Source organism: Caulobacter sp. AVps16, from assembly GCF_058681455.1.
The window spans coordinates 504,426-561,001 of sequence record NZ_CM178739.1 but is presented as its reverse complement, the minus strand read 5'-3'; the positions used below and the strand labels follow the sequence as shown (position 1 = coordinate 561,001).

The 56,576-nt window shown below is 65.4% G+C and carries 51 protein-coding genes (2 of these 51 cut by a window edge); 24 read left to right on the top strand and 27 right to left on the bottom strand.

Going from position 1 to position 56,576, the window contains the following annotated elements:
- Positions 1 to 159, bottom strand: partial view of a hypothetical protein gene (locus ACW17U_RS02710; RefSeq protein ID WP_492054749.1) — the start only. The gene continues 237 nt to the left of window position 1, outside the view; 159 of the gene's 396 nt are visible here — the first part of the coding sequence; the start codon lies at positions 157 to 159; its stop codon lies off the left edge, out of view.
- A gap of 197 nt (positions 160 to 356) precedes the next feature.
- On the opposite strand from ACW17U_RS02710, the gene ACW17U_RS02705 reads away from it, so the two are divergent.
- Both ACW17U_RS02705 and ACW17U_RS02700 read left to right on the top strand, forming a co-directional pair.
- Complete coding sequence (locus tag ACW17U_RS02705) at positions 357 to 851, top strand: chemotaxis protein CheW (protein WP_492054748.1); 495 nt, start codon at positions 357 to 359, stop codon at positions 849 to 851.
- A 100-nt stretch (positions 852 to 951) separates the two neighbouring features.
- Positions 952 to 2,052, top strand: coding sequence for a Zn-dependent alcohol dehydrogenase (locus ACW17U_RS02700; RefSeq protein WP_492054747.1), 1,101 nt, complete (start codon positions 952 to 954; stop codon positions 2,050 to 2,052).
- 106 nt (positions 2,053 to 2,158) lie between these two features.
- Here the strand turns inward: ACW17U_RS02700 and ACW17U_RS02695 are convergent, their stop codons facing one another.
- From ACW17U_RS02695 to ACW17U_RS02680, 4 genes are all read right to left on the bottom strand, one after another.
- A complete protein-coding gene (locus tag ACW17U_RS02695) occupies positions 2,159 to 2,464 on the bottom strand; it encodes a nucleotidyltransferase family protein (RefSeq protein WP_492054746.1) in 306 nt (101 codons plus the stop codon).
- Between the two features lie 267 nt (positions 2,465 to 2,731).
- Positions 2,732 to 3,349 carry a hypothetical protein gene (locus ACW17U_RS02690; RefSeq protein WP_492054745.1) on the bottom strand — a complete coding sequence of 206 codons (618 nt, stop codon included), beginning with the start codon at positions 3,347 to 3,349 and terminating at the stop codon, positions 2,732 to 2,734.
- A 10-nt stretch (positions 3,350 to 3,359) separates the two neighbouring features.
- Complete coding sequence (locus tag ACW17U_RS02685; RefSeq protein WP_492054744.1) at positions 3,360 to 4,055, bottom strand: hypothetical protein; 696 nt, start codon at positions 4,053 to 4,055, stop codon at positions 3,360 to 3,362.
- 865 nt (positions 4,056 to 4,920) lie between these two features.
- Entirely contained in the window at positions 4,921 to 5,754 is an 834-nt protein-coding gene (locus ACW17U_RS02680; RefSeq protein ID WP_492054743.1) for a tetratricopeptide repeat protein, read from the bottom strand.
- 598 nt (positions 5,755 to 6,352) lie between these two features.
- On the opposite strand from ACW17U_RS02680, the gene ACW17U_RS02675 reads away from it, so the two are divergent.
- The 4 genes from ACW17U_RS02675 (at position 6,353) to ACW17U_RS02660 (ending at position 12,009) form a co-directional block, all read left to right on the top strand.
- Positions 6,353 to 6,883 (top strand): hypothetical protein, encoded by a 531-nt coding sequence (locus ACW17U_RS02675; RefSeq protein ID WP_492054742.1) that lies wholly within the window; start codon positions 6,353 to 6,355, stop codon positions 6,881 to 6,883.
- 26 nt (positions 6,884 to 6,909) lie between these two features.
- On the top strand, positions 6,910 to 8,922 hold the full coding sequence (locus ACW17U_RS02670) for a TonB-dependent receptor plug domain-containing protein (protein WP_492054741.1): 2,013 nt from the start codon (positions 6,910 to 6,912) through the stop codon (positions 8,920 to 8,922).
- Between the two features lie 307 nt (positions 8,923 to 9,229).
- A complete protein-coding gene (locus ACW17U_RS02665; RefSeq protein WP_492054740.1) occupies positions 9,230 to 9,733 on the top strand; it encodes a hypothetical protein in 504 nt (167 codons plus the stop codon).
- A 971-nt stretch (positions 9,734 to 10,704) separates the two neighbouring features.
- Positions 10,705 to 12,009 carry a M20/M25/M40 family metallo-hydrolase gene (locus ACW17U_RS02660; protein WP_492054739.1) on the top strand — a complete coding sequence of 435 codons (1,305 nt, stop codon included), beginning with the start codon at positions 10,705 to 10,707 and terminating at the stop codon, positions 12,007 to 12,009.
- A 146-nt stretch (positions 12,010 to 12,155) separates the two neighbouring features.
- Here ACW17U_RS02660 and ACW17U_RS02655 read toward each other — a convergent pair whose 3' ends face one another.
- From ACW17U_RS02655 to ACW17U_RS02640, 4 genes are all read right to left on the bottom strand, one after another.
- The gene (locus tag ACW17U_RS02655) at positions 12,156 to 12,632 is read right to left on the bottom strand and encodes a hypothetical protein (RefSeq protein ID WP_492054738.1); all 477 of its coding nucleotides are present in this window, start codon (positions 12,630 to 12,632) and stop codon (positions 12,156 to 12,158) included.
- A 120-nt stretch (positions 12,633 to 12,752) separates the two neighbouring features.
- Positions 12,753 to 14,120: a M23 family metallopeptidase gene (locus ACW17U_RS02650; protein ID WP_492054736.1), complete on the bottom strand. Its 1,368-nt coding sequence runs from the start codon at positions 14,118 to 14,120 to the stop codon at positions 12,753 to 12,755.
- 245 nt (positions 14,121 to 14,365) lie between these two features.
- The gene (gene ctrA, locus ACW17U_RS02645; RefSeq protein WP_062148684.1) at positions 14,366 to 15,061 is read right to left on the bottom strand and encodes a response regulator transcription factor CtrA; all 696 of its coding nucleotides are present in this window, start codon (positions 15,059 to 15,061) and stop codon (positions 14,366 to 14,368) included.
- Positions 15,062 to 15,474: 413 nt separating this feature from the next.
- A complete protein-coding gene (locus ACW17U_RS02640; RefSeq protein ID WP_492054735.1) occupies positions 15,475 to 16,251 on the bottom strand; it encodes a LytTR family DNA-binding domain-containing protein in 777 nt (258 codons plus the stop codon).
- A gap of 121 nt (positions 16,252 to 16,372) precedes the next feature.
- Between ACW17U_RS02640 and ACW17U_RS02635 the strand changes: the two genes are divergently transcribed.
- From ACW17U_RS02635 to ACW17U_RS02625, 3 genes are read left to right on the top strand one after another with little or no spacing between them, the layout of a single operon-like run.
- A complete protein-coding gene (locus ACW17U_RS02635) occupies positions 16,373 to 17,395 on the top strand; it encodes an alpha/beta hydrolase family protein (RefSeq protein ID WP_492054734.1) in 1,023 nt (340 codons plus the stop codon).
- Positions 17,396 to 17,452: 57 nt separating this feature from the next.
- On the top strand, positions 17,453 to 18,790 hold the full coding sequence (gene fliI / locus ACW17U_RS02630; RefSeq protein ID WP_492054733.1) for a flagellar protein export ATPase FliI: 1,338 nt from the start codon (positions 17,453 to 17,455) through the stop codon (positions 18,788 to 18,790).
- On the top strand, positions 18,787 to 19,206 hold the full coding sequence (locus tag ACW17U_RS02625; RefSeq protein WP_492054732.1) for a flagellar export protein FliJ: 420 nt from the start codon (positions 18,787 to 18,789) through the stop codon (positions 19,204 to 19,206). The genes fliI and ACW17U_RS02625 overlap by 4 nt, the downstream gene beginning before the upstream one ends.
- Before the next feature lie 16 nt (positions 19,207 to 19,222).
- Here the strand turns inward: ACW17U_RS02625 and ACW17U_RS02620 are convergent, their stop codons facing one another.
- The 11 genes from ACW17U_RS02620 to ACW17U_RS02570 all read right to left on the bottom strand — a co-directional run bounded on the left by ACW17U_RS02620 (position 19,223) and on the right by ACW17U_RS02570 (position 31,975).
- On the bottom strand, positions 19,223 to 19,642 hold the full coding sequence (locus ACW17U_RS02620; RefSeq protein WP_166504255.1) for a DUF4282 domain-containing protein: 420 nt from the start codon (positions 19,640 to 19,642) through the stop codon (positions 19,223 to 19,225).
- 119 nt (positions 19,643 to 19,761) lie between these two features.
- On the bottom strand, positions 19,762 to 21,864 hold the full coding sequence (flhA, locus tag ACW17U_RS02615) for a flagellar biosynthesis protein FlhA (protein WP_492054731.1): 2,103 nt from the start codon (positions 21,862 to 21,864) through the stop codon (positions 19,762 to 19,764).
- Between the two features lie 121 nt (positions 21,865 to 21,985).
- Entirely contained in the window at positions 21,986 to 23,356 is a 1,371-nt protein-coding gene (gene flbD / locus ACW17U_RS02610; protein ID WP_062148699.1) for a sigma-54-dependent transcriptional regulator FlbD, read from the bottom strand.
- A gap of 27 nt (positions 23,357 to 23,383) precedes the next feature.
- Complete coding sequence (gene fliN, locus ACW17U_RS02605; RefSeq protein ID WP_062148702.1) at positions 23,384 to 23,719, bottom strand: flagellar motor switch protein FliN; 336 nt, start codon at positions 23,717 to 23,719, stop codon at positions 23,384 to 23,386.
- A 5-nt stretch (positions 23,720 to 23,724) separates the two neighbouring features.
- Positions 23,725 to 24,375 (bottom strand): FliH/SctL family protein, encoded by a 651-nt coding sequence (locus ACW17U_RS02600; RefSeq protein WP_062148705.1) that lies wholly within the window; start codon positions 24,373 to 24,375, stop codon positions 23,725 to 23,727.
- Between the two features lie 13 nt (positions 24,376 to 24,388).
- Positions 24,389 to 25,411, bottom strand: coding sequence for a flagellar motor switch protein FliG (gene fliG, locus ACW17U_RS02595; RefSeq protein WP_062148708.1), 1,023 nt, complete (start codon positions 25,409 to 25,411; stop codon positions 24,389 to 24,391).
- Positions 25,411 to 27,066, bottom strand: a complete 1,656-nt coding sequence (gene fliF, locus ACW17U_RS02590) for a flagellar basal-body MS-ring/collar protein FliF (RefSeq protein ID WP_062148712.1) — start codon at positions 27,064 to 27,066, stop codon at positions 25,411 to 25,413. Before fliF ends, fliG begins: the two co-directional genes overlap by 1 nt.
- Positions 27,067 to 27,313: 247 nt before the next feature.
- Positions 27,314 to 27,595 (bottom strand): CtrA inhibitor SciP, encoded by a 282-nt coding sequence (gene sciP / locus ACW17U_RS02585; RefSeq protein WP_062148715.1) that lies wholly within the window; start codon positions 27,593 to 27,595, stop codon positions 27,314 to 27,316.
- 169 nt (positions 27,596 to 27,764) lie between these two features.
- The gene (flgE, locus tag ACW17U_RS02580; protein ID WP_492054730.1) at positions 27,765 to 29,441 is read right to left on the bottom strand and encodes a flagellar hook protein FlgE; all 1,677 of its coding nucleotides are present in this window, start codon (positions 29,439 to 29,441) and stop codon (positions 27,765 to 27,767) included.
- A 129-nt stretch (positions 29,442 to 29,570) separates the two neighbouring features.
- The gene (locus ACW17U_RS02575; RefSeq protein ID WP_062148721.1) at positions 29,571 to 30,254 is read right to left on the bottom strand and encodes a flagellar hook assembly protein FlgD; all 684 of its coding nucleotides are present in this window, start codon (positions 30,252 to 30,254) and stop codon (positions 29,571 to 29,573) included.
- A gap of 14 nt (positions 30,255 to 30,268) precedes the next feature.
- Positions 30,269 to 31,975, bottom strand: coding sequence for a flagellar hook-length control protein FliK (locus ACW17U_RS02570; RefSeq protein ID WP_492054729.1), 1,707 nt, complete (start codon positions 31,973 to 31,975; stop codon positions 30,269 to 30,271).
- Between the two features lie 404 nt (positions 31,976 to 32,379).
- Here ACW17U_RS02570 and flgK point away from each other — a divergent pair, with 404 nt between their 5' ends.
- From flgK to mnmA, 3 genes are read left to right on the top strand one after another with little or no spacing between them, the layout of a single operon-like run.
- Complete coding sequence (gene flgK, locus ACW17U_RS02565; protein ID WP_062148726.1) at positions 32,380 to 34,488, top strand: flagellar hook-associated protein FlgK; 2,109 nt, start codon at positions 32,380 to 32,382, stop codon at positions 34,486 to 34,488.
- Positions 34,489 to 34,497: 9 nt separating this feature from the next.
- Positions 34,498 to 35,418, top strand: a complete 921-nt coding sequence (locus ACW17U_RS02560) for a flagellin (protein WP_062148728.1) — start codon at positions 34,498 to 34,500, stop codon at positions 35,416 to 35,418.
- Positions 35,419 to 35,452: 34 nt separating this feature from the next.
- Positions 35,453 to 36,655 (top strand): tRNA 2-thiouridine(34) synthase MnmA, encoded by a 1,203-nt coding sequence (gene mnmA / locus ACW17U_RS02555; protein ID WP_492054728.1) that lies wholly within the window; start codon positions 35,453 to 35,455, stop codon positions 36,653 to 36,655.
- Here mnmA and ACW17U_RS02550 read toward each other — a convergent pair.
- Positions 36,652 to 37,119 (bottom strand): Lrp/AsnC ligand binding domain-containing protein, encoded by a 468-nt coding sequence (locus ACW17U_RS02550; RefSeq protein WP_062148734.1) that lies wholly within the window; start codon positions 37,117 to 37,119, stop codon positions 36,652 to 36,654. The genes mnmA and ACW17U_RS02550 overlap by 4 nt on opposite strands.
- Positions 37,120 to 37,574: 455 nt before the next feature.
- Here ACW17U_RS02550 and putA point away from each other — a divergent pair, with 455 nt between their 5' ends.
- The 3 genes from putA to ACW17U_RS02535 all read left to right on the top strand — a co-directional run bounded on the left by putA (position 37,575) and on the right by ACW17U_RS02535 (position 43,837).
- On the top strand, positions 37,575 to 40,664 hold the full coding sequence (gene putA, locus ACW17U_RS02545; protein ID WP_492054727.1) for a bifunctional proline dehydrogenase/L-glutamate gamma-semialdehyde dehydrogenase PutA: 3,090 nt from the start codon (positions 37,575 to 37,577) through the stop codon (positions 40,662 to 40,664).
- Between the two features lie 92 nt (positions 40,665 to 40,756).
- Positions 40,757 to 42,142, top strand: a complete 1,386-nt coding sequence (locus ACW17U_RS02540; protein ID WP_492054726.1) for a glycoside hydrolase 5 family protein — start codon at positions 40,757 to 40,759, stop codon at positions 42,140 to 42,142.
- 72 nt (positions 42,143 to 42,214) lie between these two features.
- Positions 42,215 to 43,837 carry a carboxylesterase/lipase family protein gene (locus ACW17U_RS02535; protein ID WP_492054725.1) on the top strand — a complete coding sequence of 541 codons (1,623 nt, stop codon included), beginning with the start codon at positions 42,215 to 42,217 and terminating at the stop codon, positions 43,835 to 43,837.
- A gap of 106 nt (positions 43,838 to 43,943) precedes the next feature.
- Here ACW17U_RS02535 and ACW17U_RS02530 read toward each other — a convergent pair whose 3' ends face one another.
- Together ACW17U_RS02530 and carA are read right to left on the bottom strand one after the other, a co-directional pair.
- A complete protein-coding gene (locus ACW17U_RS02530) occupies positions 43,944 to 44,357 on the bottom strand; it encodes a globin family protein (protein WP_492054724.1) in 414 nt (137 codons plus the stop codon).
- Between the two features lie 148 nt (positions 44,358 to 44,505).
- Positions 44,506 to 45,690: a glutamine-hydrolyzing carbamoyl-phosphate synthase small subunit gene (carA, locus tag ACW17U_RS02525; protein ID WP_492054723.1), complete on the bottom strand. Its 1,185-nt coding sequence runs from the start codon at positions 45,688 to 45,690 to the stop codon at positions 44,506 to 44,508.
- A 257-nt stretch (positions 45,691 to 45,947) separates the two neighbouring features.
- Here carA and ACW17U_RS02520 point away from each other — a divergent pair, with 257 nt between their 5' ends.
- Together ACW17U_RS02520 and ACW17U_RS02515 are read left to right on the top strand one after the other, a co-directional pair.
- Positions 45,948 to 46,232: a DUF1272 domain-containing protein gene (locus ACW17U_RS02520; protein WP_492054722.1), complete on the top strand. Its 285-nt coding sequence runs from the start codon at positions 45,948 to 45,950 to the stop codon at positions 46,230 to 46,232.
- A gap of 113 nt (positions 46,233 to 46,345) precedes the next feature.
- Positions 46,346 to 46,489, top strand: coding sequence for a hypothetical protein (locus ACW17U_RS02515; protein WP_166504256.1), 144 nt, complete (start codon positions 46,346 to 46,348; stop codon positions 46,487 to 46,489).
- A gap of 3 nt (positions 46,490 to 46,492) precedes the next feature.
- Here ACW17U_RS02515 and ACW17U_RS02510 read toward each other — a convergent pair whose 3' ends face one another.
- A complete protein-coding gene (locus tag ACW17U_RS02510; protein WP_492054721.1) occupies positions 46,493 to 47,656 on the bottom strand; it encodes an alpha-hydroxy-acid oxidizing protein in 1,164 nt (387 codons plus the stop codon).
- 137 nt (positions 47,657 to 47,793) lie between these two features.
- Between ACW17U_RS02510 and ACW17U_RS02505 the strand changes: the two genes are divergently transcribed.
- A complete protein-coding gene (locus tag ACW17U_RS02505) occupies positions 47,794 to 48,504 on the top strand; it encodes an HAD family hydrolase (RefSeq protein WP_492054720.1) in 711 nt (236 codons plus the stop codon).
- Here the strand turns inward: ACW17U_RS02505 and ACW17U_RS02500 are convergent.
- A complete protein-coding gene (locus ACW17U_RS02500; RefSeq protein WP_492054719.1) occupies positions 48,461 to 49,567 on the bottom strand; it encodes an acyltransferase family protein in 1,107 nt (368 codons plus the stop codon). The two genes, ACW17U_RS02505 and ACW17U_RS02500, sit on opposite strands and share 44 nt — an antisense overlap.
- A gap of 105 nt (positions 49,568 to 49,672) precedes the next feature.
- Between ACW17U_RS02500 and ACW17U_RS02495 the strand changes: the two genes are divergently transcribed.
- The 3 genes from ACW17U_RS02495 to ACW17U_RS02485 all read left to right on the top strand — a co-directional run bounded on the left by ACW17U_RS02495 (position 49,673) and on the right by ACW17U_RS02485 (position 51,304).
- Positions 49,673 to 50,062, top strand: coding sequence for a group III truncated hemoglobin (locus ACW17U_RS02495; protein WP_492054718.1), 390 nt, complete (start codon positions 49,673 to 49,675; stop codon positions 50,060 to 50,062).
- Positions 50,059 to 50,772 (top strand): 2OG-Fe dioxygenase family protein, encoded by a 714-nt coding sequence (locus tag ACW17U_RS02490; protein WP_492054717.1) that lies wholly within the window; start codon positions 50,059 to 50,061, stop codon positions 50,770 to 50,772. The genes ACW17U_RS02495 and ACW17U_RS02490 overlap by 4 nt, the downstream gene beginning before the upstream one ends.
- A 139-nt stretch (positions 50,773 to 50,911) precedes the next feature.
- Positions 50,912 to 51,304 (top strand): hypothetical protein, encoded by a 393-nt coding sequence (locus ACW17U_RS02485; RefSeq protein ID WP_492054716.1) that lies wholly within the window; start codon positions 50,912 to 50,914, stop codon positions 51,302 to 51,304.
- Here ACW17U_RS02485 and ACW17U_RS02480 read toward each other — a convergent pair.
- Positions 51,273 to 52,181: a LysR family transcriptional regulator gene (locus ACW17U_RS02480; RefSeq protein WP_492054715.1), complete on the bottom strand. Its 909-nt coding sequence runs from the start codon at positions 52,179 to 52,181 to the stop codon at positions 51,273 to 51,275. The genes ACW17U_RS02485 and ACW17U_RS02480 overlap by 32 nt on opposite strands.
- Before the next feature lie 97 nt (positions 52,182 to 52,278).
- On the opposite strand from ACW17U_RS02480, the gene ACW17U_RS02475 reads away from it, so the two are divergent.
- Entirely contained in the window at positions 52,279 to 53,259 is a 981-nt protein-coding gene (locus tag ACW17U_RS02475; protein ID WP_492054714.1) for an NAD(P)-dependent alcohol dehydrogenase, read from the top strand.
- Positions 53,260 to 53,315: 56 nt separating this feature from the next.
- The gene (gene dnaG, locus ACW17U_RS02470; RefSeq protein WP_492054713.1) at positions 53,316 to 55,205 is read left to right on the top strand and encodes a DNA primase; all 1,890 of its coding nucleotides are present in this window, start codon (positions 53,316 to 53,318) and stop codon (positions 55,203 to 55,205) included.
- A 140-nt stretch (positions 55,206 to 55,345) separates the two neighbouring features.
- On the opposite strand, the gene ACW17U_RS02465 is transcribed toward dnaG, so the two are convergent.
- On the bottom strand, positions 55,346 to 55,630 hold the full coding sequence (locus ACW17U_RS02465) for a GIY-YIG nuclease family protein (RefSeq protein WP_166504257.1): 285 nt from the start codon (positions 55,628 to 55,630) through the stop codon (positions 55,346 to 55,348).
- A gap of 608 nt (positions 55,631 to 56,238) precedes the next feature.
- Here ACW17U_RS02465 and rpoD point away from each other — a divergent pair.
- On the top strand, positions 56,239 to 56,576 hold the 5' portion of the coding sequence (gene rpoD, locus ACW17U_RS02460; RefSeq protein WP_062148781.1) for an RNA polymerase sigma factor RpoD. 1,621 nt of this gene lie beyond the right edge of the window; only the first 338 of its 1,959 coding nucleotides appear in the window; it begins with the start codon at positions 56,239 to 56,241; the stop codon falls past the right edge of the window.

Sequence of the window (56,576 nt, the reverse complement as noted above, 5' to 3'; positions counted from 1 at the left end):
GGCCGCCTCGGTCTTTTTGCTGCTCTTGTGGCCATGATGGCGGTCATAGCGGTCATAGCGACGGGAATCGGCCGAGGCCGTGGTCGCGGCGGCGACCATGGACAGGGCGGCCAGGCCGGCGGCCACCTGTCCCAAAACGGTGCTGAACTTGCGAGCCATTGGCCCCTCCCTTTGATCGTGAACGGCCTGGCGGCGGTTAACGGATTGCGTGAGGCCACTCTCGCGGCCCGAGGCTGAACCGAAGCTGAACGCTTTTCGCCCGGGCCGATGGCACCGGTTTGTTCACTATTTCCCGGCAAGCTGACGTCGTTCGTCGAATTGCGGTTCGACGCGCGGTTCGACCAGCGGAGGCCTCCATGACCAGCAACGTGGCGTACAAGACGGGCGAAGCCCTTCAGGTCCTGTCGTTCGAAGTCGGGACCCAGACCTACTGCGTGCCGGTCAATTCGGTACGCGAGATCCGCGGCGTCACCCCGCCGACCCAGCTGCCCGACGCCCCGCCCTATGTGCGCGGCGTGATCAACCTGCGCGGCCAGGTCATGCCGGTCATCGACCTCTCGGCCCGGCTGGGCAAGGGCGTGGCCCTGGACGGCCCGCGCCAGGTCATCATCGTCATCGAGAGCGGACCCGATGTCGCCGGCCTGCTGGTCGACGCGGTCTGCGACAGCTTCATCGTCAATGGCGACCAGATCAATCCGCCGCCGCAGATGGGCGAGGAGAACTCGCCCCTGGTCTCGGCCGTGATCACCTCCGACACCGGCATGACGGTGCTGCTCTCGGTCAGCCACATCATTCCCGAGCGCGCCAGCGCGGCGGCAGCAGCTGCCTCCGCCGCCGCCATCGCCGCCTGATCCGGCCGCCGTCGACAACTATTCGAACAATTGTTCGCCTAGACCCTTCCGCTCGCCCCTGAGGGGACGATAGACTCCCGCCATTGCAGGGAGAGAGCGAATGAAGGCGGCTGTGTTGCGCGAGGTGGGCAAACCCCTCCAGATCGAGACCGTGTCCATCAGCAAGCCGGGTCCGCGCGAGGTGCTGATCCGCACCAAGGCCGCCGGGGTCTGCCACTCCGACCTGCACTTCGTCGAAGGCTCCTACCCCCACGCCATGCCCGCCGTGCTCGGCCACGAGAGCGCCGGCATCGTCGAGGCGGTCGGCTCCGAGGTCCGCACCGTCAAGGTCGGCGACCACGTCATCACCTGCCTCAACCCCTATTGCGGCCACTGCGAGGTCTGCCTGACCGGCCACCTCAACCTGTGCATCAGCTCGGAGACCCGCCGCTCCAAGACCGACGAGCCGCGCCTGTTCCGCGAGGACCTGTCCGGGGCCGGTGACACGCGGATGGCCCAGTTCCTGAACCTGTCGTCCTTTGCCGAGATGATGCTGGTCCACGAGCATGCCTGCGTCGCCATCCGCAAGGACATGCCGTTCGACCGCGCCGCCCTGATCGGCTGCTCGGTGCTGACCGGGGTCGGCGCGGTGACCCACACCTCCAATGTCCGCCCGGGCGAGACCGTGGCCGTGATCGGCTGCGGCGGGGTAGGCCTGGCCGCCGTCAATGGCGCGGCCATTGCCGGGGCCGGCCGGATCATCGCCATCGACCGCGTGCCGGCCAAGCTGGAACTGGCCAGGCAGTTCGGGGCCACCGACCTGATCAATGCCGATGACGGCGACCCGGTCAAACAGGTGCAGGAGCTGACCGGCGGCGGCGTCCATCACAGCTTCGAGGCCATCGGCCTCAAGGCCACCGCCGAACAGGCCTTCCGCATGCTGCGCCGGGGCGGCACCGCCAATGTCATCGGCATGATCCCGGTCGGCGTGAAGATCGAGCTGAACGGCTCCGACTTCCTCGGCGAAAAGCGCATCCAGGGCAGCTTCATGGGCTCCAACCGCTTCCCGGTCGACATGCCCCGCCTGGTCGACTTCTACATGTCGGGCAAGCTCAACCTCGACGCCCTGATCTCGCGCCGGATCAAGCTGGAAGAGGTCAATTCGGCCTTCGACGAACTCAAGCGCGGGGAGCTGGCGCGGTCGGTGATCGTGTTTGACTGAGGGGGTGACACCCAGAACCCTCTCTCTTTGGGAGAGGGCGGGGCTCGTCCCGGCGATGGCCGGGATGGGAGGGTGAGAGGTTACAGCCTGGCCGGATGGGGCACTTTCACTGTAGCCCGAAGGCATAGACCGCGTCGCGTTCAGCCGACGGCCGCACATGGGCCTTCAAGCCCCGGCGCTCGACCACATCGACCGGCGCAGTGAACAGTCGGGCGATAAACTGGGTGATGCCGACATAGTCGTAGAGATCGAGCTTCGCGGCTGGATCCAGCTCGACGAAGATGTCCAGATCGCTATCCGGCCGCGCCTCGCCTCGCGCGGTCGAGCCGAACAACGCCGCGCGTGAGACGCCCATGGCGCGCAAGGCCGCCTCGGCGGCGCGCAGAACGGCGATGACGGCGTCTCGGTTCATGCGGGGATTGTAGCGGCAAAGCCCGCGATGCGCGAGTAGCAGGGTGAGGAGGGGTGGCTCGACAACCTCAAGCGCGGCGAGCTGGCGCGGTCGGTGATCGTGTTTGACTGAGGGGGTAACACCCAAAACCCTCTCTCTTTGAGAGAGGGAGGGGCCCGTCCCGGCGAAGGCCGGGATGGGAGGGTGAGAGGTTACAGCCTGGCCGGACCAAGCCCCTGAAGCGGGGGCAAGGCGGCGGCCGAGACAGGTGCACTGCCGCCGTAATCCCTAGGGATTGATCGTCAGGCGGGTTGCCTGGCCCGCCTCGACCTGGATCTCGCCGAGATCAAGCTCACGACCATCTAGAAATGACAGCTTCAGCCGGTGCTTTCCCGCCGTGAACATCAAGGCGCATTGGCCACCGTTCTTCTCGGCCTGGCAGCTCGGAGGGCCCGAGACTGACGAAAACCTGGCGTAAACAGCGCCGGTGTTCAGGATGATGACCTGGCCCAAAGCATTGACGCGGTCGGCATCCAGCGCCATGGCCCGGCCCTCCATGCAGAGCGTGGCATGCCAATAGGGGGCATCCGGGCCTGTTCCCGGGGCCCAACCGCCTTCTGGCGGCTCGATACTGTTTAACTCGGCGAGGCCATTGAAAAACAAATGAGCGATCGAGGCAGGATCGTCAATACTGAGCTGGACCTCCACCGAGTCCGCAGCATGTTGTGGCATGGAGCGCCCCAGGGCTGCGATCTGGGGCGCGCAATAGCGCACGATATCGAGGCCCCGCGCCGCGCGTTCCTGCGCCGTCAGGGGGGGAGCCGTCTGGGCGGTCGAGGGTGTCGCGAGGGCGACCAGGGCCAGGGCGCTGAGGGCGGCCAGGACTTTGCGCGCGGTCGGGATCATCGGCGGTCTCCTAGTCGCAACGGTGCGAGGGCAGCAGGGAGACACCCACCGCCGGGATCGGCTGGGCGCGGGCCTCACTGAACCCGCCCTGGCGGTTGAGGGCGGCATCCGACGGCCAGGGCCGCTTGCCCTCGCCCTCGCGGCAGCCGCCGACCTGGATCTGGGGATTGGCGAGATCGGCGAAATAGATCGGATAGCCGCCAAGCGGCCGGATGGTCCACAGATTGCCGCGCCCCGTCTCGCACTCATGCGTATTGGCGCACCAGGAGGCCGAGACCGGATAGTCGCAGGTATTGATCAGCCGGTAGCGACCCTCGATGCCCCATTCGGTGCGAACGCCGGTCGGCTGCACCCTCAGGCAGGCGGTGGCGTCATTGAGGCTGTTGTGCATCTTCCGGGACTTGCCCGCCTCATAGGCCTGACGCGCCGCGGCATCATTGCGCTTGCTGGTCTCGGACGCCGGCCCTCCGGCGGCCAGGGCGGCGAGATCCACCAGGGGACGGCTGCTCATGCCGGCGGCGGCCGAAGGGCCTTGCGGCTTCAGCAGCTGGTCGATCAGGGCCTGGGTCTCGGCGCTGTTATAGCCGGTATAGGTCGGCGGGGGCGGCGGAGCGGGGGCCCAATTGCCTAGGTTGTCGGCGAGCTTCAGGACATCATCAGCGAGCTTCAGGATATCATCAGTGGGCATCTTCAGCAGGTCGGACATACTCGGTATCGTCTGGGGTGGCGCAGACGGCAGGCTCCGGGTCTGTCCCGGGTTCGCAGAAGCTCGGGCGGTGCCTTGCGAAGCCGGAGCAGTCGGCCGGACTACGGAGGCGCGCGACCCGGCTGAGACCAGTCCCCTGGCGACCCGGAGGAAGCAGGCAAAGGTCTCGTCCGGGCCTACGTTTTTTCTGAGATAGTAATTTCCGTACGTTCCCGCTCCTTGGTTGCGATCGAAGTCAAAGTTGTCATCGAGCCGCTTCTTTCCCTCTGGGCCGGCCCTGGCCTGCGCCAATGCATCGACAGCGGACGCGAGGATCTGGGCAGAAGTCAGCACTGCCAGGTCGTAGTTGGAGCCACCTCGGGACGCCAACGGCTGGAACTGCCAAGTCATGTGAATGTTTTCACAGCCCGCCAACATGGCGGCGCGGTCCGACCGGGAGCCGGAACCGATTTCAACCAAGGCAGACCCAATTCCGCTTCGCACTCCAAACCAGCTTTCGGTCGGGCCTTCTCGCTGCAGGATCCGCGTCGCATCTGCCGACAATTGCGCCTGCGCCGAGGCTGCGCCGGGCAAGACCACGGTGCCCGTCGCCAGCGCCGCAACAACACCTGTCCAGAACCGCCGCTTGGTCATGCTTGCCCTCATGGACCTTGAGGTTGGCATCGAGGCCATGGCGAGACAAGCCCCCGACATAGCGGCGTTATATGGGGCTGTTTCTCACCCTGACCGCCGGCAGCGGGCCGTCCGGCTGGCGGAGAACTCTCACCCTTCCATCCCGGCCTCCGCCGGGACGGGCCCCGTCCGCTCATGGCAGGGAGCCTCGCGCCTTGCCGATGTTAACGTGTCTGCGCCGGCGGGCGCGAGGTCACTCCACTCCCAGTCGCGCCAACTCATTGCGCGCTTCTTGTAAATTTGGATTAATACTCAAAGCCTCTCTGAGTAACTTAACTGCAGTATCATCGTTGCGGGCAACTCCATCACCCTTGGAATACATCATGCCTAACTTGACGCAGCTCATTGGAATTCTTTTTCTGCAGGCTTTTGAGAAAAGTTCACTTGCTATAGCCTTGTTTTGCGACACCCCCCCTTCGCCTATGTAGTATATCTCGCCAATTTTATGGCAGTAAACATAAATACCTTGACGGCAACTCAGGTCAAACAGACTCGCAGCCTTTGCTCTATCCTGCAACAGCCCCCCTTCTCCTATGTAGTACATATCTCCAAGCCTTAAACATTCGCTTCGATATGTTTTGTCGCAGTAACGCGACAAAAGCCTTCCAGCAATTTTTTTGTCTTCAATAAGGCCCCCTTCTCCCTTGTAATACATTTCGCCGAGCCGGGTGCATGATCTCGAAAATCCAGCGTCACAGCTCTTTGAAAAATACTTCACTGCAAGGGCCATTTCTCTGGAGTGCGCGTAGCTGTCGCCAGCTAGGTGACAGCCCTCTATATTTCCCAATTCACAACTCTTTGACACGAGCTCTCTCGCCCAAAGCCTGTTATCCCGATTTCTAAAAGCTAATTCATTGCACGCAACCGCTTGCCCGGCATCACACTGTTGCCGAAGTTCCGCATTCGTCGGACTGGGTTGCGAGGACCCACCACCCAATTGGGCTTGCGCCGAGGCCGCGCTCGGCAAGACCACAGCGCCCGTCGCCAGCGCCGCAACAACCCCTGTCCAGAACCGCCGCTTGGTCATGCTTGCCCCCATGGACCTTGAGGTTGGCATCGAGGCCCTGACGAGACAAGCCCCCGACATAGCGGCGTTCTGTGAGAACAAGGACCCATCCCGCTCCCAGGGGCAGCCGCGTCCCGGGTCCGGCGAACATGGCGCGGGAGACGAGGAGGGGCAGGCATCGCAAGCCCCAGGTCAGGCCTTCCTCATCGCCAGCACACGCCCCCGTGTGGGGCGTCGCGAAGGTCCTTGAGCGCCGGTGCGGCAAAATGCCCCTGTTAACTATCCCCAGACAGGAGGGCAGCCCGCTTCGCCAAAACAGCTTCAATTCTTTTGTATAGATTTTTCCGAATATTTTATAATCTATCAACCTATATAACAGTTCAAATTCTTGTCGTCACAAAAACGCACTCATTCAAACACTCCTCCCGCCAATTAAGGCAATAGAGACTATTATGACGGCCGTATTGCCTTTCAAAGACTTATTTTAACGATAGATAGACTTAAAATTCCGACTCCTTCAGACGAGGCCGCTACAGGCCCATAATTTTCTGTTTACCAGTCGTGCTCACTGATCCCCCCCACAAGAGCCCGGCTGAACCTGGGCAGGGGAGTATTTGACATGTCGAAGAACACCAAGTCGGGCGCCCTCATCGCCTGCGTTCTCACCCTCGCCGCGGCACCGCTCAGCGCTCACGCTGACTCCGCCAAGGATATGCAGGTTGCGGGCCGGGCCCTGACCTTCCTCGAAAACGGACCGACCGGCAAAGCCACCCTGGGCGTGGTCTTCGATCCGTCCAAACCCGCTTCCGTGGCCGAGAAGAATGCGGTCATGGCCGCGATCGGCGGCGGACTGAACGCCGGCACCCTGACCCTGACCGGCAAGCCTGTCGAAGCCGGTGATGTGGCGAGCGTCTCGGGCGTCGCGGCCCTCTTCATCACCACCGGCGTCAATGCCGGCCCGGTCGGCGCTGCCGCCAAGGGCAAGAAGATCATCACCATCGGTTCGGACATGGCCTGCGTCACCAGCGGCGCCTGTGTGATGAGCGTCTCGGCCGATCCCAAGGTGGAAATCGTGGTCAACCGCTCGGCCGCCGCGGCGGTCGGGGCGGTCTTCAAGGCCGCCTTCCGCATGATGATCCGCGAAGTCTGACCCCAGCCCCCGAAAGAGACACAGCCATGAAAACGACTCTCTTCGCCGGCGCTTCGGTCGGCCTCATCCTTCTGGCCTCGGCCACCACGGCCTCCGCCCAGTCAATCGACTATGGCGCGATGGAGCAGCTGTTCAACGAGCCTGTCACCACCTCGGCCACCGGCTCGCCGCTGCGCTCGACCCAGGCCCCGGTCGACATGACCATCATCTCGGCCGCCGACATCAAGCGCTCCGGCGCGACGGACATTCCCACCATTCTGTCGCGCGCCGCCGGTGTCGACATCCTGCCCTTCGCCGCCGGCGCGGCCGAGCTGAGCGTGCGCGGCTATAACCAGGCCCGCTCGCCGCGGATGCTGGTCCTGATCAACGGCCGCCAGGTCTATCTCGACCACTTCGGCTATACCGACTGGGCCACCCTGCCGATCGCCCTGGAAGAGATCCGCCAGATCGAGCTGGTTCGCGGCCCCAACAGCGCCCTGTTCGGCTTCAACGCCGTCTCGGGGGTGATCAACATCATCACCTACAATCCCAAATACGACGACACCAACAGCGCCACCGTACAGGCCGGCACGCTCGGCTATGCCTCGGCCAACCTGGTCAAGACCATGGCTCTGGGACCGGTCAAGGCCCGGGTCTCGATCGGTGCCAACCAGCAGGACGAGTGGAGCAATGCGGGCTCCTCGGTGCCCCTGTCGCTGCTGTCGGATCCCTGGAAGATCTATGCCGCCTTCGATGCGGTGACCGAACTGTCGCCGAAGACCGACCTGCGCCTTGAAGGCAACTGGTCCAATTCGGGCCAGTCGGAAATGCTGTCCGGCTACACCTATGTCGGCCACAAGGTGAAGACCGACTCCATCAAGGCCACCCTGATCTCCGACACGCCCTATGGCGCGATGGAGGCCCAGATCTATCTGAACCAGCTCGACTCGACCGCCCTGCCCCTGCGCTACGAGAACAATATCTGGGTCGCCAAGGTTCAGAACCTGGTCAAGATCGGCTCGGACCACACCCTGCGCGTCGCCCTCGAATATCGTGACAACGAGGTCAATACGACGCCGGTCCGTGGCGGCATGGTCCGCTACACGGTCCTGGCACCCTCGGCGATGTGGAACTGGACCGCGACAGACAAGATCACCCTGACCGCCGCCGCCCGCCTCGACAGCCTCAAGCTCAGCCGCACGGGTGTATTCCCGGCCGGCGTCCGGCGGACCAGCAACAGCGACTGGGACCAGTCGATCAAGGAGGTCAGCGTCAATCTCGGCGCCGTGGTCCAGCTGTCGGAGGAAGGCACCCTCCGCCTGCTGGCCGCACGCGGTGTCCAGGCCCCGACCCTGGTCGAACTGGGGTCGCGTCAGGTCCTGCCGACCACCGCCCCGCCGGTCGGCATCGCCACCCTCGGCAACCCCGAACTGCAACCGGCCATCATCACCAGCTATGAGGCCGCCTACGAGCATGCCCTGACCAAGCTGGACGCCCGCGTGGCCGTGAAGCTGATGGTTCAGAACACCGAAGACGTGAAAAGCGGCGTTTCCAGGCTGCAGATCGACGTTCCGGCCACGGCCACCACCTATGCCGCCCTGACCTATTTCAACATCGGCAAGTCCGAAATGAAGGGCTTCGAGGTCTCGGGATCAGGCAAGTTCGGCGACGGCTTCCGCTGGAGCGCCGACACCACCTATGTCAACATCACCGACACGACCCTGCCCGGCTATAGCGCGGTCCGTCGCCTGATCGCCTTTGGCGACACCTCTCCCAGGTGGCGGAGCAATCTGGGTCTGGGCTGGGCCAAGGACAACTGGACCGTGGACGGCTACGTCAAGCGGGTGTCCAAGTTCAACTCCTACACCTCGACCCAGACCCTTGAACCGGTCAAGGGCTACACCACCGTGGCCGGGCGGGTTGCCTATGACCTGAAGTCGGGCATCACCCTGGCCCTGAACGGCCAGAACCTGATGAACGAGAGCCAGGCCCAGACCAAGGGCATCAGCGGCCTGCGGGCAGAGCGCCGGGTGATCTTCGGTGTGACCAAGACCTGGTAGGCACCGACTAGCGCTGGAGAGCGAGGGGCCCCGCCGCAAGGCGGGGCCCTTTTCCGTTGGCCGTCCGGCTGGGCGAGGACCGGTGCGAGCACGGTCCTGACCTCATCCTCGGCCTGCAAGCCCTGGCCGACCCGGCGCGATGGACAGTGGCGGACATCCTGAACCCTCTGTCTCTTTGAGAGTGGGGTTCTGGGGGACGGTGCCAGTTCCACCCTTTCCCCGGCCAGAAGGCGAATATTGCACCTGTCAGCGAATTGCGGAGTCTGTTTCAATGACTTCGATGACCTGATGGCGGAGATCGCTCGACATGACCTCGCTGACCAAATCCGTGCGCCGAATGCTTACAGTCGGGATCGCACTGTCGGCCCTCTGTGCTGGCAGCGCCAGTGCCAAAGCGGACTCGATTGTTCAGAAACTGAATGACCGAAACATCAACTACACCGTAAGTGATGACAATTACATCTATGCGAAGTTGAAACTGAAAAGTGGTCGATCACAAACCATCGTGATCTCAGGAAGCACTCAACAGATCATGGGGCAGGATGTTCGCCTCATGCTGTCTCCCGTGGCGCAGGTCCCGGAGGGCCAGGGCAATGCCCGCATCCCCCTCGATCCCATGGCGCAGGATTTGCTGAAAAACAACAGCGACATTCTTATGGGCGGCTGGGACTTTTCAGGAGGATACCGTTACTTCCAGGTCAAGATAATCGATAATGTAGATGCTGCAACTCTACAGAAATTGATGCTGAACCTTGGTAGCTATGCCGACCGGAAGGAAATGGAGAGCGGCGGAGAACGCGACCAGTTCTAGGGCCTGGGGCGATCAGCAAGGCCTTAGCCTCGGCTTGGCAGTGACACCATTCGGGTGACTGTGCTCTCCATAGGCGCAAGGGGCCGCCTCCGTTCGTGCGCCCGGGGTCAGCGAGGCCCCCGCGCCCTCTCCACTCAGTCTCCGTCATCCCGCGACGTGTTCGCGGGACCCATCGTTCCGCTGTACCGTGAGCGACCAATGAACCGCCGACCGTGAAGCCGACACATGGGTCCCGGGGACGTGCCCCGGGATGACGGGGTTTGGTGGAGGCGGCGGCTGCACGGCCTGCAATACCAGTGCACGACCCTTGCCACATCAAAAGAGGGCGAAGGGGGCAGGTCCTGCGCCGGCCTCTATCCCCGTGCCCACACGGGGATAGACCCGCCCCAACCCCAACCCATTCCACGCCCTGCCCTCCCCAGCCGGCGTCACGATCGAAAATCGACGCAGCCCCCTTCGGAATGCCCCCATACTTCTCCTCGCCCCGCCTCAGGGGAGGCCGTCCAGCTGGCGACCTGACGGGTGGCGGGGGCGGTTGTACGGGGCCACCGGTCGGACGACTGTCCGGGCCGGCCAGCTTAAAATGAGGGCGGGGGACGTAAGCCCGCCCATCGGAGGAAGGCCAAGCCTCCGCCCGTCCGAAGGTTCGCTCCGGGTCCCTCCGGAATCGGCGTGGCCGCAGCCCAAGGGCTCAAGTCCGTCGCGAGGAGGACAAGGTCCGGGTGGGGCAAAAGGCTGAACAGGCCTGCGCGCCCCGGCCAGAGGGATAACAGCCGCGCGGAGCGCTCCGGCCACGGCCGAAACGGTACTCCAACCCTCCACATCCGGGCTTGGCCCGGACGCTCCGCCGCCTCCCCACACTCGCCGCTTGCACCGGCGAGGGCGTGAACCCGTGTCCGCAGGGCATCTCCGGGATGACACCGGCCGGACCTCCCCCTAGGCTAGTGACCGCCAGTCAGGGATTCCCGCGCATGACCAAGACCCTTCTCCGCTCCGCCTCACTGATCGCCTTCGGAGCCGCGCTGCTCGCCGGGCCGGCCCTCGCCGCCCCCAAGAGCGATCCCGCCGGCACCGTCCGCAAGATCGTCGGGTCGCCTGGCTTCAAGAAGGCGGCCGAGAAGCTCGATGCCGACTTTGACCGCACCATTGCCGACGTCATCACCCTGACCGAGATCCCGGCCCCGCCGTTCAAGGAAGAGGCCCGCGCCAAGGCCTATCTGGAGATGCTCAAGGCCCATGGCCTCAGCGACGTGTCCATGGATGCCGAGGGCAATGTGATGGGCATCCGGCCCGGCACGGCGACCAAGGGCAAGGGCCCGTTCGTGGTCATGGCCGCCCACCTCGACACGGTGTTTCCGGAAGGCACCGATGTGAAGGTCCGGCGCGAGGGCACCAGACTGATGGCCCCGGGCATCGGCGACGACACCCGCTCGCTCGCCACCCTGCTGGCCTATGTGCGGGCCCTGGACGCCGCCGGCATCAAGACGAAGAGCGACATCCTGTTCGTCGGCAATGTCGGCGAGGAAGGTCCCGGCGACCTGCGCGGCGTGCGCTATCTGTTCAACAAGAGCGCCTTCAAGGGCCGGATCACCGCCTTTTTCTCGATGGACGGCTCGGATCCGTCGCGGATCGTCGACGGCGGCACCGGCTCCAAGCGCTATCACGTCACCTTCAAGGGGCCCGGCGGCCACAGCTACGGGGCCTTCGGCACGGTCAATCCGATGACCGCCATGAGCCAGGCCGTGGTCGACCTCTATGCCGTCGAGGTGCCGAAGGATCCCAAGACCACCTATTCGGCCAGCGTCACCGGCGGCGGCACCTCGGTCAATTCGATCCCGCACGAGGTGTTCATGGAGTTCGACATGCGCTCGGAGAGCGCCGCCGAACTGGCCAGGCTGGACCAGACCCTGATCGGCCTGCTCGACAAGGCCACGGCCGCCGAGAACGCGGCGCGCTCCACCCGGTTCGGCAAGATCAGCTATGAGCCCAAGGTGATCGGGGAGCGGCCGGCGGGCAAGACGGCCGCAGACCAGCCGATCGTGCAGCTGACCTCTGCCGCCATCAGCGCCTTTGGCTTTACGCCGGAGCACGGCATCTCCTCGACCGACTCCAACATCCCGATGAGCCTGGGCATCCCGGCCGTGACCATCGGCTCGGGCGGCAAGGCCGGCCGGGCCCATGCCCTGGACGAATGGATCGACATCGAAAAGGGCGAGAGCCTGAAGGGCATGCAGGTCGGCCTGGCCGCCCTGCTGGCCGTGGCCGGGGTCGACTAGGGCGCTGGCGCCACAGGGAGCGCCCGCCCTCGTCCTTCGACAGGCTCAGGATGAGGGCTGGTTTGCCGACTGAGCCTTCGAAAACCTCATCCTGAGCCCGTCGAAGGACGAGGTTTTCGCGGCAGGGCGGCCGGTGCCCAAGGGTTCTAAAGCGCCAGGATCAGGACGGGCAGGACCACTCCGGCCGCCAGCAGGCCCCAGCCCAGCGTCTTGTCGCGACCATGGGTCAGGGCCATCCAGACCCCGATCAGGGTCGAGATCACCAGGCCGATGGCCACGACCAGGAAGACGGCTCGCAGCATGAGGACCGTCAGCTTGGTCGGCTTGGCCTTGGCCGGGGCAGGCGCAGCCTTGGCCGGGCCGGCCTCGGGTTTGGCCGGGGCGGCAGCGCGGACGGGCTTGGCCTCGAAGACCTGCTTCATGTGCACCCGGCCCAGCTTCTCCGCCAGGGGCGCGGGCTTATAGCCGGGCCCGGACTCGTGCAGGCCATAGAGCTGATAGGCCCCGGTTACCGCGAAGAACAGCACGCTGGGCGCGATGAACAGGCCCAGCCAGCTGTGGATGCGGCGCAGCAGCATCAGGCGCAGGGCGGGATTGGCGCGGGGCTTGGGCGTTGCGGTCATGGGATTGGCCTTGCAGGAAGGGGAACGGCGGCAGGTCGCGAACAGGCTGCGTCTCATGACCCTGCCGGGGGATCGCTCCGCCCGCCATGGGCTGGATCAATTCTCGGAGCGCGGCGGGCCTTAACGCAGCTTCGGCGCGCCTTCGCTGCGGAGGTCAGCCAGGGCCAGTTTCGGGGTCGCCTCGCCGGCCACAGCCGTTTCGCCCTCGGCCAGCATGCGGTCGATCCGCGACTTCTTGACCTTGAACGAAGCCAGTTCGCCGCCGCTGAGCACCGTGCCCTGCGGCACCTTGGCCCCGATCGGATTGACCCTCTGACCGTTCAGCCAGACTTCGTAATGCAGGTGCGGACCGGTCGACATGCCGGTCGAGCCGACATAGGCCACGACCTGGCCCTGACGCACCTTGGTGCCGGCCCGGATGCCCGCCGCATAGCGCGAGATATGGGCATAGCCGGTGTCCCACTTGCCGGCGTGGCGGATGCGCAGCCAGTTGCCATAGCCGCTCCAGCGACGGGCCTCCAGCACGACACCGTCGCCGGCCGCCAGGATCGGTGTGCCCTGGCCCGCCCCGAAGTCCACGCCCTTGTGGGCGCGGTTGAAGCCGAGGATCGGGTGACGCCGGGCCCCGAAGGTCGAGGTGATGCGAGCCCCGTCGACCGGGGTGCGCAGCAGGAAGCCCTTGATGTTCTTGCCGGTCTCATCGAAGAACTGGGTCTTGCCGTCGCGCTCGAAGCCGTAGAAGCGCTGGCCCTTGACCTCGGCATAGTCCAGATTGCCGGCCTCGATGGTGCGGCCGCTCTCGGTGACCTTGCGGTCGAACACCAGGCAGAACCTGTCGCCCTCGTGGATATCCCGCGAGAAATCGATCTTGTGCGAGAACAGCTTGGCCGCCTCGCTGATCACGGCCGGCGTGCCGCCGACATTGGCGACGCTTTCATAGAACGAGCCATTCATCTCGCCACAGGCGACCTTGGTCTCGTCGCGGACCTCTTCTTCGAGCTCGCGCAGCTTCAGGGCACCGTCAAAGGTGCGTGACACTGTCAGGGTCGATGACGGGCTCGTGCGCATCGACAGGCCGATCAGACGGGCCGGACCGCGCTGGCTGCGCCTCTGGGCGATGGCCGCCTCGAAGGCCATGCCGGCCTTGATATTGACGGTATCGATGGCCCCGTGCAGGGCAGCGACGACCTGACGGGCCTCTTCGGGGGCCACCCCGGCGCGCTCGACAGCGCCTTCGAGGGTTTCGCCCGGCCGAACCTTGACCGGTATGCTCTGCGGCCGGTCAAAGCCGGGCTGGGCCTCGGCACTGGCAAAGGCGACATGCTGCAGGGCGACCAGGGCGGCAGGATCCAGGGCCGCCTTGACCGGATTCGGCACATCGGCGGCCGTCAGCTTCCAGCCAAGGCCAAGGGCGGCCATGCCGGCAATGGCAGTGAACAGCCGGGGCGCCAGACGCAGGGTCGGGCGTCGCGGATCAAATTCTTGCATCGGTCCCCCATCGGTTTCGATGCCGCGCGAGGTCAAAATGACACGGCCGGGCTTACCCCAGCAAACGCTGCGCCGGAACATGGCCGTGAGCCTTTTCAGCAGCAAGCACTATTCCGTGCTTCGACCGATTTGTCACGGATCAGGTCAAAGGTCTGGCCGGCCGAGAGGCAAGCCGATGATCGCAAAAGGAAAACGCCCGCCTTACCGGGCGAGCGTTTTCCGTATTCAGATAAGGCTGGTGCCGATCAGGCGGCGTTGACCTGCTCGTTCGGATCCCGCAGCACGTAGCCACGACCCCAGACCGTCTCGATATGGTGCTTGCCCTGGGCCGAGGCGGCGAGCTTCTTGCGCAGCTTGCAGATGAAGACGTCGATGATCTTCAGCTCCGGCTCGTCCATGCCGCCGTACAGGTGATTGAGGAACATCTCCTTGGTCAGGGTCGTGCCCTTGCGCAGGGAGAGCAGCTCCAGCATCTGGTATTCCTTGCCGGTCAGGTGAACACGGTTGCCGTTCACTTCGACCGTCTTGGCGTCGAGATTGACGATGATGTCGCCCGTCTTGATGACCGACTGGGCATGGCCCTTGGAACGACGGACCACCGCATGGATGCGGGCGATCATTTCGTCCTTGTGGAAGGGCTTGGTCATGTAGTCGTCGGCACCGCCCGAGAAGGTCTTCACCTTCGTGTCGATCTCCGAAGAGCCCGACAGGATCATGATCGGCGTGTTCACCTTCGCCACCCGAAGGGTGCGCAGAACATCGAGGCCGCTCATGTCAGGCAGGTTCAGGTCCAGCAGGATCAGATCATAGTCGTAGATCTTGCCGAGATCGACGCCTTCTTCACCAAGATCCGTCGTATAGACGTTGAAGCCTTCAGACTTCAGCATCAACTCGATGGTCTGCGCTGTCGCGCTGTCATCCTCGATCAACAGTACGCGCATGAGCCCCTCCACGCCACTCGGTGGCGTTATTCGACGTCTTGGCGGAAGCCGCCTGATTAACCCTGCCTGCACTTTGCGGCGAGTTAATTTAAGACTGGTTAATGGTGAATGATCTCGTTGGACGAATGGTTAATCTGATTTGCGAATCGGGTGCAAGCGGTCGCTGAGTCGCACGGCAAATTTGTCGAGTCCCCTTGCGAGGCCGGCCAAACCGCCCTTTTTCGTCAGGGAAAATGGCCCAAAGCCGGGCCCTGTGGGAGTTCCAGGGGCACTGAGCCGACACCGACTTCGCCCGCCTGACTTTGGACTTCGCAACACCGTTGCGGCGTTCTGCCGCAAAGTTTTCGTCCGCTTTCAGGCTCCCGCTGCGCCGGGCTCAAATCATCCGCGACAGCCGGTCGCGGGGCCCGGGCTCAGATATCGGTGGACAGCCAGCCGGCTTCCCGCAATCGGGCCACCGAAGCGCGCGAGACCGGCGCAGACAGGTCGCCCTTCAATTTGAGCTTGAGGTTGCGGCCGTCTGCCTCGATCTGAAGGACAGCCGCCCGCGCCACCCACCAGGAGCGATGGACCCGCAGGCCCTCATGGTCACCCAGGGTCGCGATCACCCGCTCAAAGGGGCCCTCGACAAGACGCGAACCGGCGGTGGTGTGGATGCGGACATAGTGGTCCTCCATCCGCAGGCAGAGGACGTCACCGGCCAGGGGCGACACGGGCGGCGGCGCATCGAGGATTGCCGGCGCGACCCGGGGAAAACCCTCGCCGCGGCCTGCGGCAAGAAGACTGCGACCGATGACATAGATCGCCACGAGCGGCGCCGAGATCACCAGGCTCTGCCAGTACCAGTCGAGCGGCGAGAGCGCGATCCGGGGCCAGAACAGCCGGGCGAGCTGGGCGACCAGCAGGGAGAGCGGGACGCTGGCGACAACAACACTGCCCGTCAGGGCCAGGGCGGCAGGGATTGTCCACCATCGGGCCAGAGCAAGGCCCAGCCTGCAGATGACGCCCAGCACGAGGGCGGCGCACCACAGTGCCAGCACCCAATAGATGACCAAGGGCGCGACGCCGCCGTTGAGGAAACTGCCGAAGGGGCCAATCAGGCCCAGGAAGGTGCCCGCGACCGTCGCAATGGCGAGGTCGATCGCCCACTCGTGCGGCGTTCCGATCCAGGATTTCTTCGGCCTGCCCATACCTCCCTATAAGCACAGTTCGCCGGTTCGCGAACCCGTTCGCCCATTCGCGCAGGCGCACTGGCAGGCCTGCGGCTGACGCGCAAAAGCCCTCTTCACATTCCACATGAGGAGGCCTTCCGTGCGACCCGTTTCGTCATCTCTCGTCTGCTGGCTCAAGACCGGCCTGCTGCTTCTGGCCCTGCTCCTCCTGCTGACGGCCCGACCGGTGCATGCCGAGAGTCAGATCGGCTTCCAGTTGATCCAGGTTCCGGATCCGCAGGGCACGCCTATAGAGGTCGGCATCTGGTACCAGACAGCCACGCCCGCCACACGCCCGGTTCCGGGTCTGGGCGACGCGCTGCTCGCGCCCAACAGCCAGCTTCTGGGCAAGGACCTGCCGCTGGTGGTCATGTCGCATGGCAATGGCGGCTGGTTCGGCGGCCATCATGATACCGCCGAGACCCTGGCCCGGGCTGGCTTCGTCGTCGCCGCCCTGACCCACACCCATGACAATTTCCGCGACCAGAGCCGGTCCACTGACCTGGCCAGCCGGCCAAGGCAGCTGCATGTGCTCATAGACTACATGCTGGCCGACTGGCCCCAGCACGGGCAGCTGGATCCCGGACGCGTCGGGGCCTTTGGCTTCTCGGCAGGTGGGCTTACCGTGCTGGCTGCGGCCGGCGGCGAACTTGATCTGACCCGCGTGCCGGCCCACTGCAGCTACCATCCGACCCATTTCGACTGCCGCCTCATGACCCTGCAGCCGCCGCCTGCCGACGCGCTCGCCGCACCCTGGATCCATGATGCGCGGATCAGGGCCGTGGTCTCGGCGGCCCCCGCCCTCGGTTATGCCTTCACGGCGAAGAGTCTGGCGTCGATCACCCTCCCGGTTCAGCTTTGGCGAGCCGAGAATGACGAGATCCTGGTCGATCCCTTCCATGCCACGGCCATCCTCCATGCCCTGCCAGGAAAGCCCGACTATCGCGTCGTGCAGGGTGCCGGGCACTACGATTTCCTGACGCCCTGCCCGCCCGGCATGGCCAGGGAATTACCCCAACTCTGCACCAGCGCCCCGGGTTTCGACCGTGCGGCATTCCACCTCAGCTTCAACCTAGCGGTTGCGGCGTTTTTCACCGCCAACCTGCCTCCGAAGCAGCCCTAATTTCACAGGTGGTTAACGCTGTCGGCGGAGGATGGACCCTCATAGCCGAGAGCTGATTTGCGTAGCCTGATTGCCGCCATCGAACGTATCGATCCGCTGACCATTTCCGGTCGCGTCGCTGCCGTGAATGGCCTCCTGATCGAGGCGCGCGGCGGGCTGACGCGGCTGGCGGTCGGCGCGCGCGTCGAGATCGACCGGCTGGGCCTGCCGGTCCTGCCGGCCGAGGTCGTCGGCTTCCGGGAAACCCGCGCCCTGCTGATGCCCTTTGGTCCCGTCGAGGGCGTCGCCCCCGGTGCCGAGATCCGCATCATGCCGGAAGGCGCAACGGTGCGCCCGACCAAGGCGTGGCTGGGCCGCATCATCAATGCCTTCGGCGAGCCGATCGACGGCCTTGGCCCTCTGCCCCAGGGCGAGGTGCCCTACCCGTTGAAAACATCGCCGCCGCCGGCCCACGCGCGGGGTCGGGTCGGAGAACGTCTCGACCTCGGCGTGCGCTCGATGAACGTCTTCACCACCACCTGCCGGGGCCAGCGTCTGGGCATCTTCGCCGGCTCGGGCGTCGGCAAGTCAGTGCTGCTGTCGATGCTGGCGAAGGAAGCAACCTGCGACGCCGTCGTGGTCGGGCTGATCGGCGAACGGGGCCGCGAGGTGCGCGAGTTCATCGAGGAGACCCTGGGCGAGGAGGGCCTCAAACGAGCCATCGTCGTGGTCGCAACCTCGGACGAGCCGGCCCTGACCCGTCGACAGGCCGCCTATATGACCTTGGCGATCAGCGAGTATCTGCGCGATCAGGATCTGGAAGTCCTGTGCCTGATGGACTCGGTGACCCGCTTCGCCATGGCCCAGCGCGAGATCGGCCTGGCCGCCGGTGAGCCACCGACCACCAAGGGCTATACGCCAACCGTCTTCACTGAACTGCCCAAACTGCTGGAACGTGCCGGCCCCGGCCCGATCCGGCCCGACGGCAGCACGGCGGCCCCGATCACCGCCCTGTTCACCGTGCTGGTCGACGGCGACGACCACAATGAGCCGATCGCCGACGCCACCCGCGGTATCCTCGACGGCCATATCGTGATGGAACGCGCCATCGCCGAGCGGGGCCGCTTCCCGGCGATCAATGTCCTGAAATCGATCAGCCGTACCATGCCGGGCTGCCAGTACGACCATGAACGCATGATCGTCAAAGGCGCCCGTCAGGTGATGGCCGCCTATGCCAATATGGAAGAACTGATCCGGATCGGGGCCTATCGCGCCGGGGCCGATCCCGTTGTCGACCGCGCCATCCGGCTCAATCCGGCCATCGAAGAATTCCTCAGCCAGGACAAGGACGAGGCCACCAGCCTCGATGATTCCTTCGGCCACCTGGGCAGTATCCTTGAGAGTGACCACGCATGACCAAATGGGCAGCATCCCTGATCCGGATCTCGACCCACGAGGTTGAGACCCTGCAGAAGCGACTGGCCGACATCGTCGAGCGCCGCATGGCCGCCGAGCTGCGTGTCGTGATGCTGGACGCGGAAGCTGAAGTCGAGGCCAAGGAGGCTGAGGGCTCGGCTGAAGCCGGTTGGTACATGATCGGCTACCGCGAAGGCTCCAAGCGCAAGCGCGCCGACATGATGCTGCAGATCGAGCAATGCCAGATCGAGGAACAGGGGGCTCGTGACGCCCTGTCCCTGGCCTTCGAGGCGCTGAAGAAATACGAGCACGTCGCCGAGGCGGCCAAGGTCCTGCAGCGCAAGAAGCTGGGTGTCATCGAAAACGCCCAGCTCGATGAACTGGGCCTGCGCCGTCGCGCTGTCGCGGGCGGCTAGATCCTTCTTCGCCCGTTCAGGCCTCAGGAGGCGGACGGGACAGGATCGAGGCGTGATCGGCGTCGCTGGTCTGGCGCAAGGCTCGCAGGTCTTCACTGATCCGGAAGATCGCGACATAGAACTCGCAGAACGCCCGCCACAGCAGGACCATCGCCCCGGCGACCAGCAAGCCGGCGATCAGGACGGGAAAGGCCAGCAGCAGCGAACCGATGCCGGGCTCCTTCAGGGCCAGGCCGACAGCCGCACCGACCACCGAAAAGGCAAACAGGGCGACGACGCCAAGGCCTGCCCAGTAGATCAGGTGAATCACCGGGCCCGTGACAAGGCGGTCGAAGGTCAGCAGGTCCCACAACAGGGCGCTGGTGGATTTTGTCTTCTTGACCGGAGGCATACGAACAGACCCGAAACCGGCGGGAAAACCGCCGCCTTGACGCATCGCTAGCAGCGCAAAGCCTGCTTCGCAATGCCGAGCCGGCCACAGCCCTTGGCGGAGAAAGCCTCACTTGCGACCAGCGGCCACGAGGCTCGTCCTGATCGAGGCCCTCCCGGTTAGGATCAGACCATGCCCACGGTCTTGAGGCGGGCCCGAGGATGGATCTCGTTCTGGCTCATCACCACGGTCTGGCCCCGGAAGCGCTCGATGATCGACCGCACATAGGGCCGGACCCCTGGGCTGGTCAGCAGGACGGCGGCTTCGCCTTGCAGGGCGGCACGTTCAAAGGCCTCGCGGACGCCGCGAATGAACTCCTGCAACCGCGACGGAGCCAGGGCCAGTTGCTTGTCGTCGCCCGGCCCGACCAGGGATTCGGCGAAGGCCTGCTCCCACTCGGCCGAAAGGGTGATGATCGGCAGGGCCCCGTCGTCGCCGCGATTGGCCCAGCACAGCTGGCGGGCCAGACGCGCGCGGACCTGTTCGACCAACTGGGTGACCGAGCTGGTATGGGGCGCGGCCTCGCCGATCCCTTCCAGGATCTGCGGCAGGTCGCGGATCGAGACGCGCTCCTTGAGCAGGGCCTGGAGCACGCGCTGAACGGTCGTGGCCGTCGCGACGGAGGGGATCAGGTCGTCGACCAGCTTCTTCTGGCCTTCCGGCAGGTCCTTCAGCAGCTTCTGGACTTCCGAATAGGACAGCAGGTCAGCCATGTTCTCCTTGAGTATCTCGGTCAGGTGGGTGGTCAGGACCGTGGCTGGATCGACGATGGTGTAGCCGCGGAAGGTGGCTTCCTCGCGAAGGTCGTCAGCCACCCAGGTCGCGGGAAGGCCAAAGGCCGGCTCGCGCACGTGCTCACCCGGCAGTTCGACCTGGCCGCCGCGCGGATCCATGGCCATCAGCATGCCCAGCCGGACCTCGCCGGCCCCGGCTTCCATTTCCTTGATGCGGATGGCGTAGCCCTGATTGGCCAGGCGCATGTTGTCGAGAATGCGCACCGGCGGCATGACGAAGCCGAACTCGGTGGCCAGGGTCTTGCGCAGGGCGCGGATCTGGTCGGTCAGTCGACGACCATCGAGATCATTGATCAGGGTCAGAAGGCCATAGCCCAGCTCGATCTTGACGTCGTCGATGGCCAGGGAGGCGCTGATCGGCTCTTCCTCGGGTTCGCTGGCGACGGCGTCGGCGAGAGCGGGGTTCAGGGGCGGCGGCTCCTTGGCCGACATCGCCCGGCGATAGGCCAGGAAGCCCGCGCCCAATGACAGGACGGCAAACGGGATGATCGGCATGCCGGGGATCAGTGCCATGACGCCCGAAGAGGCCGAAACCATGCCCAGGGCCACCGGGTTCATCGACAGCTGCGTGGTCAGGGCGGCATTGGCCGAGCCCTCGACCCCGGCCTTTGACACCACCAGGCCCGCCGCGATCGAGATGATCAGGGCCGGAATCTGGCTGACCAGGCCATCGCCGATGGTCATCAGCGTATAGGTGGCTGACGCCTGGCCGATCGGAATCTTGTGCTGGATCACGCCGATCAGGATGCCGCCGATAATGTTGATCGCGGTGATGATCAGGCCGGCAACGGCGTCGCCCTTCACGAACTTGCTGGCGCCGTCCATGGCCCCGAAGAAGGTGCTTTCCTGCTCCAGATCCTTGCGGCGCTGCTTGGCGGTTTCCTGGTCGATCAGGCCGGTCGACAGATCGGCATCGATGGCCATCTGCTTGCCGGGCATGGCGTCCAGGGTGAAGCGGGCGGCGACTTCGGCGATCCGGCCCGAGCCCTTGGTGACGACCATGAAGTTCACCACCACCAGGATGATGAAAATGATCACCCCGATGATGAAGTTGCCCTGCATCATCAGGTTGCCGAAAGCTTCGATCACCGCGCCGGCCCCGTGCGCCCCTTCGTGGCCATGGCCCAGGATCAGCCGTGTCGAGGCGATGTTCAGGCCAAGCCGATAGAGGGTGGCCACGAGCAGGACGGTCGGGAACGACGTGAATTCCAGCGGCTTCTTGATCAGCACCGCAGTCATCAGGATCAGGACCGATCCGGTCAGCGAAATCGCCAGCAGCAGGTCCAGCAGCATTGGCGGGACCGGCAGGATCAGCAGGACAATGATGCCGACGACGCCGACCGCCAGGCCCATTTCGCCGCGCAGAATCCCCGCCCACAGCGAACTGGCGCTGGGCATTGCACTGCTGGTCTTGGGGAGGGCCGCGTCTGCCATTCAGTGCCTGGTTCCTGTTCCGACGTCCCCGCGCATGAAGCGATTTGGGCGGGGTCGCCAGGTCCTCAATTCAACTCTGCCTGCGGTGACGTCCAACTGAGGGACGTCACCGGCAAGGGCATCAGGCGGCGGCGGAGCCCATACCGCCCTGCGGCGGCGGCACCGAAATCCCGGCGTCGCCGTACTCCTTGAGCTTGTTTCGCAGGGTCCGGATCGAGATGCCCAGGATGTTGGCCGCATGGGTGCGGTTGCCCAGGCAGTGCTCGAGGGTGTCGATGATCAGGTGCTGCTCAACCTCGGCCACGGTCGAACCGACAAAGGCGCGCGACACGGCGTCGGCGGCCATCTGGGCGCCACGGGCCACGGCGGCGTCCGGGCTGGGAGCCATGGGCTGACCGTCCGGCAGGCGGATGGCGAACTCCTCGATCTCCGCGCCGGACGACAGCAGCACCGCACGGTGCATGGCGTTCTCCAGTTCGCGGACATTGCCCGGCCAGCGATGGCCGATCAGGCGACGCTTGGCCTCGGCCGAGATCGGCTTTTCCGCCACGCCATTGGCCGCCGAGTACTTCTTGATGAAGAACTCGCAGAGGCTCAGCACATCGGCCGGACGTTCGCGCAGCGGCGGCAGGCGCAGGTTCACGACATTGAGGCGATAGAGCAGGTCTTCGCGGAATGTGCCGTCCTTCACGGCCTGGGTCAGGTCGCGGTTGGAGGTGGCGAGGATGCGGATGTCGACCTTGACCGGCTTCTGACCGCCAACGCGGTCGATCTCGCGCTCCTGGATGGCGCGCAGCAGCTTGGCCTGCAGGCGGGTGTCCATTTCGCTGATTTCGTCCAGCAGCAGCGTGCCGCCATTGGCTTCCTCGAACTTGCCGATGCGACGAGCCATGGCCCCGGTAAAGGCACCCTTCTCGTGGCCGAACAGTTCGCTTTCCAGCAGGTTCTCGGGGATGGCAGCGCAGTTGACCGAGATGAAGGGGGCCTTGGCACGCCGCGACTTTCCGTGGAGATAGCGGGCCATCACCTCCTTGCCCGAGCCGCTTTCGCCGGTGATCAGGATCGAGGCGTCGGACGGGGCCACCTGGTCGGCCAGGCGGATGACGCTCTCCATCGACGGATCGCGGACGATCATCGGGCGTTCGTCATCGGTGACTGCAGACAGGACCGCCGCGATCAGCTCCGCATCCGGCGGCAGGGGAATGAATTCCTTGGCCCCGGCCTTGATGGCGGCAGCGGCGCGCATCGGATCGGCGTCGACCCCGCAGGCCACGACCGGAACGCGGATGCGCTCGGACTCGTTGGCCGCGATGAGGCCCGCGATATCCAGCGAGTAGTCGACCATCAGCAGGTCGGCCCCCTGGCCCGCCCGCAGGGCATGGGTCGCCTGCTCGATCGTCTCGACGTGCGAGACCTTGGCCCCCGTGTTCATCGCCATTTTCACGGCGACCGAGAGCTGTCCGTTCAGTTTACCAACGACGAGAAGCCGCATGATCCTGTCCTCCTTGACGCGTCAGGCTCAGCCCGCCGCGTCGCCGTCCTTGATGATTTCCGTCATGGTCACGCCCAGGCGTTCGTCGACGACGACCACCTCGCCCCGGGCCACCAGCCGGTTGTTCACATAGATATCGATGGCCTCGCCGACCTTGCGGTCCAGTTCGAGGATGCTGCCCTGGCCCAGCTGCAGCAGCTGGGCGACGGACATGTGGGCGCGGCCGAGCACCGCCGAGATATTGACCGGAACATCGAACACCGGTGCCAGGTCGGAAGCGATCTTGTCGGCGATCTCGACGGGCATTTCCGAGGCCAGCATCTGGCCTCCGAACTCGTCGAGCGTGAGATTGTCTTCGGACATGGCAGTCAGCTTTCGCTAGCGGGAAGCAGGGGTTCGGCGTGGAGTCCCTCAGCGGCGATAGCGGCCTCAAGGGCTTCGGCGACCCGACGGGTCGCCTCGTCTGGATCAAAGGCGGCGCGGCCGTCGCCCCAGTCGAAGGTGAAGGCAGCGGGCGGCATGCCGCTGTCGGCCCGCGCCACGATCTGGCCCGGGAAACCAATGGCATGGGCCGTTTCTTCGAGCGCAGCCTGGGTCCGTTCGACCAGGTCCTGGGACACCCGGACGGTGATCCTGGGCTGGGCCTCGACTTCACGGGCCAGAGCCACCAGGGCGGCGCTGGCCGGTGCCTCGGGGAAACGTTCGAGGGCGGCGTCAGCGATCTTGCGGCCTGCAGCAAGAGCCAGCATGGCCGATCCCGAGCGATGTTCGTGGGCCACGGCGGCGAGGGTCGAGAACGCCTCCTGAACGGCACGGGAGATGTCTGCCAGGGCATTGGCGGCGTGCTGCTCGGCCCGGGCCACCGCCGAGCGCTCGCCCTCGGCATAGGCCAGGGCCTTGGCGGTCTCGACCTCCTCCGGCGTGAAGCTGCGCTTCACCTTCGGAGCCTGATAGGCCACACCGCCGCCGTCGTCGAAGACGGTGTCGAAGGCGAAGCGCTTGTGGGGGATGTCGGTCATGTCGCCATCCGCCTCAGTAAATCAGCTCGTCGTCGCTGCCCGAACCGGCCAGCATGATTTCGCCCTTGGCGGCCAGGTCCTTGGCGACCTGGACCATGGCGACCTGGGCCTGGTCGACGTCCTTCAGACGCACCGGACCCATGCTTTCCATGTCCTCGCGCATGATCTTGGCGGCGCGTTCCGACATGTTGGAGAAGAACATTTCGCGCAGCTTGTCCGAGGCCCCCTTCAGGGCCAGGGCCAGCTGCTCCTTGCTGGTGGCGCGCAGCAGGGTCTGGACGCCACCCGGATCGAGCTTGGACAGGTCCTCGAACACGAACATCAGGGCCCGGATGCGCTCGGCCGCTTCGCGGTTGCGCTCTTCCAGGGCGGCGATGAAACGCGCCTCGGTCTGACGGTCGAAGTTGTTGAAGATCTCCGCCATCATCTCGTGGCTGTCGCGCTTGGACGTGCGCGCCAGGTTCGACATGAATTCGTTGCGCAGGGTCTGTTCGATCTTGTCGAGGATCTCGCGCTGCACAGGCTCCATGCGCAGCATGCGGGTGACGCATTCGAGAGCGAAATCTTCCGGCAGCGAGGCCAGCACGCGGGCCGCGTGGTCGGACTTCACCTTGGACAGCACCACGGCCACGGTCTGGGGGTATTCGTTCTTCAGATAGTTGGCGAGCACCGCCTCGTTCACATTGCCCAGCTTGTCCCACATGGTGCGACCCGCCGGACCGCGGATCTCCTCCATCAGGGCATCCACCTTTTCAGGCGGCATGAAGGATTGCAGCAGGCGCTGGGTCTGTTCGTAGGAGCCCATGATCGCGCCGGTCGAGCTCATGCCCGACACGAACTCGACCAGCAGTTCTTCCACCACCGTGGCCGAAACCGTGCCGAGGCCGGCCATGGCCTGGGAGACTTCCTTGATCTCCTCGTCGTCCAGGGCCTCCCAGATGCGGGTGTGATCTTCACCCAGCGACAGCAGCACGATCGCGGCCTTTTCCGGGCCGGCGAGCTTGCTCACGTCATTGATGGACGCCTTCATCGCCATCAGTTCGACTCGTGCAGCCAGGTGCGCAGGATGGCCACCGACTCGTCAGGATGTTTGTCGACGAATTCGGAGACCCGCTTGATCGAGGACGCCTTCACCTGGCCCTCGATCTTGGCGATGTCGATGCGCTGATCGATGTCGGCACCCATGGGACCGGCGATGGCGATCGGCTCGCCGGCCTGGTCGATGATCACTTCCTGGGTCGAGCCGTCGGAAAGGGTGACCATTCGGGTGACCTGGGGCGCGCTCATGACGACCTGAGTGTTGGCACCCGGGGAGGCCATGCTGTTCAGGAAGGGTCGGACCGCAAACAGCAGGATCATGATGGCGACGATGCCCAGGACCGCCAGCTCGGCGATGCGCATGATGTCGTTCTTGCCGAAGCTCGCCAGCAGGCCGGCCTTGTCCAGGGCCTGATCCTCGGGTTGCGGGAAGCGGATATTGGTGACCTTGACCTGGTCGCCGCGGGCGGCGTCGAAGCCGATCGCCGTCTTGACCAGATCCTCCAGCTGGGCGCGCTCCTCCTCGGTCCGCGGCGTATAGGCACCGGGCTTGCCGTCCTTGCCTGCGGGCGCGGTGACGCCGTCAATCGCCACAGCCACGGCCAGCTTCTTGATGGTGCCAGGCTCGGTAACCTCAGTGCGGACCGACTTGGAGATCTCGTAGTTGGTGACGCTCTCGTTATTGCCCGAACGCGACCCAAGCTGCTGGAAACCATTGGCTCCGCCGCCGCCCGGAATGTTCTGGGCCGCAGTGGTGCCACCGTTCTCGTCGCCCTTCGTTTCCTGGCTGTTGGCCTCGTTGGTGCTCTCCGAACGGATCACCTGGCCCTCGGGATCGAACTTTTCTTCCTGGACGGTCACCCTGTTCAGGTCGAGTTCGGCGGTGACATTGACGCGGGCCTTGCCCGGACCGAGAACGCCTTCGATCATGTCCTTGACGGTCTTGGCGATGCGGGCCTCGACCTCGGACTTGCGATCCTGCGCCATCTGACCCGCCAGGCTCTCATCGCTGGCCGCTGTCAGGGTCTTGCCGTGCTGGTCGATGACATTGACCTTCTCAGGCTTCATGCCCGCGACAGAGCCGGCGACCAGATTCTGCACAGCCCGCACCATGTCGGCCGAAGGCTCACGGCCACCCGTCCCAATGGTCACGGCGGCTGAGGGCTGCTCGGCATCCTCCTCGAAGAGCTGGCGCTTGGGCAGGACCAGGTGCACGCGCACCGAATTGACGCCCTGCCATTCCTTGATGGTGCGCTCCAGCTCGCCCTGAAGAGCGCGCTGACGGTTCAGCTGCTGGACGAAATCGGTCTGGCCCAGGGCATTGTTGCTGTCGAAGATTTCATAGCCAATCGAGCCGGAGGTCACGAGGCCCTTGCCGGCGACCAGCAGGCGGGCCGAGGCCACCTTGTCGCGGGCCACCATAATGGTCGATCCGTCGCCCTTGGTTTCATACTTCACGCCGGCCTGGTCCAGGGCCTGGGTGACTTCCGACGCTTCCTTGAGGTCGAGGTTGGAATAGAGGAGCTCGGTCGGCTCCTTGCCCATGAACATGACCAGGGCGACGAGAATGGCCACGACACCGGCGCCCACGCCGATCAGAGCGGCGAGACGGCCGACGCCGAACCTCTGTATCGCGCTCAGAAAGCTATCCACTCAGGCCAATCCCCCAGAAAGCCACCCCGACGGGGGACAATGGCGTCGGTGGCCCTGAAGCCGCCGTCGCTAGGCAGGATTTACCCAGTCCAAGGTAAACGAGGCGTTTACATCTGAGCGCTCTTCCGGGATGCCCGGGCGCCAAAACGTCGCGGCCGCGCCCCGGGAGGGGCGCGGCCGCTGAACGTATCAAGCTGGCCCTCCAACCGTTAATGGTCGGAAAAGCCATATCATTCAGGCCCGCCGGCTAGCGGTACTGCTGAAGCCGGGTGGTCCGCAGACCCGCCAGGCCGTGTTTGTCGATCGATTGCTGCCAATTGAGAAATTCCTCATTGGTCAACTTGTACCGATCGCACGCTTCATCAAGCGAGAGCAGGCCACCGCGAACGGCGGCGACTACCTCGGCTTTCCGCCGGATTACCCAACGCTGGGTTTCCGGAGGCGGCAAGTCGGAGAGAGTCAGAGGCGCGCCGGTCGGACCGATCACGTACTTCTCACCCCGGCTGTTCGTGCGCTGCTGCTGCAACATGGCTTTACGCCTTTCCCACAACCATCACTGTTGAAGGTCACTATAGGCGCCAGCCAATAACAGCGGCTTAATTCCAATAGTAAAGAAATGCCTAAACACCAGGCTTCTCCGTAAAGTCTTTAGTGTGCCGATGTGGAACACGGCCATTAAAGCAAGTTAATACCTATAATTATCGCTTAATGCTCAAGAGCTCCTCGAGCATCTGGTCAGCTGTAGTGATGATCTTCGACGAAGCGGAGTAGGCTCGCTGGGTCGTAATCAGTCCGGTGAACTCAGTGGACAGATCGACGGTCGAGGCTTCCAGTGTCGAAGGGGCGATTTGACCAGCACCGCCCTGGTTCGGGGTCTTGAGGCTGTAGGTGCCGCTTTCGTTGGTCACCCGATAAGCATTGCCGTTGACGCCCTTCAGACCGTTGGGATTGGAGAAGGTGGCGATGGCGACCTGGGCGATCCGGCGCGTGACGCCGTTGTCGAAGATCGCCGAAACATAACCGTCCTCGTCGACCTCTATATTGGTCAGGTTGCCGAAGGCCGTACCGTTGGTGTTGACCGACTGCACCACCGACTGGCTGTTGAACTGGGTCAGGCCGCCGGCGGCGTTGGCCAGATCGATCTGCAGGGTCTGGCTGTCGATGCCCAGGGCGTCCGACCAGCGCGGCGCAGCGGTGACGACTGCGGTGTCAGATGCACCGATGGTGATCGAGGTCGGGTTGGTGCCGTTGAACAGCGTGCCGACCGTGGCCAGCTTGCCGTCCGTCGTGAAAGTGATGCGACCCGAGCTGATCTGACCATTGGGGACATTGTCCAGGTCACCCGGCTTGGTGCGCAGCTCGGCATACCATTCGTTGGGGGTATTGCTCTTGAGCAGGGAGAGAATGAGGGTCCGCTGACCGCCCTTGGAATCGGAAACCGGGACCTGAATTTCGAAGTCCGGCTTCACGCCCGTCGTGGCGTCCAGGGCGTAGGCAGACATTGAGTTGGTCGTAGCATCGTAAAGATTACCCGACACCAGGTCCGCATCCGTGGCCAGGCCCAGGGAGGCTGCCGTCACAGTCGGAGTGCCTGCACCGGTGCCGCTGACGTCGATCGGCAGCGTGGCGAGGATGCCGGTGCCCGCCGTCATCGCGCCGGCGGCATAGGTCGCCGTGCCGGTGCCGACCAAGACGCCCGCCTTCTTGATCTCTACATCATAGACACCGGCCGTGGCTGTCGGTGAATAGGCGACGGCATAGCTGTTGGTGGCGGCGGCGGAGTCCGTGACGGTGGGCTTGGTAATGCTGAACTTGGACTGAGCCGACAGGGGCTGTTCCGAGCGCAGATTGGCGTTGATGGCCGCGCGCGTGGTCTTCTCCGCCGTACCGCCGACCGAGCCCACATTGATCGACGACAGCTGGGTGAGGTCCGACGGATCGGGAGTGATGTCGCCCGTCACCGGGTCGGCCAGCCAGCCCTGCAGATAGAGACCCGCATCGTTCTTGAGATAACCTAGGTTATCGAGCTGGAACGATCCTGCGCGGGTAAAGGAACGGGTATCCGTTGCGGTCAGGTCTTCCGGCTTTTCGGTCGCGACGAAAAAGCCGGAACCTGAGATCGACAGATCGAGGTTTGAAGTCGAAGACTGGGTCAGGCCCTGCTGGCTGATGAACTGGTGGGTCAGGGCCTTCACGCCGCCGGCGCTATAGGTCGAGTTCTTGCTCTGGGCCGTGACCAGGGTCGAGAAATTGGCAGTGCTGCGCTTGTAGCCCACCGTGTTGACGTTGGCGATGTTGTCCGAGATCGCGGCCAGAGCGGACGAGTTGGCGATGAGGCCCGAGACGCCCGAAAGCATGGCGCTGTTGATGCTCATGACGAAGTTCCTGCGTTGACTGTCAAATGACTGAAGGGTTCAGCGCGGTTTGCGTTTGGGCCCAGCGGAAGGCATTTCCGGGGTGAGCCGCGTCGGCGTCATTCTGACGCCCGGTGCATGGGATGGGGGTTAGGCCGCCTTGGCCGGGGGGTTGGTGACGCCAATCACGGAATCGACCGGATATTTCGACCCGCCGATGGTCACCATGTTGACGCCGCTCTCATTGGTGATGGCGGTAACGATGCCGTCGATGCGCCCCTTGGACGTGGTGGGAATCTTGCTGCCGTCGCCATCGAGGGCGGTGATCTTCAGGCTATAGGTTCCGCCGGCGGGCTGGGCCGTGCCGTCTGTGCTTCGGCCGTCCCATTCAAGCGTGTGACTGCCCTTGGACATATCCTCGGGCAGCAGGGTGCGGACGGTCTTGCCGAACTTGTCGACGATCTCGATCTTTACGCCGGTGGCGCTGCGGCTCTGATTGTAGGACCAGGTCGCCGCACCATCCTTCAGGACGGCCTTGTCGGTCTCAACCGTCACCTGCTTGTCCATCATCGTGACGGCCTGGGACATGCCGCCTTCGTTCATGCCCACCAGAGCGGCCAGCAGGTCATTGGTGACGAGCTGCTGCTCGACGCCGGTCATCTGGACGATCTGGCCGGTGAAGGCATTGGAATCCATCGGCGACAACGGATCCTGGTTCTTCATCTGGGTGGTCAGCAGCTTGAGGAAGGTCTCCTTGCTGCTGGCCAGGGTGTTGCGCGAATTGTTGATCTTATCGAGCGTCGCGTTGGAGCCCGTAACTGCGGCAGTCGCCATGGCGGGGTCTCTCTCTAAATTCTGATGTCCAGACCGCTGTCAGGCGTCACACGGAGCCCGGGGAGCAGATCTGAAACGGATGCAAGGGGAGCGTCGTCGTTCTGGGCGGCCTGGAAGGCCTTGCCGGACCAGGCCCGGCGGCCGTCTTCACCGCCGTTGAAGCTGAAGAAAGCGTTCTGGCCCGACTGACCGCCCTGGCTCGAGACATCGAAGCGCAAGGCGTTGTCGGCGATGGTGAAGCCTGCCTGCGAGAGCGCCTGACGCAGCTCATTGGCCTTGCCGCGAAGTTCGGCGGCGGCCTGAACGGTGTCGAAGGCCATGGAGGCGGTCAGGGCACCGTGGCGGCCGATCTCGATGCGGACATCGACCTTGCCCAAGCCCTCGGGGGTAAGGGCCACGTCGAACCGGGTGGTCCGGGCGTCGAGCTTCTTGAGAATTTCAGCGGACAGCTGAGCCACTGTCTCGGGCGAACCACGGGTCTCGGCACGCTGGGCCGGTGCCGCGGCAGCAGCACTGCCCGTCGACGTCGTCGAGGTCGGGGCCAGGATCGGCGCCTCAGGCGTCGCAGCGGCGTCATTGGCAGCTGTGCCGACGACCTCGGCAGCAAGATCGCCCTGGCTGCTATTCTGACCTGTCCCGCCCTGATCGGAACCGTCTTGATCCGTAGGGGCACCGGCCTCTACGCCGGCGATCATGACGGGTTCTAGCTGTTCATGCCCCCCTGGCATGGCGTCATTCGGGCCCAACGCTGCCGTCGCGACCTTGATCGCGGGTTCGGCTGCGGATTGGGCGACGACAGGCGCGGAGTCTGCAGCTGTTGCGGTGGCGAGCTCGACGGCTGATGTGGCCTCGAGGGGCGCGGAGTCGATGTCGGCCACGGCGGCGATGACGACGGGCTCGGCCTCAAGCGTCACATCAATCTGAGCCGCCGAAACCGCCACAGCGCCCTGGGCGGACGGTGTAGCGGGGCTCGGCTTAGGCGTCGTCGGTGCCGCAAGTGCTGCGACATCGACCCCGGCATCACTCGCCGCTATCGGCGCGTCCAGCAAAGCCTCTTCGGGAATCTCGATCGCGGCCGTCGCAGTGGAGTCTGGCGCGGGAGCTTCGACCTCTGCGACAGGCAAGGCCGTAGCGGCCAGATTCAGGGTCGGCGCGCCAACCGAAACCGGCCCGACCTGGGCTGCGGCATCCGGGGCGGTATCGGAGGCCAGGACTGGAGTCTGGGTGAGGGCTGCGACAGTCTCAATACCGACTTGAGGTTCAGCGCCTTCGGCAAGGGCCGACACCAGGGACACCTGAAGCGGCGCGACCACTCCGAGGTCGGGCGGGGTTTCAGCAGCAAAGGTTTGCTCGGCGGGCGGGACCATTGCCGCGACCAGCATGGCCGCAGCCTGGGCTGCGGCATCAGCCAGGGCGGCTTCATCCGAGCTCTTGCTCCCGGCCTCGTCTCCGTCCTCGTCTGGGGCGGCGGTCCTGACCTCTTCAACACTGGCCGCCACACCTTCGGGCCGGTCAACCGTATCCTTGCGTTCAGCCCGGTCCGCGGATCGGTCTTCCGGCTTGCTCGCAGCACGATGCGGGGCCGGCTTGGCCGAGATCGGATCGTTTGTTGCCGTCACCACGGCCAGCAGCGCGTCGAAGCCCTGGTCCATAACCAGAGCACCAGCGCCCGGCCCGGGACTGGGTGTTGGTAGAGCGGCGTTGGCGGCGATCACGGTCATTCGTGGCCTCGGTCCGATGCGATCGGCGGTTCATGACGAACACGCCTGTATCCGAAACCCCTTCAGCAACCGTCGGGCCAAGTGGTCATATCACCACTATCTTATTGAATTTATTGTCTTTAATGCCTTGTTTACGACTTCAATTTGTCGGCCTGCGGCGCTTTTTGCCGAGTCGAATGCGGTTGTGAGGGGCGTGGCTTGCCGCGTCGCCCGGTCGCGCCCCCACTTGGCATCCTCCTTGCGCAACACCTCCTGCCGAACATCCGGCGCTTGGAACAAAACGCCATGAATTTCAGTGGCTTGGCATATATCGAGGGCTATGACCCCTCCCCCGCCCGGCAGTTTTCGCCGGGCAAGGGCGCGTCGCGAGGTTCGCGGATTGCCGGGCTGTCCGGAGTCTTCGCATGTCTTTGAACTCGGTCATGAACACGGCGAGTTCCGGGATGATGGCAGCCCAGACGGGTCTGCGCGTCGTCTCGGACAATATCGCCAACGTCAACACCGCAGGCTATGTCCGCAAGACGATCAGCCAGTCGAACCAGATTTCGAACGGCATGGGCGTCGGCGTCAGCATCGATGCCATCAAGCGCGCTTCAGACCGCTTCCTGCAATCGGCAAGCCTGAACGCTGTTTCGGACTCCGGCCGCGCCTCGGCCCTGGCCAGCTCCCTGAACACAGCCCAGAACCTGTTTGGCGATCCCAGCGGCGACAATAGTTACTTCGGCACGCTGGACGCAGTTTTCGCGTCCTTCTCAAAGGCTTCGGACGACCCGTCCTCGAGCCTGCTGCGGACCCAGGCCCTGACGCGGGTCGATGATTTCCTCGGCGAGTCGAGCCGGATCACGGCCGCCCTGTCCAACCTGGGCAAGGACGCTGATAACCGGATCGTCTCCGACATCGAGCGCGTCAACGACCTGCTCAAGCAGATCAATACCCTCAATACCGACATCACGCGCGCCAAGGTGGCCGGGGCTGACGGGACGGGCTCCGAGAACGTGCAGAGCGGCCTGATCGACGAGCTGGCCCGCATGATCAACATCCAGGTCAGCCAGCGCCCCAATGGCGGCGTCATGGTGCGCTCGACCGAAGGCCTCAGCCTGGCCGGCGACGGCGTGGCGGTGATCTCCTATCAGAAGTCCAGCACGGCGACGGGCTTCCTGCAGTGCATCCAGGCCAATGGCGGCGACATTCCGGTGGCGCTCAACATTTCCAGCGGCGAGTTGAAGGGCTTGCTGGACCTGCGCAACACCGAACTGCCCGGCCTGTCCGACCAGCTCGGAGAGTTCGTCACCCGCGCCTCCGAGGAACTGAACCGCGCCTCAAACGCCTCCTCGTCGGTGCCGGCACCGTCATCCCTGACAGGTCGCAATACCGGCCTGGACGAGGCTACGGCCCTTGATCACTTCACCGGCAAGACCACCATCGCCCTGACCAGTTCCAGCGGCGTGATCCAGCGCGAGATCGAGATCGACTTCGATCTGGGCACGATGACCGTCAATGGCGCAGCGGGCCCCAGCTTCACCAATACGAACTTCATCACCCAGCTGAATACCGCCCTGGGCGGCCAGGGCACGGCCTCGTTCGGCAACGGGGCCCTCAGCCTCAGTGCGACGGGCAGTAATGGCGTGGTGGTCGCCGATGACCCGACCACGCCCTCCAGCAAGATCGGCAAGGGCTTCAGCCACTATTTCGGCCTCAATGACATCGTCCAGACCAAGGGCTTCTCGCCCTATGAGACCGGTCTGACCGCCAGCGATCCGCACGGCTACACGGCCGGCGATGTCATTACCCTGCGCCTGACGGACACCGAGGGCGGTCGCATTCGCGACGTCAACATCACGGTGCCGGCTGGCACCACGATGCAGGACCTGATGGACACCCTGAACGTCCGCAATGGCGGCGTCGGCCTTTATGGAACCTTCGCCCTCGATGCCAAGGGCGCGATGAATTTCACATCCTATCCGGGCTCGACCGTTACCCTGTCCGTCGCGTCGGATGACACTGAGCGGGGCATGGGCGGCCCCTCGATCACCCAGCTGTTTGGCGTCGGCCCCACCGAACGCGGCACCCGGGGCGAGCGCTTCATTGTCAATCCCACCATGGACCAGGATCCTGCTCGCATTCCCTTCGCCAAGCTCAACCTTTCGGCTGCCGCTGGCGTGATTGCCCTGGCCGTCGGCGATGGACGCGGTGCCATGGCCCTGGCCAAGGCCGGCGACACGACCGCCGACTTCGCCGCTGTGGGCGGGGCCTCGGCGATCAAGACCAGCCTTTTGCGCTATGCCGCAGACTTCAGTGGTTCGATTGCCCGCAAAGCTGCCGCCGCCGAAAGCCGCAAGGACGCCGCCGAAGCGGTGGCCATCGAGGTCGGCACCCAGCGCAAGTCGGAAGAGGGGGTCAATCTCGACGAGGAGCTGATCAACCTCACCACCTATCAGCAGGCGTTCAACGCCTCCGCCCGCCTGATCCAGGCAACCAAGGACATGTACGATGTCCTGACCAATATGATCTGAGGCTGACCGATGACCCGCGTCTCAACCGGCTCCAACTACAGCGTCATGACCAGCAACCTGATGCGCGCCCAGTTGCGCCAGAACGTGCTGGGCGAACAGGTCGCCAGCCAGAAGGTCGCCAATGACCTGAAGGGCTATGCCAAGAACGCCGAGGTCCTGACCGCCATGCGCAGTGCCCAGGCCAAGATCGACGGCCTGATCGATCAGACCAAGCTGGTCGCCAACCGCCTGGACATGCAGGACACCGGCATCGGCCAGGTGGCCGACGGGATTCAGAAGGGGCGTGCAGCGATCGAGAATGCCATGGCCGCTGGCGGCGCGACCTTGATGCAGCAACTGGAAGCGGCGTTCAGCAGTGTCACCCAGGGCGTGAACACCAAGTCCAATGGCCGCTATGTTTTCGCCGGTGCCCTGACCGATACGCCTCCGACCACGGCCGGATCGCTGTCTGATCTGACCGCCGCAGCGTCGACGGCCGATCTCTTCAAGAACGACGACTATATCGCCACCAACCGCATCGACCAGCAAACCACCGTCAAGACGGGTGTGCTGGGCGACGACCTGGGGACCAAGGCCTTCGACGCCTTCAAACAGGTTCAGGCCTATGTGGAAGCCAATGGGGCATTCAGCAGCCCGCTCACCAGTGCGCAGCACACCTTCCTGCAAGGCATGGTGGCCACCTTCAAGGACGCCCATTCCGACGCGCTGGGCATCCAGGGCAAGAACGGGCTGGTGCAGAAACGCTTCGAGAACGCCGGTGTCGAGCTGAAGGATCAGGCCGACACCCTGACCGGCATGGTCGGTGGCATCGTCGATGTCGACATGGCCGAGGCCGTCACCCGCCTCGAGGCCGCCCAGATGGCTGTCCAGGCCGCCGCCCAGGTGTTCTCCAGCCTGCAGGCTTCTTCCCTGCTCAATGTGCTGAAATAGGGCCAACCTCGCAAAACGGCCGTCGAGGCGCTATATGGCCGCGATGGACGCCGACCTTTCAGCTCATGACCTCTCCGATCGCGCCGTCGCGACGGCCCGCGACGCGGTAGGCCTTCCCGCCGGCGCGCGCGTGGTTGTGGCCATGTCGGGCGGAGTCGACTCCACGGTAACCGCCGCCCTGCTCGCCCGCGCCGGCTATGACGTGGTCGGCGTTACATTGCAGCTCTATGACCATGGCGCAGCCATCGCCAAGAAGGGCGCCTGCTGCGCGGGCCAGGACATCATGGACGCCCGCATGGCCGCCGAGCGCATCGGTATCCCGCACTACGTCCTCGACTATGAGAGCCGGTTCAAGGAACAGGTCATCGAGGAGTTCGCCGACGCCTATCTGCGTGGCGAGACGCCGATCCCCTGCGTGCGCTGCAACCAGACGGTCAAGTTCCGCGATCTGCTGGACGTGGCCCGCGACCTGGGCGCCGAAGCCATGGCGACCGGCCATTACGTCCAGCGTGGCTACCGGGAAGGCTCGAACCGACCGCAACTGCGCCGGGCCGGCGATCCGGCCAAGGACCAGAGCTACTTCCTGTTCGCCACCACCCGCGAGCAGCTGGATTTCCTGCGCTTTCCGCTGGGCGACATGCCCAAGAGTGAGGTGCGTCGCGTCGCCGCCGAACTGGGCCTGGCCATTGCCGACAAGCCGGACAGCCAGGACATCTGCTTTGTGCCCGAAGGCAAATACACCACGGTGATCGACCGCATCCGCCCGCACGGCGCGATCCCGGGCGACATCGTGCACATGGACGGCCGCGTTCTCGGCCGGCACGAGGGCGTCACCCGCTACACCATCGGCCAGCGCCGCGGCCTGAACATCGCCGTCGGTGATCCCCTGTTCGTGGTCCGCATCGACGCCGACAAGCGCCAGGTGATCGTCGGCCCGCGCGAGGCCCTGCTGACAGCCTCGCTGGTGCTCAAGGACGGCAACTGGCTGGGCGGCCAGGACAGTCTGGAAGCCGCCGCCGAAGCCGGCCAGCCCGTGCTGGCCCGGGTCCGCTCGACCCGTGAACCGGTACCGGGCCGTCTGGCCATGGTGGACGGCGACCTGCGTGTGGTGTTCGACACCCACGAAGAGGGCGTCGCCCCGGGTCAGGCCTGCGTGCTCTATGACCCCTCCGATCCGGAGCGGGTGCTGGGCGGCGGGTTCATCGCCAGCACAGTGCGGGTCGAGCTGGCCGCTTAGAGCGGCAACTGCACCGTGCTCTTGACCTCTTCCAGCACAGCATAGGTCCGCGTCTCGCGCACGCCGGGCATCTTGACCAGGATGTCGCCCAGGAAGCCGCGATAGGCCTCCATGTCGCGCACCCGGGCCTTGATCAGATAGTCAAAGCCGCCGGCGACCATGTGGCATTCCAGGATCTCGGGCGCGCGGCGGACGGCGGCGGCGAAATCGTCAAAGACCTCGCCGGTCGTACGCTCCAGCATGACCTCGACGAAGATCAGCAGGGCACGGTCGACCTTGGCCGGATCGAGAAGGGCAGCATAGCCGGTGATGAAACCGCGCTCGCGCAGGCGGCGCACGCGGTCGAAGGTGGCCGCTGGCGAAAGATGGCACTGCTTGGCCAGCTCGGCATTGGTGATGCGGCCATCGGCCTGCAGAACCTTCAACAGGCGGCGATCGGTGTCATCAAGAGCGGAACTGGCCATTTGCACCTTTTCTCGAAGATTGTTCGTAGAATTGTCACATAAAGCAAAGCACATTCAGAAAACATGCGGCTATACCACACACCGTCCTAGCCGGTTCCGCACCGCCGTTTCTCCAGACGGCGCCCGGAGCCCCCGAAGACCCTGTCTCCGCCTGATTGGGGACACCAGTGGCACCTTTCCCCCAGGGTGCCGCCGAGAGCGGAAGGGACGCGCGTCTCCCCCCCAGTCGCGTCCCTTCCCACCTCTCCCCTTCCCAACGCCCCTTGCCAGGGTCAGTCTGCCGACAGGCCCTGCGCCGTCACGCCGCCACGCCGCCAGGCATCAAGTCTGGAGTAAAACTGTCATTAGGTGCTGTTGAAGTGAAGTTTCTACGGCTTCAATTCCCCACAAACGAAGCACATTCGCTTCAGGCCTACATATACCGTTGATCATCATTCCACCCGAAGGGTAAGCGCATGACCGACTGGGACAGCCTCGACAACGGCAAGTACCGCGACGAAGCCGCCGTGATCAGCGATCTTCTGGCCGCCGCGCCAATGACCAGCGAGGATCGCGCCGTCGTCCGGGCCGAGGCCGAGGCTCTGGTCAGGGGCGCGCGCCGCAGCGTTCGCAAGCAGGGTGTGGTCGAAAGCTTCCTGCAGGAGTTCAGCCTCGGCACCCGCGAAGGCCTGGCCCTGATGTGTCTGGCCGAAGCCCTGCTGCGCACGCCTGACGACGATACCCGCGACAAGCTGATCGCTGAAAAGATCGGCTCGGCCGACTGGGCCTCGCATCTCGGTGGCAGCGACAGCCTGTTCGTCAATGCCTCGACCTGGGGCCTGATGCTGACCGGCAAGATCGTCGAGCCCGACGACCAGGCCCAGAAGGACCTGCCCGGTTTCATCAAGAAGATCGCCGGCCGCCTGGGCGAGCCCGTCATCCGTGCCGCCGTCGGCCAGGCCATCCGCATCATGGGCGAGCAGTTCGTGCTCGGACGCACCATCGAGGCGGCCATCAAGCGCGCCGCCGGCGATGGCGACATCTGCAGCTTCGACATGCTGGGCGAAGGTGCCCGCACCGCCGCCGACGCCGCCCGCTATGAGCAGTCCTATGCCGACGCCATCGAGACGGTCGGCAGGCTGTCCAACAATGCCGGTCCCGAGGCCGGTCACGGCGTGTCGGTCAAGCTGTCGGCGCTCTGCCCGCGCTATGAGGCCACGCAGGAAGCCCGGGTCTGGGACGAGCTCTATCCGCGCGTTCTGCGCCTGGCCCTGATCGCCGCCCGCTACAACATCAACTTCACCATCGACGCCGAAGAAGCCGACAGGCTGGCCCTGTCGCTGAAGCTCCTGGACCGCCTGTGCCGCGAGCCGGACCTGGGCCCATGGACCGGTCTGGGCCTCGCCGTTCAGGCCTATCAGAAGCGGTGCCCCGAGGTGATCGCCCGTCTGTCGGCCCTCTCGCAGGACACCGGCCGCCGCCTGATGGTCCGCCTCGTGAAGGGTGCCTACTGGGACAGCGAGATCAAGCGCGCCCAGGTCGCTGGCCGCCCAGACTATCCGGTCTATTCGACCAAGCCGGCAACCGACCTGTCCTATCTGGTCTGCGCCAAGGCCCTGATCGCCGCCGCGCCGCACCTCTATGCCCAGTTCGCAACCCATAACGCCCATACCCTGGCGGCCGTGGTGCGCATGGCCAAGACCGCCGGCGTCAAGATCGAGCATCAGCGCCTGCATGGCATGGGCGAGGCGCTCTACAAGGCCGCCGATGACCTCTATGACGGCATCACCCTGCGGGCCTATGCCCCGGTGGGCGGTCACGAAGACCTCTTGCCCTATCTGGTCCGCCGCTTGCTGGAGAACGGGGCCAATACCAGCTTCGTGCATGCCCTGCTCGACGAGCGGGTTCCGGTCGAAAAGGTCGTGGTCGACCCGATCGACGCCGTTGAGGCCCATCCCGACCGCCACGCCAAGATTCCGACCCCGCCCAAGGTCTATGGCGACCGCCGTCAGAACTCCGCCGGGATCGACCTGTCCGTCCTGGCCGAGCGCGAGCGCCTGAGCGCCGCAGTGACGACCCTGGACGCCGCGCCGCTCTCGGCCGGCCCTCTGGTCGGCGGCAAGATGTCGGCCGGCGCAGCACCGCAGCCCGTGATCAGCCCCTCGGACGCCGGTCGTGTCGTCGGCGTGGTCTCGGAAGCCCAGATTCCCCAGATCGACCAGGCCTTCAAGCTGGCCCGCGCCGCGCAACCGGCCTGGGACAAGGCGGGCGGGGCCGCTCGTGCCAAGGTGCTGCGGGCCATGGCCGACGCCCTGGAAGCCAATATCGACCCCCTGATCGCCATCCTGTCGCGCGAAGCCGGCAAGACCCTGAGTGACGGCATTGCCGAGGTCCGCGAGGCCGTGGACTTCTGCCGCTACTATGCGGTGCTGGCCGAGGATCAGTTCGGCGACGGCGAGGTCCTGAAGGGCCCGGTGGGCGAGACCAACGTCCTGCGCCTGGCCGGCCGTGGCGTCTTTGTCTGTATCAGCCCCTGGAACTTCCCCCTGGCCATCTTCACCGGTCAGATCGCGGCTGCCCTGGCCGCGGGCAATGCCGTGCTGGCCAAGCCTGCCGAGCAGACCCCGCTGATCGCCATGGAAGCGGTGAAACTCTATCACGCTGCGGGCCTCGACCCGCGCCTTCTGGCCCTGTTGCCCGGTCGCGGCGAAACCGTCGGCGCGGTGCTGACCGCCCATGACGAACTGGACGGCGTGGCCTTCACCGGCGGCACCGACACCGCCTGGCGGATCAACCAGACCCTCGCCCAGCGCCAGGGCCCGATGGTACCGTTCATCGCCGAGACCGGCGGCCTCAACGGCATGTTCGTCGACACCACCGCCCAGCGCGAACAGGTCATCGACGACGTCATCGTCTCGGCCTTCGGCAGCGCCGGCCAGCGCTGCTCGGCCCTGCGTCTGCTGTTCCTGCCGCACGACACTGCCGACCACATCATCGACGGCCTCAAGGGGGCCATGGACGCCCTGACTCTGGGCGATCCCGCCCTGGCGACCACCGATGTGGGTCCGGTCATCGATGCCGAGGCCAGGGACGCGCTCGACAAGCACCTGGTGCGCCTGAAGCGGGAGGCCAAGGTCCTGCACGCCCTGAACGCTCCGGCGTCCGGCACCTTCTTCGCGCCGGTCATGGCCGAGATCCCAGCCGCCGACTTCCTCGAGCGCGAAGTGTTCGGCCCGGTCCTGCACGTCGTGCGCTACGCACCAGAAGACCTGGAACAGGTGGCCGGTGCCCTGGCGGCCCGTCGCTACGGCCTGACCCTGGGCATCCATTCGCGGATCGAGAGCTTCGCGGCGGATGTCCAGCGCCTCGTCCCGGCCGGCAACACCTATGTGAACCGCTCGATGACCGGCGCAGTGGTCGGGGTCCAGCCGTTCGGCGGCGAAGGCCTGTCGGGCACCGGTCCCAAGGCCGGCGGACCCCACGCCCTGCTGCGCTTCGCAGTCGAGCGGGCGGTCAGCATCAACATCACAGCCCAGGGCGGCGACCCGGCGCTGCTGAACCTTTAGGCGCGCCGGCCCGTCCCCGGACGGTTGTTCGCGTCGTTAAGACACGGCATGGTCCTCCGGCGCGCTGGACAGCGTGTGACGGAGGACTTGCCATGACCCTTTCCCGCCGGACCTTGCTGACCGCGCTTGCGGTTGCCCCGGCCTTGGGCGCGGCAACCGCCAAGCCGAACGGCTTCGTCGCCGTCACCGACGGCCGCCTGACCCTCGACGGCCAACCCTATCGCTTCGTGGGCGGCAATCTCTGGTACGGTGCCTGGCTGGGTGCGCCGGCCGCCTATGGCGATCGCGCGCGGCTGCGGCGCGAGCTCGACAAGCTCAAGGCCCTCGGCGTGACCAATCTGCGGGTGCTGGGTTCGGGCGAACGCTCGCCGGCCAAGGTGGCCCTTGACCCGACCTTCCGCGGCCCTGGCGAAGACTATGACGCCAACCTGCTGAAGGGGCTGGATTTCCTGCTGGCCGAAATGGCCCTGCGCGACATGAAGGCCGTGATCTATCTGAACAATTTCTGGGACTGGTCGGGGGGCATGCCGGCCTATCTGAGATGGACCGAGAACGGCACCTGGTTCCAGCAAGGTGATCCGGCCCATCCCTGGCCCGAATATGCCGACTACGCGGCCCGCTTCTATGGCGACACCCAGGCCAATGCCCTGTTCCGCCACTTCGTGAAGAGCCTGGTTGGACGGGTCAACAGTGTCACCGGCCAGCCCTATCGCAACGATCCGACAATCATGGCCTGGCAACTGGCCAACGAGCCGCGCCCCGGCGGCAGCGAAGGCTTCGGGGTCGCCAATCTGCCGATCTACTACTGCTGGATTCGCGAGACGGCCGCCTTCATCAAGGGTCTGGATCCGCACCATCTGGTCTCGACCGGCAGCGAGGGGAGCATGGGCTGCCTGGAGCGTGAATCCTGTGTGGTCGAAGCCCACAAGCCGGCCGAGATCGACTATGTGACCCTGCATATCTGGCCCAACAACTGGGGCTGGATCGATCCGAAGAACCAGCCTGCCACCTATGAGGCGGGCGAGGCTCGTTGTCGCGACTATGTAAAGCGCCACATCGCCCTGGCGCGGTCACTCAACAAGCCCCTGGTCATCGAGGAGTTCGGTCTGATCCGCGACCAGCGGGCCTTCGCGCCCGACGCGCCGGCCAGGTATAAGGACCGCTTCTATACAACGATCTATGATTTGGCCCTGGCCGACATGAAGGCCGGCGGGCCGGTCTGCGGGACCAACTTCTGGGCCTGGAACGGTGAAGGTCGCGCCCAGCAGGCCGATGCCTGGTTCAAGCACGGCGACAAGAGTTTCGTGGGCGATCCGCCGCAGGAAGAGCAGGGCCTGTACGGGGTGTTTGACGCCGATGTCTCGACCCTGGCGGTGATCCGCCGGCATGCCGAGGCTGTGAACGCCCTGTCGCCCGCCAGAGCGGGTCCGCCGCCCGCGCACCTGCCGACACCGTTCTACCAGGGTGAGCGCGGCTGATTTACTGTCCACCGGTGTCATGGCCCGTGCTACCCCTTGGATCAGGCGTAGCCAGAAGCGCCGGAGGGGACCATGGACCGCCAAACCCGTCTTGACCGTCGTGGCCTGCTGCTCGCGGGCGGCGCGCTGGCCCTGACGCCCGGCGCGGGCCTGGCCGCAGGCGCTCAGCGCTCACCCGTGGTGACGACCACCAACGGCCGGGTACGCGGCGCGCGGGCTGACGGCGTTCACGTCTTCAAGGGCCTGCGCTATGGCGCAGACACCGGCGGGGCGCGACGGTTCATGCCGCCGGTCAAGCCGCAACCCTGGACGGACGTGCAGGAGGCCCTGGCCTATGGCGCGGCGAGCCCCCAGTCCGGCCGTGGCGAAGACGGTGAGACGCTGTCGGAAGACTGCCTGTTTCTCAATGTCTGGACGCCGGCAACCGCAGACCGGAAGCACGGCCTGGCCGATGGCGGCCAGCGACCCGTCATGGTCTATATCCACGGCGGGGCCTACAATACCGGCTCCGGCGGCAGCCCGCTCTATGACGGCAGCGCCCTGGCCAGGCGTGGCGACGTGGTGGTGGTCACCGTCAACCACCGCCTGAATGCCTTCGGCTATCTCTATCTGGCGCGTCTGTTCGACGATCCCGGCGTCGCCGACAGCGGCAATGTGGGTCAGCTGGACCTCGTCCTGGCCCTGCAGTGGGTGCGTGACAATATCGCGGCCTTCGGCGGCGATCCGAGCCGGGTCATGCTGTTTGGCCAGTCCGGAGGCGGGGCCAAGATCGCCACCCTGATGGCCATGCCTGCCGCCGGCGGCCTGTTCCATCGCGCCGCCACCATGAGCGGCCAGCAGGTGACCGCCGCCGGGCCGTTCAATGCCACCCACCGGGCCCAGGCCTTCCTCGACAAGCTGGGGATCAAGGACCTGGCAGCCCTGCGCGCCCTGCCCGCTGAAGCCTTTCTGGCCGGGCTGAAGGCTATCGATCCCGTCGCCGGATCAGGCGGGGTCTATATGGGCCCGGTGCTGGACGAGCGGTCCCTGAGCCGTCACCCGTTCTTCCCTGACGCTGCGCCGCAAAGCCTCAACGTGCCGATGATGTGCGGCAACACCCATGACGAAACCCGCGGCTTCGTCGGCTTTGACCGCAAGATGCTGGACCTGACCTGGGACGAGGTGATCAGCCGCCTGCCCGGCCAGTTCAATGCCCGGATCGACATCGATCCGGCCACCGTGGTGGCGGCCTATCGCAGGCTCTATCCGCACTATTCACCCTCAGACGTCTATTTCGCCGCCTCGACCGCCGGCCGCTCCTGGAAGGCCGCCATTATCCAGGCCGAGGAACGCGCCCGGGCCGGGGCCCCGGCCTATGTCTATCAGGTGGACTGGCGCTCGCCGCGCGACGGCGGGGTCTGGGGCGCGCCCCACACCATCGACATCGCCCTGGTGTTTGGGACCCTGACGGCGAAAGGCTCTCTGGCGGACGCCAGTCCGGAGTCCGTCGCCATGTCCAACCAGATGAGCGATGCCTTCATCGCCTTCGCGCGCACAGGCAATCCTAACGGACCGACAGTCCCGACCTGGGAGCCCTACACCCTGCCCCGCCGCCAGACGATGGTGTTCAACACGCCCTCGGCCCTGGCCGACGACCCGCGCGGCGCGGAACGGGAGCTGTTCAACAAGGTCCCGTTCACCCAGTTCGGCACCTAGGGTCTGACTGAAATTAAGGACTAACCTCGAATTCTGACAGACCCCGGCTTTTGATCCTGAGCCACATTCGGAAGGTTCAGTCGCCCATACTCAAGCCCCTCGAGGCTTAGGCGGCGACGTCCTCGTCTTCGTCCTCGTCGTCAAAATCCTCGTCAGGATCGATCGCCAGGGCCGCATCGCGCAGGGACTCGGCCTGGTCGGCGATCTCGGCGATGATCTCGTCGCTGACCCCGACAAGTTCGAGGGCGGCAGCCAGATGGCCAATGATCAGATCGAGCTCATCGTCACCCAGGCCGATTTCCGTCAGCCAGGCCAGGGCGGCACCGACCTCATCATGGCCGTCAGCCCGACCGGCATCCATCGACACCGCCAGAAAGGCGCGGCCGCCCGCCGTGATCACCGGCCCAAAAACGTCGGCCAGGCGATCATCGGCCTGGGCCCGCTGGAAAAAGTCGTCGAGCGCCGTCCGGGCGACGGTCTCGCCGCCGATGCGCTCATAGGGAGGCAGGGGGAAGGTCATGGGAATCCTCGCCGAAGCTTTGAGTGAACTCGGAACGGAATTCGAGGACGCTAACACGCACCCCGGCGGGGAGCGTGATGGAGCCATGACAGTGTGAAACTGGTTTTGTGACGCTACCCCCGCCGCATCGGGCGGGGGTGCATCGGGACTATTTCGCGGCGTCCATCAGGCCGGCAAAGCGCTCAAACAGATAGAGGCTGTCGGTCGGGCCCGGCGAGGCTTCCGGGTGATGCTGCACCGAGAACACCGGCTTGCCCTCCAGGGCGATGCCGGCATTGGTGCCGTCGAACAGTGACACGTGGGTTTCGGCCACACCGGCCGGCAGGCTGTCGCTGTCGACTGTGAAGCCGTGGTTCATCGAGACGATCTCGACCTTGTTGGTGGTCAGGTCCTTGACCGGGTGGTTGGCCCCGTGATGGCCCTGCTCCATCTTCACCGTCCTGGCACCCAGGGCCAGGGCCAGCATCTGGTGACCCAGGCAGATGCCGAACACCGGCTTGCCGCTGGCCACCAGTTTCTGGATCTCCGGCACCGCATATTGGCCGGTCGCAGCCGGGTCGCCCGGCCCGTTCGACAGCAGCACGCCATCGGGATTGCGGGCCAGGATGTCCTCGGCCGAGGTATTGGCCGGCACCACCGTGGCGCGGGCCCCGACATGGGCGAGCGACCGCAGGATGTTGCGCTTGACGCCGTAGTCGAGGACCACGACTTCGTACCGGGGCTTGTCGAGCTTGGCGTAGCCTTCCGGCCAGGACCACAGGCCCTCGTCCCAGGTGAAGGTCTGGGTGGTCGAGGCGTCCTTGGCCAGGTCCAGGCCTTCCAGACCCGACCAGGCCCGGGCCTTGGCGACCAGGCCCTCAAGGTCGAACACGCCGTCGGGCGAGTGGGCGATGACGCCGTGCGGCATGCCGGTCTCGCGGATCTTGCGGGTCAGGGCGCGGGTATCGACCCCGGCCAGTCCGACCATGCCGCGACGCTTCATCCAGCCGTCGAAATCGCTGTCGGCGCGCCAGTTGGCAGAATCGGTCGGCACTTCACGGAAGATTGCGCCCCGGGCAGCGGTTTCCGAGGCCCCGGACATCTGTTCGAGGTCGTCGATATTGGTGCCGACATTGCCGACATGGGGAAAGGTGAAGGCCACGATCTGGGCCATGTAGGACGGGTCGGTCAGGATCTCCTGATAGCCGGTCATGGCGGTGTTGAAGCACACCTCGCCGACCGCATCGCCGACCGCGCCACAGCCCACGCCCTGCAGGATCGTGCCGTCGGCCAGGGCCAGAATACCAGTGACGCCCTTAAGCAGGACAGGAGGGGGGAGAAGGTCTTTGGACATCTCGTAAAGCGCCTCCTAAAAACGCGTGCCCCGAAAGGGCTCTCATTGTCGCAAAAAGGCGGGCCGGGGTTAACCCCTACCCGCCGCGCAAACGGCGGCGTGTCTAGGGGGTGTGGGAGGGGGGGTCAACCCCTTCAATCACGGGTGTCTGGCGAGACCGCCACATTCCTGTGATATGCGAACAAGCCTCCTCGCCCGCGCCGCGCCCAAGCCCTTATGGTGCAAGGCTTGGCACATCAAAATCTCGGAGAGCGACTGTGCTCGAACTGCGCCCCAATTGCGAGTGCTGCGACTGCGATCTGCCGCCGGCCAGCGACCAGGCCCGGATCTGCACCTTCGAATGCACCTTCTGCGCCGACTGCGGTGACACGCGATTCTCCGGAACCTGCCCTAATTGCGGCGGCGATCTGGTCGCTCGCCCCATCCGTCCGGAGGACAAGCTGCACCGTTTCCCGGCCTCCCTGCGCCGGGTGGTCAAGGCTCACTCGGCCTGTGCGAGCCTGCGCCCGCCCGAACCGGGATCGGGCTGGGCGACACCCTGATCCAGGGTCGCTCGCCCCTTTCCGAGGACAACTTGTCGCGGGGCGCGGACCTTCAAAATTATGCCGCGTTAACACCTTAGAGCTCATGCTGAGAGCCTCGAAGGAGCAGACCGATGACCACCCTCAGCGTGACCCGTCTCATCACCACCGAAGGCTCGACGACCAGCCTTGTCGGTCTCGGTGAAACGGCGCTGCGTCTGATGCTTGTGGCGGCCCTGCCGATCAGCGCGACGATCTTTTTCGTCCAGACCTTTTAGGCCTCAGGGACGCCTGACCAGCCCCGCCGCCCGCAGGTCGGTCAGGGTGGGATAGCCGTCGACGGCCATCAGCAGATCGGCCTCTGCCAGGATACTGCGCAGCACGTGTATGACCCCGGCCACGCCCCCCAGTGCCAGACCATAGGCATAGGGTCGACCAATGCCCACGGCGGCTGCGCCGAGGGCCAGGGCCTTGACCACGTCAGTGCCTGACCGCACCCCGGAATCGAACATCACCGGTGTCTTGCCCGAGGCCTCGACCACGCCTGGGAGCATGTCTATGGCCGCTACCCCGCCATTGGCCTGCCGGCCGCCATGGTTGGAGCAGTAGATCCCGTCCACCCCGCCATCGATGGCCCGGCGGGCGTCGTCGGGATGGCAGATGCCCTTGAGGATCAGCGGCAACTTGGTCATCGACCGCAGCCAGGGCAGATCGGCCCAGGTCAGGGTCTTGCCGAAGGTCGCCCCCCACTGGGCAACGGCCGCCTGCGGGTCTTCCTCCGGCGGCTTGGCCAACAGGGCGCGGAAGGCGGGGTCGGACATGTAGTTGGCGAGGGCGTGGCCGCGCAGCTGCGGGAAATTGGCCTCATTCAGGTCGCGCGGTCGCCAGCCGGTCACCCAGGTATCGAGGGTCACGACAATGGCCTTGAAGCCCGAGGCCTCGGCCCGGGCCACCAGGCTTTCGGCGACGTCCTTGTTCTTGGGCGTGTAGAGCTGGAAGAAGCCGGGAGTGTCGCCCATCGCGGCGGCGACCTGCTCCATCGGATCATTCATCAGGGTCGAGGCCACCATCGGCACACCGGTGGCGGCGGCGGCCCTGGCGGTGGCGATATCGCCATGACCGTCCTGGGCGCAGAGGCCGATCACCCCGATGGGGGCCATGAAGACCGGGCTGGGCAGCTTGATCCCGAACAGGTCGATGGACAGATCGCGGGTGGTGCAGTCGACCATCATCCGCGGGATCAGACCCCACGACTTGAAGGCCTCGGCATTGTAGTCCTGGGTAAACTCATCGCCGCACCCGCCCTGCACATAGGACAGGGTTGCCGGCGGCAGGGCGGCCTGGGCGCGCGCTTCCAGGGTCTTGAAGTCGACCGGCAGGGTCGGCTTCACGCCGCGCATCAGCCCGCCGAAATAGATCTCGTTCTGATAGTCGCCGAACGCCATGGTCGCCTCCCCGGCTTATGATCTTTGCGACCAACCTGAACAGTGATCAGACGGCTTGCAAGGGCGGTGAAGGGTTGGGTCGCCACGCAAGGCGTCTTGACGCCCGCCGGCGATGCGGCGACGGGAAGGACATGCAAGTGCCCGCCCATACCGTTACGACCGTCGGCGTCGATGCTGATGACACCCTGTGGCACTGCGAGAGCCTGTTTCGCCTGACCCACCAGAGGTTCGTCGACCTGCTCGCCGAGCATGGCGACGCCGCCCACATCGAGTCCCAGCTGGCGGCCACCGAGAAGCGCAACCTGCGGCTCTATGGCTATGGGGCCAAGGGCTTCACCCTGTCGATGATCGAGACGGCCATGGAGCTGACCCATGGCGAGGTCTCGACCCGGGTGATCCGCGAGATCCTGGCCGCCGGCCGCGAGATGCTGACCGAGCCGGTCGAGCCCCTGCCCGGCGTGGAACACGCCCTGGCCCGGCTGTCGGAGCGCTATCGCCTGATCCTGATCACCAAGGGCGACCTGCTGCACCAGGAGCAGAAGCTAGCCTCGTCAGGGCTGGGTGACCTGTTCGCCGCGGTCGAGATCGTCTCGGAGAAGGATGCCGGTACCTATCGCCGGGTGTTTGAGCGCCATGGCACAGGTGCCGACCAGGCAGTGATGGCCGGCAATTCGATGCGGTCAGACATCCTGCCGGCCCTGGAGGCCGGGTCCTGGGGCGCGCTGATCCCCTATCCCCTGGTCTGGGCCCATGAGGCCGCCCAGGCACCGGCCGATCACCCGCGCTATGTCGAGCTGGACGCGATCAGTGCGCTTCCGGACTGGATCGATCAGATTTCCGCCAGCTGAGCCGCGTGATCCAGTCGCGCGCCGGGCGCTCGAACAGGATCAGCGACAGATAGGCCAGCGGCACGAGGGCCACGACCCAGAACAGCACCCACAGCCGCATCAGGTCGCCGTTCAGGTTCCACATCCCCAGCCCCACCCACGCCAGGCCCATCTTCAGGGCGATGGGGTGCAGCATGTAGAGGGTAAAGCTGAGCTGGGCCCAGGGGGCCAGGCGTCGGGTTACGGGTCCGACCGGTCCGGCGGCGTCAGCGGCGATGCCCGCCAGGCCGACGGCATAGATCACCAGCAGCAGCACATCGCGCGGAACTTTTAGCGGCGAGGCGATCAGGAAGGCGGCCAGCAGGCCCCACATCACCAGGTTCGGAAAGGGCAGTTTGGCCAGCAGCGGCCGGATCTGGAAGCCGAGCATGCCGATCAGGAAGCCCGGCACGGCCCGCAGCACGCCGTAATCCCAGGTCCACTGGTGGAACGGCCGGTCGCCATGCGGGGTCTGTAGCAGGATCACCAGGCTCAGGATCGCCAGTCCACCGGTGACCCAGCGCCCCCTAGCGGTGATCCAGAACAGCAGCGGCAGGGCGATATAGACCCCCATCTCGGCACTGATCGCCCAGCTGACGAAGTTCCAGGTCTGGGACTTGCACACGCCCCAGGCATGGATGAACAGGATGTTGGGGACGATGCAGGCGACGTCATAGCGCTTGGCATCCCTGTCCTGGATCCAGCCGGCCGCCCCGGCGGCGGCCACGGCGATGAAGACCAGCATGGTCGCCCAGTGCAGCGGCCCCAGACGCGCCACCCGCTTCTTGAGGAAGTCGCCATATTTCGCGAGCGTGGTCAGACGGCCGGTATAGATCGCCGCCATCACATAGCCGCTGATCACGAAGAACAGGTCGACGATCAGACTGAAGGTCTTGATCGTGTCATCGGCCAGCTGCCAGCGGCCGTCCAGATTGATGAAGCGGTTGAAGTGGAAGACCACGATCATCAGGGCCCCGACAATACGCAGGGCATCCAGATGCAGCATCTGGTCGGAATCGGGCTTCAGGGGCGGCAGCTTGATCATGGGCGAGAGGTGCGCCGGAGCGTCGAAACGGTCAAGTTGGCGAGCATACCCAATTTGATTCATCGCATGGTTTGGCTTGCAGCCGGGCCGCACCATCTAACGCTCATGACCCTGCAACCCGCGCCCTTCACCGACGCCGAGATCGACGCCCTGGTTGAGACCTTTTACGCCAAGGTCCAGCAGCACCACCGCCTGGGGCCGGTCTTTCAGAAGGCCGTGGGCGACGACGGCTGGCCCGAGCATCTGGCGACCCTGAAGCGGTTCTGGGCCGGGGTGCTGCAGGGTACGGGCGGCTACAAGGGTTCGCCCATGGCCGTGCATCAGCGGGTCGAGGGTCTCACCGAAGGCCTCTTCACCCCGTGGCTGGGCCTGTTCCACCTGACCTGCGCCGAGCTGTTCGACGCCCCGCGCGCGGCCCTCGTCGGTGCCAAGGCCGAACGCATCGCCCAGACCCTCAAGCGCGGCCTGTCGTTCCGGCCGGGAGCGGCGGCGTGAGCGCCGATGCCCTTCGCGAGGCCCTGACGGATCGGGGTTTTGCGCGCGTCCCGGCCGACGAGTCCCGCGACCTCTTGGGACCGGCCGCCCTGGCCGATTGGGCCGGATTCGCCGACAGCTGGAACGATCTGGGTCTGGACGGCTTCATGGCCGATGGCGGCCGTTACCGGAAGCGCCGGTTTGCCGCCTTCGCCGCAACCCCTGAAGGCGTTCGGCGCAAGCCGCACCAGCCGCACTATCAGAGCCGCGACTACAATGCCCTGAACGGCGGGGTACAGCGCTGGTTCGAGCCAGTGACCGACGCCATCGCCGAGCATCCGGTCACCCGCGCTGTCATCGAACAGGGCCTGGCCATCTTTCATCCGATCACGCCGCAGCCGCCGGCCGCCTGGCATGTGGAACTGCACCAGTTTCGCATCGAGGCCCGCGCCGGCGAACTGGGCCAGCCCACGCCCGAGGGCGCGCATCGCGACGGGGTGGACTGGGTGATCGTCATGCTGGTCGACCGGATCAATGTGCTGAGCGGCGTCACCGACATCTACGCCCCCGGCGGCAAGTCCCTGGGCAGCTTCACCCTGACCGCCCCGGCCGACATGGTGCTGCTGGACGATTTGCGGGTGCTGCACGGCGTGACCCCGATCCGCCCCGAAGACCCGGCACGCCCCGCCCTGCGCGACGTTCTGGTGGTGACGTTCCGGCAGGAGATCTAGCCTCCGGACCCGTCAAGGGTTCCCAGCACGAGAGGCTCAAGGTGGCTATCGGATCAGAAAAGTGCTCTGAACCGGCAAGGCAAGGTCTCCACTCCACGTCTGTGATCATTCAACAGGGTTGCAAAGCGAGTTCGCCGACATGAAGACCACCGGACTGGCCTTCGCCGCCATTATGGCCCTTGTGATCCTGTTCCAGATCGCGCTCATCCTGGGTGCCCCCTGGGGCCACCTGACGCTTGGTGGCCAGTGGTCGGGCGCTCTGCCGCCGAAGATCCGCTTGATCCCCGTCGTCTCGATTATCCTGCTCCTGGCCATGACCCGCATCGCGCTCGGGGCCAGCGGCCTGCGGCCCCAATGGGGTCCCCGATGGCTCATCTGGCCGGTCTGCGCCTACATGGCGCTGGGGATCGCCGTCCATATCGTCACCCCCTCAGCGGCCGAGCGGATGCTGTGGCTGCCGATCCTGACCGTCCAGTTCGGCCTGTCCTTACGGCTCGCGCTCAGCCCGCGTCCGGTCCCCCGCGCGCCCTGAGTTCTGCAGCCAGCAGGTCGAAAACGATCCGGAACCGGCGGCTCGTATTGAGCTCGCGGTGCGCCACCAGCCAGATGGGAAACATCAGAGGTTCCAGGTCCGGCAGGGCCCGGACCACCCTGGGCTCGGCGTCGCCGATGGATCCATCGAGGATGCCGATGCCCACGCCCTGTTTCACCAGTTCCCACATGACCAGATAGCTCTCGGTCAGGACAGGGAAGTTGCGCTCGGTCAGGGGCAGGCCCATCGCGACCAGCCCCTTCAGGAACATTCCCGAGCCGTCGATGCTGATGAAGTCGGCGTTGCGCAGGTCATAGGGCAGACGTGGCGAGCCCAGGCGTTCGAGATAGGCCGGGGTGGCGTAGAGACGGGCCGGTACGTCGCGGATCTTGGTGGCCACCAGGTCTGGCTCGACGGGGCGGAAATTGCGGATGGCGATGTCGGCTTCGCGCCGCCGCAGGTCGCTGGCCCGGCTGGAAACGACGATCTCGACCTCGATCCCTGGATGGCTCTGCCGGAGTTTGGCTAGAAAGCCCGGCAGGATGAAGGCTGCATGGATCTCGCTGGCCGCCAGCACGACCTTGCCCTGCACGGACTGCGACTGCCCCGCCGCCGTCAGCGACACCCGGCCGGCCGCCTCGCCCATGGCCCGGACATGATCCAGCAGTTCCAGGCCGCTCGGCGTCAGGGTCAGGCCGCGCCCGACCCGCTCGAACAGGACGACGCCGAGTTCTTCCTGCAGGGCCTCAACCTGTCGCCCCAGGGTCGGCTGGGCCATGCCCAGGGCCCGGGCCGCCGCGGACAGCGAGCCTTCCTCGGCGGTGATCAGAAAGGCCCGCGCCCGGTTCCAGTCGAATTTTACAGCCCGCCAATCCATGCAAAAACGCATAGCAACTCCATCGATAACCGCAATACCCATGCAAAAACTTAGGGCCTAAAACCTGCCGGTACCCCGACCGACAGGACCTCACCCCATGAAAGCCGCCCTTTGCCGCACCTATGGACCGCCCGCCGTGGTCCGCCTCGGCGAGGTGCCGATGCCGACACCGCGTGACCACGAGGTCCTGGTCCGCATCCGGGCAACAACCGTCAGCTCGGCCGACTGGCGGGCCCGCAGCCTGGCCATGCCGCCGGGGTTCCAGGCCCTGGCCCGTCCGGTGTTTGGTCTGATCGCCCCGCGCAACCCGATCCTGGGCACCGAATTGGCCGGCCAGGTCGTCGCCACCGGCAAGGCGGTGACGCGGTTCCGGGCTGGGGATCTGGTCTTTGCCTTCACCGGGGCCCGCTTCGGCTGTCATGCGGAGTTCCGGGTGCTGCGGGAACATGACCTGATCAGTCACAAGCCCGCCAATCTCGACTTTGAGACCGCCGCCGCCCTCTGTTTCGGCGGGACTACCGCCCTGGGCTTCCTGCGCGACATGGGAAAGCTGAAGCGAGGCGAGCAGGTGCTGGTCGTCGGGGCTTCAGGCTGTGTCGGCTCAGCGGCCGTCCAGCTTGCCCGCCACTTCGGAGCCGGGGTCACGGCGGTCTGCAGCGCCGCCAATGAGGGCCTGGTCCGCAACCTCGGAGCCGAGACGGCAATCGACTACCAGACGCGGGATTTCGCCGCCTCGGGCCGCACCTATGACATCATCCTGGACACGACGGGCACCGCCCCCTTCGCCCGCTGCGGCCACCTGCTGCGGCCTGGCGGCCGGCTTCTGGTCGTTCAGGGCAGCCTCGGTCAGGCCCTGGGCCTGGACGGCCCGTCGCGGTCCAGCGGTTTGAGCCAGATCGGCGGGGTTCCCAAGGTCACGCTGCAGGACCTGGAGCTGCTGGCCCACCTGGCCCAGGCGGGCGAGTTGAAACCCGTCATCGACAGGGTCTATCCGCTGGAGCACGCCGCTGAAGCCCATGCCTGTGTGGAGCAGGGCCACAAGCGCGGCAGCGTGGTGCTCAGCATCGACCCCAGCTGAGCGCGATCGCATGATGCGCCACGTGCGGCCATGGCCTATGGTACAGCCCACTCGCCATGCGCTTCGACGACCGCTTCCTTGAAGAACTGAAGTCCCGCCTTCGCCCCTCCGACGTGATCGGAAAGTCGGTGAAGCTGCGGCGGCAGGGGCGCGAATATGCGGGTCTGTCGCCCTTCACCAAGGAGAAGAGCCCCTCGTTCTTCGTCAATGACGACAAGGGTTTTTATCACTGCTTCTCCAGCGGCAAGCACGGCGACATCATCAGTTTCCTGCAGGAAACCGAACGCCTGACCTTCAGCGAGGCCATCGAGCGTCTGGCCTCGGAAGCCGGCATGGCCCTGCCCGAGCCCGATGCCCGCGCTGCCCAGGACGACCGCAAGCGCCAGGGCCTGGGCGACTGGATGGCGCTGGCCGCTACCTGGTTCGAGGCCGAGCTGCGCCGCCCCGTCGGCCAGGCCGCCCGCGCCTATCTGGAACGCCGGGGCCTGCCTGAAGGCGAGTGGAGCCGCTTCCACATCGGCTTTGCGCCCAACAATCGCACTGGCCTGAAGGACTATCTGATCGCCAAGGGGGCCCAGCCGGGCGATCTGGTCGAGGCCGGGGTGCTGATCGCGCCGGAAGACGGCGGCGCGTCCTATGACCGCTTCCGCGACCGGATCATCTTTCCGATCACCGACACGCGCGGCAAGGTCGTGTCGTTCGGCGGCCGGGCCATGGATCCCGCAGCCCGGGCCAAGTATCTGAACGGTCCCGAGACCAGCCTCTTCCACAAGGGCCGGCTGCTGTACGGGCTCTATGAAGCCCGCAAGATCCTGCACGCCGCCCAGGCCGCCGCCCCCACCGACAACAATCCGCTGGTGGTGGTCGAGGGCTATATGGACGTCATCGCCTGCCAGAGGGCCGGCGTGGCGGCGGTGGCGGCCATGGGCACGGCCATGACCGAGGAGCAGATGGAGGTGCTGTGGCGCCTGCATCCCGAGCCCACCCTGTGTTTTGACGGCGACAAGGCCGGCCAGCGGGCCGCCAGCCGGGCCATGGACCGCGCCCTGCCCCTGCTGAAGCCCGGCCGCTCGTTCCGCTTCTCGCTGGTGACCGGCGGCAAGGATCCCGACGATGTCCTGCGCGAGCAGGGCCCTGCGGCGCTCAGGTCTCAGCTGGCCGCAACTACGCCCTTTGTCGAGCAGCTGTTCAGCCGCGAACGCGATCTGGAGCCGCTCGACACGCCCGAGCGCAAGGCGGGCCTGAAGCAGCGCCTGCGGACCGCGGCTGCAACCATCGCCGACAAGGATCTGGCCCAGGCCTATAGGGACGATCTGCTGGGCCGGCTGGATGCCCTGTTCCCGCGCGCGGCCTTCACGCCCAATGATGGCGGCTATGGCGGGGGGCGTCCCTTTGTGCCCCGCGGCCAGTGGAAGGACGGCAAGCGCCTGCCGCCCGATCCCGGCATCCGCGGCGTGGCCCGGGCCCAGATCGGCGAGCGGATCAATCCCTTCCACGCCGCAATCGCCCTGGCGGCCATCGACCATCCGGGCTGGGCCCGGCCCTATGACGAGGCCATCGAGCGGGTAGGCTTTGGCGATCCGCGCCTGCGCCCCCTGGCCCGCGAACTGTTCGAGGCCCTGGTCGACGACATGCACGACGACGCCCCGTTCCGCGACATCCTGGCGCGCAAGGGCCTGGGTCCGCAGATCGCCGAGGTCGAACGCGTGGCCCAGGCCGACGCCCCCTTCCTCAAGTCCGGCATGGAGCCACACCAGGCCAGGGCCCTTTGGTCGGCCTGTTATGAAGCGGTGATCGAGGTCGCCAATGCCGAACAGGCCCTCGAAGCCCTGCGGCACGAACCGGTCACCGCCGGCACCCTGACCGCCACCCGCGACCTGCGCACCCGCATCACGGTGCTCCAGCGCCGGATCAGCAATCTGGAGTTCTGGCGCGGGGAGAGTTAAATCCGCTCTCCCCGGCGAAGGCCGGGGCCCAGATCGAACCCAGGGTGGTTGTCGATCAGGCTAAGGCAGTAGGCGCATCATCCCCAGCCGCTCAGGCTGAATCTGGGTCCCGGCCTTCGCCGAGAAAATCGGAGGTTGGGTTAGCCCAGAAAGTCTTGCGCCAGATCCCGCCAGTCGGGATTACTCTCCTCGATCAGCCGCAGCTTCCACACCCGCCGCCATTCCTTCATTTGCCGTTCGCGGATCTGGGCGCTCTCCCGCGTCTCATGGAGTTCGCACCAGACCAGCATCGTGCAGCCGTACTTTGCGGTGAAGCCACGCTCTCTCGACTGATGCTCGAACACCCGCCGCGCGAGGTCGTCGGTATGGCCGATATAGAGCGTGCCGTTGCGCCGGCTGGCCATGATGTAGACATGGAAGGCCATGGGCAAAGTTTAACGAGAGTCTTTCTTAGAATTCAACCTATGGAGCATTATAAATCCGTTTTCCCCGGCGAAGGCCGGGGCCCAGATTCAACCTGAGCGTCTGGGGATGATCCGCCTTCCGCCCTAGCGAAATCGACAACCTCCTCGGGTTCGATCTGGGCCCCGGCCTTCGCCGGGGACGGCGGAAGTAGCGAACCAGAGATAACCACTACCCCTTGACACCGCCCCCTCGCCCCGCCATTTGCCGACTCAAGGATTTGCCAAGCAGCTGATTGACATCGAGCGGGCCGCCGTCACATCGCGCGCGCCCTTACCGAAACAGGATGTCACCCTCGCCGCCGACGTTGGATCCCAGTGGTCGCGGACTCACAAGGTCGTAACGCACAAGGCCGCGCTGAAGATACCGCCGTCTCTGCCGAGAGCTTTCTCGCGGAGCGATAGTTCGTGGCGGACGTTCAGTGCTGGCGGCATGCGACACTTTGTGGCCGAGATTTTTTTGGGAAAAGACGAAACGGACGGCGCGGCCCAGGCGGGCAGGACCCTTTCGGATCTAGAATTTTTTCGGCGCGCCTCTCGCGGGGGAGGTCGCGCTGACTGCGGAGAGCTTGATGAGCAACAATTCCTCGGCCGAGACGGAAGCGCCTGAATCCACCGGTGGTGACGGCCCCCTCCTCGACCTGACCGATGCCGGCGTAAAGAAGTTCATCAAGCAGGCGAAAGCCCGCGGCTTCGTGACGATGGAAGAGCTGAACAAGGTTCTGCCCTCTGAAGAGGTCAGCCCGGACGCCATCGAAGACACCCTGGCCATGCTCAGCGAGATGGGCGTCAATGTCGTCGAGGCCGAAGAAGACGCCGAGACCAATGAGGGCGGCGAAGTCGTCGCCCGCGAGGACAACCAGCAGGTCATCACCTCCGACAAGCCGTCGGCCTATGACCGCACCGACGA

Bases quoted from the DNA above. Each gene is read 5' to 3' on its own strand.
- dnaG (WP_492054713.1), top strand. From the start codon at position 53,316: ATGCGCTTCGACGACCGCTTCCTTGAAGAACTGAAGTCCCGCCTTCGC.
- sciP (WP_062148715.1), bottom strand. From the start codon at position 27,595: ATGTTGCAGCAGCAGCGCACGAACAGCCGGGGTGAGAAGTACGTGATC.
- ACW17U_RS02680 (WP_492054743.1), bottom strand. From the start codon at position 5,754: ATGACCAAGCGGCGGTTCTGGACAGGGGTTGTTGCGGCGCTGGCGACG.
- ACW17U_RS02480 (WP_492054715.1), bottom strand. From the start codon at position 52,181: ATGGATTGGCGGGCTGTAAAATTCGACTGGAACCGGGCGCGGGCCTTT.
- ACW17U_RS02685 (WP_492054744.1), bottom strand. From the start codon at position 4,055: ATGTCCGACCTGCTGAAGATGCCCACTGATGATATCCTGAAGCTCGCT.
- ACW17U_RS02530 (WP_492054724.1), bottom strand. From the start codon at position 44,357: ATGACCTTCCCCCTGCCTCCCTATGAGCGCATCGGCGGCGAGACCGTC.
- ACW17U_RS02500 (WP_492054719.1), bottom strand. From the start codon at position 49,567: ATGATCAAGCTGCCGCCCCTGAAGCCCGATTCCGACCAGATGCTGCAT.
- ACW17U_RS02510 (WP_492054721.1), bottom strand. From the start codon at position 47,656: ATGGCGTTCGGCGACTATCAGAACGAGATCTATTTCGGCGGGCTGATG.
- ACW17U_RS02625 (WP_492054732.1), top strand. From the start codon at position 18,787: ATGACCAAATGGGCAGCATCCCTGATCCGGATCTCGACCCACGAGGTT.
- ACW17U_RS02695 (WP_492054746.1), bottom strand. From the start codon at position 2,464: ATGAACCGAGACGCCGTCATCGCCGTTCTGCGCGCCGCCGAGGCGGCC.
- ACW17U_RS02540 (WP_492054726.1), top strand. From the start codon at position 40,757: ATGACCCTTTCCCGCCGGACCTTGCTGACCGCGCTTGCGGTTGCCCCG.
- ACW17U_RS02515 (WP_166504256.1), top strand. From the start codon at position 46,346: ATGACCACCCTCAGCGTGACCCGTCTCATCACCACCGAAGGCTCGACG.
- flgK (WP_062148726.1), top strand. From the start codon at position 32,380: ATGTCTTTGAACTCGGTCATGAACACGGCGAGTTCCGGGATGATGGCA.
- flhA (WP_492054731.1), bottom strand. From the start codon at position 21,864: ATGGCAGACGCGGCCCTCCCCAAGACCAGCAGTGCAATGCCCAGCGCC.
- ACW17U_RS02485 (WP_492054716.1), top strand. From the start codon at position 50,912: ATGAAGACCACCGGACTGGCCTTCGCCGCCATTATGGCCCTTGTGATC.
- ACW17U_RS02705 (WP_492054748.1), top strand. From the start codon at position 357: ATGACCAGCAACGTGGCGTACAAGACGGGCGAAGCCCTTCAGGTCCTG.
- ACW17U_RS02700 (WP_492054747.1), top strand. From the start codon at position 952: ATGAAGGCGGCTGTGTTGCGCGAGGTGGGCAAACCCCTCCAGATCGAG.
- ACW17U_RS02475 (WP_492054714.1), top strand. From the start codon at position 52,279: ATGAAAGCCGCCCTTTGCCGCACCTATGGACCGCCCGCCGTGGTCCGC.
- ACW17U_RS02600 (WP_062148705.1), bottom strand. From the start codon at position 24,375: ATGACCGACATCCCCCACAAGCGCTTCGCCTTCGACACCGTCTTCGAC.
- flgE (WP_492054730.1), bottom strand. From the start codon at position 29,441: ATGAGCATCAACAGCGCCATGCTTTCGGGCGTCTCGGGCCTCATCGCC.
- flbD (WP_062148699.1), bottom strand. From the start codon at position 23,356: ATGCGGCTTCTCGTCGTTGGTAAACTGAACGGACAGCTCTCGGTCGCC.
- ACW17U_RS02675 (WP_492054742.1), top strand. From the start codon at position 6,353: ATGTCGAAGAACACCAAGTCGGGCGCCCTCATCGCCTGCGTTCTCACC.
- ACW17U_RS02670 (WP_492054741.1), top strand. From the start codon at position 6,910: ATGAAAACGACTCTCTTCGCCGGCGCTTCGGTCGGCCTCATCCTTCTG.
- putA (WP_492054727.1), top strand. From the start codon at position 37,575: ATGACCGACTGGGACAGCCTCGACAACGGCAAGTACCGCGACGAAGCC.
- ACW17U_RS02575 (WP_062148721.1), bottom strand. From the start codon at position 30,254: ATGGCGACTGCCGCAGTTACGGGCTCCAACGCGACGCTCGATAAGATC.
- ACW17U_RS02570 (WP_492054729.1), bottom strand. From the start codon at position 31,975: ATGACCGTGATCGCCGCCAACGCCGCTCTACCAACACCCAGTCCCGGG.
- ACW17U_RS02550 (WP_062148734.1), bottom strand. From the start codon at position 37,119: ATGGCCAGTTCCGCTCTTGATGACACCGATCGCCGCCTGTTGAAGGTT.
- ACW17U_RS02690 (WP_492054745.1), bottom strand. From the start codon at position 3,349: ATGATCCCGACCGCGCGCAAAGTCCTGGCCGCCCTCAGCGCCCTGGCC.
- ACW17U_RS02650 (WP_492054736.1), bottom strand. From the start codon at position 14,120: ATGCAAGAATTTGATCCGCGACGCCCGACCCTGCGTCTGGCGCCCCGG.
- carA (WP_492054723.1), bottom strand. From the start codon at position 45,690: ATGTCCAAAGACCTTCTCCCCCCTCCTGTCCTGCTTAAGGGCGTCACT.
- mnmA (WP_492054728.1), top strand. From the start codon at position 35,453: ATGGCCGCGATGGACGCCGACCTTTCAGCTCATGACCTCTCCGATCGC.
- ACW17U_RS02560 (WP_062148728.1), top strand. From the start codon at position 34,498: ATGACCCGCGTCTCAACCGGCTCCAACTACAGCGTCATGACCAGCAAC.
- ACW17U_RS02660 (WP_492054739.1), top strand. From the start codon at position 10,705: ATGACCAAGACCCTTCTCCGCTCCGCCTCACTGATCGCCTTCGGAGCC.
- ACW17U_RS02640 (WP_492054735.1), bottom strand. From the start codon at position 16,251: ATGGGCAGGCCGAAGAAATCCTGGATCGGAACGCCGCACGAGTGGGCG.
- fliN (WP_062148702.1), bottom strand. From the start codon at position 23,719: ATGTCCGAAGACAATCTCACGCTCGACGAGTTCGGAGGCCAGATGCTG.
- ACW17U_RS02620 (WP_166504255.1), bottom strand. From the start codon at position 19,642: ATGCGTCAAGGCGGCGGTTTTCCCGCCGGTTTCGGGTCTGTTCGTATG.
- ACW17U_RS02465 (WP_166504257.1), bottom strand. From the start codon at position 55,630: ATGGCCTTCCATGTCTACATCATGGCCAGCCGGCGCAACGGCACGCTC.
- ACW17U_RS02535 (WP_492054725.1), top strand. From the start codon at position 42,215: ATGGACCGCCAAACCCGTCTTGACCGTCGTGGCCTGCTGCTCGCGGGC.
- ACW17U_RS02495 (WP_492054718.1), top strand. From the start codon at position 49,673: ATGACCCTGCAACCCGCGCCCTTCACCGACGCCGAGATCGACGCCCTG.
- ctrA (WP_062148684.1), bottom strand. From the start codon at position 15,061: ATGCGCGTACTGTTGATCGAGGATGACAGCGCGACAGCGCAGACCATC.
- ACW17U_RS02665 (WP_492054740.1), top strand. From the start codon at position 9,230: ATGACCTCGCTGACCAAATCCGTGCGCCGAATGCTTACAGTCGGGATC.
- ACW17U_RS02655 (WP_492054738.1), bottom strand. From the start codon at position 12,632: ATGACCGCAACGCCCAAGCCCCGCGCCAATCCCGCCCTGCGCCTGATG.
- fliG (WP_062148708.1), bottom strand. From the start codon at position 25,411: ATGGCGATGAAGGCGTCCATCAATGACGTGAGCAAGCTCGCCGGCCCG.